The 57,671-nt window shown below is 36.0% G+C and carries 52 protein-coding genes (1 of these 52 cut by a window edge); 31 read left to right on the plus strand and 21 right to left on the minus strand.

Features of this window, described 5'->3' with window-relative positions; all coding sequences use genetic code 11:
- Positions 1-262: 262 nt before the first annotated feature.
- From rpsA to KEM10_RS09930, 3 genes are read left to right on the plus strand one after another with little or no spacing between them, the layout of a single operon-like run.
- Positions 263-2,116, plus strand: a complete 1,854-nt coding sequence (rpsA, locus tag KEM10_RS09920) for a 30S ribosomal protein S1 (RefSeq protein WP_212215828.1) — start codon at positions 263-265, stop codon at positions 2,114-2,116.
- A 25-nt stretch (positions 2,117-2,141) separates the two neighbouring features.
- Positions 2,142-2,498 (plus strand): STAS domain-containing protein, encoded by a 357-nt coding sequence (locus KEM10_RS09925; protein WP_212215829.1) that lies wholly within the window; start codon positions 2,142-2,144, stop codon positions 2,496-2,498.
- A gap of 4 nt (positions 2,499-2,502) precedes the next feature.
- Positions 2,503-3,417: a ribonuclease Z gene (locus KEM10_RS09930; protein ID WP_212215830.1), complete on the plus strand. Its 915-nt coding sequence runs from the start codon at positions 2,503-2,505 to the stop codon at positions 3,415-3,417.
- 14 nt (positions 3,418-3,431) lie between these two features.
- On the opposite strand, the gene KEM10_RS09935 is transcribed toward KEM10_RS09930, so the two are convergent.
- From KEM10_RS09935 to murB, 5 genes are all read right to left on the minus strand, one after another.
- The gene (locus tag KEM10_RS09935) at positions 3,432-3,941 is read right to left on the minus strand and encodes a UpxY family transcription antiterminator (RefSeq protein WP_212215831.1); all 510 of its coding nucleotides are present in this window, start codon (positions 3,939-3,941) and stop codon (positions 3,432-3,434) included.
- A gap of 115 nt (positions 3,942-4,056) precedes the next feature.
- Positions 4,057-5,247 carry an FprA family A-type flavoprotein gene (locus tag KEM10_RS09940; RefSeq protein WP_212215832.1) on the minus strand — a complete coding sequence of 397 codons (1,191 nt, stop codon included), beginning with the start codon at positions 5,245-5,247 and terminating at the stop codon, positions 4,057-4,059.
- Positions 5,248-5,372: 125 nt separating this feature from the next.
- Positions 5,373-5,819, minus strand: a complete 447-nt coding sequence (locus tag KEM10_RS09945; RefSeq protein ID WP_212215833.1) for an SPOR domain-containing protein — start codon at positions 5,817-5,819, stop codon at positions 5,373-5,375.
- Between the two features lie 115 nt (positions 5,820-5,934).
- A complete protein-coding gene (gene mltG / locus KEM10_RS09950) occupies positions 5,935-7,002 on the minus strand; it encodes an endolytic transglycosylase MltG (RefSeq protein ID WP_212215834.1) in 1,068 nt (355 codons plus the stop codon).
- Positions 7,003-7,075: 73 nt separating this feature from the next.
- Positions 7,076-8,089 carry a UDP-N-acetylmuramate dehydrogenase gene (murB, locus tag KEM10_RS09955; protein ID WP_212215835.1) on the minus strand — a complete coding sequence of 338 codons (1,014 nt, stop codon included), beginning with the start codon at positions 8,087-8,089 and terminating at the stop codon, positions 7,076-7,078.
- Positions 8,090-8,212: 123 nt separating this feature from the next.
- Between murB and KEM10_RS09960 the strand changes: the two genes are divergently transcribed.
- From KEM10_RS09960 to KEM10_RS09980, 5 genes are all read left to right on the plus strand, one after another.
- Positions 8,213-9,118, plus strand: coding sequence for a 1,4-dihydroxy-2-naphthoate polyprenyltransferase (locus tag KEM10_RS09960; protein ID WP_212215836.1), 906 nt, complete (start codon positions 8,213-8,215; stop codon positions 9,116-9,118).
- A 1-nt stretch (position 9,119) separates the two neighbouring features.
- Positions 9,120-10,163, plus strand: coding sequence for an o-succinylbenzoate synthase (locus tag KEM10_RS09965; protein WP_212215837.1), 1,044 nt, complete (start codon positions 9,120-9,122; stop codon positions 10,161-10,163).
- A gap of 7 nt (positions 10,164-10,170) precedes the next feature.
- Positions 10,171-11,271: an AMP-binding protein gene (locus KEM10_RS09970; protein WP_212215838.1), complete on the plus strand. Its 1,101-nt coding sequence runs from the start codon at positions 10,171-10,173 to the stop codon at positions 11,269-11,271.
- A 42-nt stretch (positions 11,272-11,313) separates the two neighbouring features.
- Positions 11,314-13,062 (plus strand): DUF4091 domain-containing protein, encoded by a 1,749-nt coding sequence (locus tag KEM10_RS09975; protein WP_212215839.1) that lies wholly within the window; start codon positions 11,314-11,316, stop codon positions 13,060-13,062.
- A 161-nt stretch (positions 13,063-13,223) separates the two neighbouring features.
- Positions 13,224-14,408 carry a C1 family peptidase gene (locus tag KEM10_RS09980; RefSeq protein WP_212215840.1) on the plus strand — a complete coding sequence of 395 codons (1,185 nt, stop codon included), beginning with the start codon at positions 13,224-13,226 and terminating at the stop codon, positions 14,406-14,408.
- Positions 14,409-14,985: 577 nt separating this feature from the next.
- On the opposite strand, the gene KEM10_RS09985 is transcribed toward KEM10_RS09980, so the two are convergent.
- Entirely contained in the window at positions 14,986-15,480 is a 495-nt protein-coding gene (locus KEM10_RS09985) for an O-acetyl-ADP-ribose deacetylase (protein ID WP_212215841.1), read from the minus strand.
- A 312-nt stretch (positions 15,481-15,792) separates the two neighbouring features.
- Here KEM10_RS09985 and KEM10_RS09990 point away from each other — a divergent pair, with 312 nt between their 5' ends.
- A complete protein-coding gene (locus tag KEM10_RS09990) occupies positions 15,793-16,275 on the plus strand; it encodes a toxin-antitoxin system YwqK family antitoxin (RefSeq protein WP_212215842.1) in 483 nt (160 codons plus the stop codon).
- A 182-nt stretch (positions 16,276-16,457) separates the two neighbouring features.
- A complete protein-coding gene (locus tag KEM10_RS09995) occupies positions 16,458-16,913 on the plus strand; it encodes a hypothetical protein (protein ID WP_212215843.1) in 456 nt (151 codons plus the stop codon).
- A 548-nt stretch (positions 16,914-17,461) separates the two neighbouring features.
- Here KEM10_RS09995 and pheT read toward each other — a convergent pair.
- Positions 17,462-19,909 carry a phenylalanine--tRNA ligase subunit beta gene (gene pheT / locus KEM10_RS10000; RefSeq protein WP_212215844.1) on the minus strand — a complete coding sequence of 816 codons (2,448 nt, stop codon included), beginning with the start codon at positions 19,907-19,909 and terminating at the stop codon, positions 17,462-17,464.
- Between the two features lie 389 nt (positions 19,910-20,298).
- On the opposite strand from pheT, the gene surE reads away from it, so the two are divergent.
- The 15 genes from surE (at position 20,299) to KEM10_RS10070 (ending at position 34,576) form a co-directional block, all read left to right on the plus strand.
- Positions 20,299-21,075, plus strand: coding sequence for a 5'/3'-nucleotidase SurE (gene surE / locus KEM10_RS10005; protein WP_244825733.1), 777 nt, complete (start codon positions 20,299-20,301; stop codon positions 21,073-21,075).
- On the plus strand, positions 21,065-21,361 hold the full coding sequence (locus KEM10_RS10010) for a hypothetical protein (RefSeq protein WP_212215845.1): 297 nt from the start codon (positions 21,065-21,067) through the stop codon (positions 21,359-21,361). Before surE ends, KEM10_RS10010 begins: the two co-directional genes overlap by 11 nt.
- A 24-nt stretch (positions 21,362-21,385) precedes the next feature.
- Entirely contained in the window at positions 21,386-22,528 is a 1,143-nt protein-coding gene (gene lpxB, locus KEM10_RS10015; RefSeq protein ID WP_212215846.1) for a lipid-A-disaccharide synthase, read from the plus strand.
- A 4-nt stretch (positions 22,529-22,532) separates the two neighbouring features.
- On the plus strand, positions 22,533-23,264 hold the full coding sequence (gldF, locus tag KEM10_RS24270) for a gliding motility-associated ABC transporter permease subunit GldF (protein ID WP_244825735.1): 732 nt from the start codon (positions 22,533-22,535) through the stop codon (positions 23,262-23,264).
- Between the two features lie 23 nt (positions 23,265-23,287).
- Positions 23,288-24,976 carry a gliding motility-associated ABC transporter substrate-binding protein GldG gene (gene gldG, locus KEM10_RS10020; protein ID WP_244825737.1) on the plus strand — a complete coding sequence of 563 codons (1,689 nt, stop codon included), beginning with the start codon at positions 23,288-23,290 and terminating at the stop codon, positions 24,974-24,976.
- A 192-nt stretch (positions 24,977-25,168) separates the two neighbouring features.
- On the plus strand, positions 25,169-26,296 hold the full coding sequence (gene dnaN, locus KEM10_RS10025) for a DNA polymerase III subunit beta (RefSeq protein WP_212215847.1): 1,128 nt from the start codon (positions 25,169-25,171) through the stop codon (positions 26,294-26,296).
- 184 nt (positions 26,297-26,480) lie between these two features.
- Positions 26,481-26,825, plus strand: a complete 345-nt coding sequence (locus KEM10_RS10030; RefSeq protein WP_212215848.1) for a hypothetical protein — start codon at positions 26,481-26,483, stop codon at positions 26,823-26,825.
- A 79-nt stretch (positions 26,826-26,904) separates the two neighbouring features.
- Positions 26,905-27,105, plus strand: a complete 201-nt coding sequence (locus tag KEM10_RS10035; protein WP_212215849.1) for a hypothetical protein — start codon at positions 26,905-26,907, stop codon at positions 27,103-27,105.
- A gap of 209 nt (positions 27,106-27,314) precedes the next feature.
- Positions 27,315-28,463 carry a COG1470 family protein gene (locus tag KEM10_RS10040; protein WP_212215850.1) on the plus strand — a complete coding sequence of 383 codons (1,149 nt, stop codon included), beginning with the start codon at positions 27,315-27,317 and terminating at the stop codon, positions 28,461-28,463.
- A gap of 3 nt (positions 28,464-28,466) precedes the next feature.
- Positions 28,467-29,432, plus strand: coding sequence for an ABC transporter ATP-binding protein (locus tag KEM10_RS10045; RefSeq protein ID WP_212215851.1), 966 nt, complete (start codon positions 28,467-28,469; stop codon positions 29,430-29,432).
- Complete coding sequence (locus KEM10_RS10050) at positions 29,425-30,390, plus strand: ABC transporter permease (RefSeq protein WP_212215852.1); 966 nt, start codon at positions 29,425-29,427, stop codon at positions 30,388-30,390. The genes KEM10_RS10045 and KEM10_RS10050 overlap by 8 nt, the downstream gene beginning before the upstream one ends.
- Positions 30,391-30,437: 47 nt before the next feature.
- Positions 30,438-31,364, plus strand: a complete 927-nt coding sequence (locus KEM10_RS10055; protein ID WP_212215853.1) for an ATP-binding cassette domain-containing protein — start codon at positions 30,438-30,440, stop codon at positions 31,362-31,364.
- Positions 31,365-31,391: 27 nt separating this feature from the next.
- Positions 31,392-32,117, plus strand: coding sequence for an ABC transporter permease subunit (locus tag KEM10_RS10060; RefSeq protein WP_212215854.1), 726 nt, complete (start codon positions 31,392-31,394; stop codon positions 32,115-32,117).
- Between the two features lie 10 nt (positions 32,118-32,127).
- Entirely contained in the window at positions 32,128-33,627 is a 1,500-nt protein-coding gene (locus KEM10_RS10065) for a GldG family protein (RefSeq protein ID WP_212215855.1), read from the plus strand.
- Positions 33,620-34,576 (plus strand): DUF4340 domain-containing protein, encoded by a 957-nt coding sequence (locus tag KEM10_RS10070; protein WP_212215856.1) that lies wholly within the window; start codon positions 33,620-33,622, stop codon positions 34,574-34,576. Before KEM10_RS10065 ends, KEM10_RS10070 begins: the two co-directional genes overlap by 8 nt.
- Positions 34,577-34,631: 55 nt before the next feature.
- Here the strand turns inward: KEM10_RS10070 and KEM10_RS10075 are convergent, their stop codons facing one another.
- Positions 34,632-35,339: a hypothetical protein gene (locus KEM10_RS10075; RefSeq protein ID WP_212215857.1), complete on the minus strand. Its 708-nt coding sequence runs from the start codon at positions 35,337-35,339 to the stop codon at positions 34,632-34,634.
- Positions 35,340-35,569: 230 nt separating this feature from the next.
- Positions 35,570-37,036 carry an MBOAT family O-acyltransferase gene (locus KEM10_RS10080; RefSeq protein ID WP_212215858.1) on the minus strand — a complete coding sequence of 489 codons (1,467 nt, stop codon included), beginning with the start codon at positions 37,034-37,036 and terminating at the stop codon, positions 35,570-35,572.
- 394 nt (positions 37,037-37,430) lie between these two features.
- Between KEM10_RS10080 and KEM10_RS10085 the strand changes: the two genes are divergently transcribed.
- Entirely contained in the window at positions 37,431-37,649 is a 219-nt protein-coding gene (locus tag KEM10_RS10085) for a Nif11-like leader peptide family natural product precursor (protein WP_212215859.1), read from the plus strand.
- A 412-nt stretch (positions 37,650-38,061) separates the two neighbouring features.
- Here the strand turns inward: KEM10_RS10085 and KEM10_RS10090 are convergent, their stop codons facing one another.
- The 5 genes from KEM10_RS10090 to KEM10_RS10110 all read right to left on the minus strand — a co-directional run bounded on the left by KEM10_RS10090 (position 38,062) and on the right by KEM10_RS10110 (position 45,335).
- Entirely contained in the window at positions 38,062-38,910 is an 849-nt protein-coding gene (locus KEM10_RS10090) for a hypothetical protein (RefSeq protein WP_212215860.1), read from the minus strand.
- Between the two features lie 100 nt (positions 38,911-39,010).
- The gene (locus tag KEM10_RS10095; RefSeq protein WP_212215861.1) at positions 39,011-39,913 is read right to left on the minus strand and encodes a mechanosensitive ion channel family protein; all 903 of its coding nucleotides are present in this window, start codon (positions 39,911-39,913) and stop codon (positions 39,011-39,013) included.
- Between the two features lie 142 nt (positions 39,914-40,055).
- Positions 40,056-42,296, minus strand: a complete 2,241-nt coding sequence (katG, locus tag KEM10_RS10100; RefSeq protein WP_212215862.1) for a catalase/peroxidase HPI — start codon at positions 42,294-42,296, stop codon at positions 40,056-40,058.
- A 309-nt stretch (positions 42,297-42,605) separates the two neighbouring features.
- The gene (locus KEM10_RS10105) at positions 42,606-44,609 is read right to left on the minus strand and encodes a glycoside hydrolase family 97 protein (protein WP_212215863.1); all 2,004 of its coding nucleotides are present in this window, start codon (positions 44,607-44,609) and stop codon (positions 42,606-42,608) included.
- Between the two features lie 111 nt (positions 44,610-44,720).
- Complete coding sequence (locus tag KEM10_RS10110) at positions 44,721-45,335, minus strand: hypothetical protein (protein WP_212215864.1); 615 nt, start codon at positions 45,333-45,335, stop codon at positions 44,721-44,723.
- 205 nt (positions 45,336-45,540) lie between these two features.
- Here KEM10_RS10110 and mnmA point away from each other — a divergent pair, with 205 nt between their 5' ends.
- Both mnmA and KEM10_RS10120 read left to right on the plus strand, forming a co-directional pair.
- Positions 45,541-46,743, plus strand: coding sequence for a tRNA 2-thiouridine(34) synthase MnmA (mnmA, locus tag KEM10_RS10115; RefSeq protein WP_212215865.1), 1,203 nt, complete (start codon positions 45,541-45,543; stop codon positions 46,741-46,743).
- Positions 46,744-46,937: 194 nt separating this feature from the next.
- Entirely contained in the window at positions 46,938-47,375 is a 438-nt protein-coding gene (locus KEM10_RS10120) for an alanyl-tRNA editing protein (RefSeq protein ID WP_244825739.1), read from the plus strand.
- 159 nt (positions 47,376-47,534) lie between these two features.
- Here KEM10_RS10120 and KEM10_RS10125 read toward each other — a convergent pair whose 3' ends face one another.
- From KEM10_RS10125 to ppk1, 3 genes are read right to left on the minus strand one after another with little or no spacing between them, the layout of a single operon-like run.
- On the minus strand, positions 47,535-48,404 hold the full coding sequence (locus tag KEM10_RS10125; protein WP_212215866.1) for an SPL family radical SAM protein: 870 nt from the start codon (positions 48,402-48,404) through the stop codon (positions 47,535-47,537).
- Between the two features lie 8 nt (positions 48,405-48,412).
- Entirely contained in the window at positions 48,413-48,919 is a 507-nt protein-coding gene (locus KEM10_RS10130) for a SixA phosphatase family protein (RefSeq protein ID WP_212215867.1), read from the minus strand.
- Entirely contained in the window at positions 48,919-51,018 is a 2,100-nt protein-coding gene (gene ppk1 / locus KEM10_RS10135) for a polyphosphate kinase 1 (protein ID WP_212215868.1), read from the minus strand. Before ppk1 ends, KEM10_RS10130 begins: the two co-directional genes overlap by 1 nt.
- 81 nt (positions 51,019-51,099) lie before the next feature.
- Here ppk1 and KEM10_RS10140 point away from each other — a divergent pair, with 81 nt between their 5' ends.
- Entirely contained in the window at positions 51,100-51,600 is a 501-nt protein-coding gene (locus tag KEM10_RS10140; protein WP_212215869.1) for a metallophosphoesterase family protein, read from the plus strand.
- Between the two features lie 39 nt (positions 51,601-51,639).
- Here KEM10_RS10140 and KEM10_RS10145 read toward each other — a convergent pair whose 3' ends face one another.
- The 4 genes from KEM10_RS10145 to queC form a co-directional block, all read right to left on the minus strand.
- Complete coding sequence (locus KEM10_RS10145; protein WP_212215870.1) at positions 51,640-52,506, minus strand: NADPH-dependent 7-cyano-7-deazaguanine reductase QueF; 867 nt, start codon at positions 52,504-52,506, stop codon at positions 51,640-51,642.
- A gap of 19 nt (positions 52,507-52,525) precedes the next feature.
- Positions 52,526-52,882, minus strand: a complete 357-nt coding sequence (locus KEM10_RS10150) for a four helix bundle protein (protein ID WP_212215871.1) — start codon at positions 52,880-52,882, stop codon at positions 52,526-52,528.
- 85 nt (positions 52,883-52,967) lie between these two features.
- The gene (locus KEM10_RS10155; RefSeq protein WP_212215872.1) at positions 52,968-53,825 is read right to left on the minus strand and encodes a 7-carboxy-7-deazaguanine synthase QueE; all 858 of its coding nucleotides are present in this window, start codon (positions 53,823-53,825) and stop codon (positions 52,968-52,970) included.
- A gap of 45 nt (positions 53,826-53,870) precedes the next feature.
- Positions 53,871-54,536 (minus strand): 7-cyano-7-deazaguanine synthase QueC, encoded by a 666-nt coding sequence (gene queC / locus KEM10_RS10160; protein ID WP_212215873.1) that lies wholly within the window; start codon positions 54,534-54,536, stop codon positions 53,871-53,873.
- Between the two features lie 368 nt (positions 54,537-54,904).
- Here queC and pepF point away from each other — a divergent pair, with 368 nt between their 5' ends.
- Both pepF and KEM10_RS10170 read left to right on the plus strand, forming a co-directional pair.
- Complete coding sequence (pepF, locus tag KEM10_RS10165; RefSeq protein ID WP_212215874.1) at positions 54,905-56,779, plus strand: oligoendopeptidase F; 1,875 nt, start codon at positions 54,905-54,907, stop codon at positions 56,777-56,779.
- Between the two features lie 284 nt (positions 56,780-57,063).
- Positions 57,064-57,671, plus strand: the 5' portion of a protein-coding gene (locus KEM10_RS10170; RefSeq protein WP_212215875.1) for an ABC transporter substrate-binding protein. It continues 589 nt past the right edge of the window; only the first 608 of its 1,197 coding nucleotides appear in the window; the start codon lies at positions 57,064-57,066; the stop codon falls past the right edge of the window.

Below are 57,671 nucleotides of genomic sequence, written 5' to 3' on the forward strand. Positions count from 1 at the left end.
TTAGTGGGTTATACTTTGTGAAAGTGTTTGAATATGTGATGAATGTATTAGAAAATATTGATGAACATGGTGGGGTTAGACATTAGTATAATTAGTTTGTATCCGATGACTTCTTGACGACACCTTTTTAATAAGCTAAATTTGCAACTTAGCTGTAAAATATTGGCTTAGAAAGTTTTTTAACTAGAAAAAAGTTAATACTTTTGCAGCGATTTTTTACAATATATTGTCTAACTACTAGTTATTTAACATTTTAACAAAAATGGCAGAAGAAAAAGAAAACGTTCAGGAACCTGTTGAAAACACTCCTGAAGTAAAAGAAACTCCAGTTGCAGCAGTTCCAGCTGATGATTTTGATTGGGATAGCTATGAAGCCGGAGATGTAGTTGGTGCTGGTGCATCAAAAGAAGAATTGGCTAAAATGTATGACGAAACTCTTTCTACAATTTCTGAAAAAGAAGTTATCGAAGGAGAGGTTATTACATTAACTAAACGTGAAGTTGTTATTAACATCGGTTTTAAATCTGATGGTATCGTTAGCCGTAACGAATTTCGTTACAACCCAGAATTAAAAGTTGGCGATAAAGTAGAAGTTTACGTTGAAAGTCAAGAGGATAAAAAAGGACAATTAGTTCTTTCTCACAAGAAAGCAAGAGCATTACGTTCTTGGGATCGCGTAAACGAAGCTTTAGATAACGATGAAGTTATCAAGGGTTACATCAAATGTCGTACTAAAGGTGGTATGATCGTTGACGTATTTGGAATTGAGGCTTTCTTGCCAGGTTCGCAAATTGATGTTAAGCCTATTCGCGATTACGATATGTATGTAGGTAAAACTATGGAATTCAAAGTGGTTAAAATCAACCCGGAATTCAAAAACGTAGTTGTATCTCATAAAGCACTTATTGAAGCTGAACTTGAACAGCAAAAGAAAGACATTATTTCTAAGCTTGAAAAAGGTCAGGTTCTTGAAGGAACCGTTAAAAACATCACTTCTTACGGTGTATTTATCGACCTTGGTGGCGTAGACGGATTGATTCACATTACAGACCTTTCTTGGGGTCGCGTGACTCATCCAGAAGAAATCGTTCAGTTAGATCAGAAATTGAACGTTGTAATTCTTGACTTCGATGATGAGAAGAAGAGAATTGCATTAGGTTTAAAACAGTTAACTTCTCACCCATGGGATTCATTGGATTCAGAGCTTAAAGTGGGTGATGTTGTTAAAGGAAAAGTGGTTGTTATGGCTGACTACGGTGCTTTCGTTGAGATTGCTCCAGGAGTAGAAGGTTTAATCCACGTTTCTGAAATGTCATGGTCTCAGCACTTACGCAGCGCTCAAGATTTCTTGAAAGTTGGCGACGATGTAGAAGCTATGGTATTAACTTTAGATCGCGACGAGCGTAAAATGTCTCTTGGTATCAAGCAATTGAAAGCTGATCCATGGGAGAAAATCGAAGAGAAATATGCAGTTGGTACTAAGCACAAAGCGTATGTACGTAACTTCACTAACTTCGGTGTATTTGTTGAAATCGAAGAAGGAATTGACGGATTAATCCACATTTCTGACTTATCATGGACTAAGAAGATTAAGCACCCGGCAGAATTTACTGCAATTGGTGAAGAAATCGACGTTGTAGTTCTTGAAATCGACAAAGAAAATCGTCGTTTGAGCCTTGGTCACAAGCAGCTTGAAGAAAATCCATGGGATGTATTCGAATCAATCTTTACTGTAGATTCAATTCATGAAGGTACTATTGTTGATATTTTCGACAAAGGTGCTGTAATTGCACTTCAGTATGGTGTTGAAGGATTTGCTACTCCACGTCACCTTGTAAAAGAAGACGGAGCACAAGCTAAAGTAGACGAAAAACTTGATTTTAAAGTAATTGAGTTTAATAAAGCGGCTAAACGCATTATCCTTTCTCACTCTCGTATTTTCGAAGATGTTCAGAAGGGTGAAGAAGTAGCAGCTAAGAAAGCTCAAACTAAAGCCACTAAAAAAGGTGTGAAGAAGTTGAATGATAACTTAGAAAAAACTACTTTAGGAGATATTTCTGATTTGGCTGCCTTGAAAGATCAATTGGAAGCCGATGAGAATTCATCAAAAGAATAGTTATTACTAAGTTAAAACAATAAGAATGGACTTTAAGATTGATAAATTAGACGGATTTACATTGGTTCAGGTTTTGAAAGAAAAGTTGGATACTCACGTTGCACCAACGCTTAAATCAGAATTAGTGTTGCTTTCTGGTAATGGTGAAAAAAATATTTTGCTTGATCTCGGTAAGTGTAATTATTGCGATTCGTCAGGTCTAAGTGCCATTCTTGTTGCTAATCGACTTTGTAAAAATGCCGATGGGGTATTTGTATTGGCTGGTCTGCAACCTGCAGTGGAGAGATTAATTTCTGTTTCGCAGTTAGATTCAGTGTTAAATATAGCCCCGTCATTAAATGATGGTACTGAAATGATTCGTAAAGCATTAGAATCGAATTAATTCGATGAGCTTTTCTGTAACCATTTTAGGAAGTAATTCAGCATTACCAACATCGGATAGATATCCTACCGCTCAGATACTACGTGTATCTGAGCGTTTTTTTTTGATTGATTGCGGGGAAGGCACGCAGATGCAAATGAGAAAAAATAAGATTAATTTCTCAAAAATACATCATGTCTTTCTTTCACATCTTCATGGAGATCATATTTTTGGTTTGATGGGATTTATTTCAACTCTCGGACTTCTTGGGAGGAATAAAAAACTGACTATTCATGCGCATCCTGACTTAAAAGATTTATTGGAACCACAATTAGCTTATTTCTGTGAAGATTTACCTTATGCAATCGAATATAAAGATCTCACTTTCGATTCTCCAAAGATTATTTACGAGGATAAGAAGGTAATTGTAGAATCCCTTCCTTTATCGCATCGCATACCTACTTGCGGTTTTATTTTTAGAGAAAAGCCCAAAGAGCCTAATATCAGAAAAGAGGCAATTTATAAGTATAATTTGGGAATTGCAGATATAGTTTCAATTAAAAATGGCGAGTCTTTTTACGATGATAAAGGGAGAGAGGTTGATATGAATAAACTGGTTATTCCAGCCCCAAAACCTCGCTCATATGCTTTTTGTTCAGATACCCGATATTTTAGAAAGATTATACCTGCTATTACAGGGGTTGATTTGTTGTACCATGAAGCCACCTTTTTGCATGAATTAAAAGATCTGGCCAAATCATCGACTCATACAACTGCTAAACAAGCAGCTACTATTGCAAAAGATGCCAATGTTGGCAAGCTTATAATAGGTCATTTTTCCAGCCGATATAAAGATCTAACTCCTTTAAAAAATGAAGCAATGGAGGTGTTTGAAAATGTTGATCTTGCCTTAGATAATCAACAGTACTTTATTGAATGATGATGGTTTAAAGGTTATTTTTCCTTTGTGAAAGTTGCGTCAGCTAAGTCTACAACTAATGTATAGCCAATGTTGCTTATTTGTAGATATAGCTTTTTAGCTCCCTGTATCTCTAGTACTTCGCCTGTAATACCTTTTAATGGACCTGATGTTACAGTTATGGTTTGACCTTTTTCTAATTTGTCCGTTTCAACATCAAAATCTAACTGATTCTCAATGGTACGTCTCATAGCTTCTATGTCAGAATCAGGTATAGTACAAGCTTTACCTTTATAAGAAACATATGCAACAACACCATTGGCCTCAAATACACGCCTGTAGTCTTGTTTGGGTATGTTAATGAATATGTAGGAACTAATAACCGGCATTTCCACCCATTTCTTGCGATCACTCCATTGACGAAGAACCTTTTTCATGGGTAAATAAGCTTTAATGCCCATTCTTGTTAATTGCTCCAATACCTTTTTTTCAGCCCTAGACTTAGTATAAAGTGCATACCAAGTGTATTTAGTTTTATCCTCCAAACCCTATTGTGTATTTTTTTGCGAAGGTAATAAAATTGAAATTCTTTAATAAACAGAGATAAAAAAAAGAGCACTATAATTGTGCTCTTTTTATGAAGGGAGAAATATTTTACTCCTATGACTTTAATTTTTCTGCCATTGCAACACCTAATTGCCAGCAGGCTTCATATTTATCTTCTTTTAAAGAATGCTTTTCCTCTACAGGCTCAGCAACAGGTTCCCATTTTAGTGTTTGTGCAGCCTCGTTTAGTTTTTTAACCGAAGCACCGGCCCATGTGTATGAGCCTAAAATACCATAGACATGATTGCTTACACCCATGTGTTGTAATTTAGAAACTAAAGCTTCCATATTAGGATGTAACTCGTTACTGTATGTTGGGCTACCTAAAATAATACCCTTAAACTTAAATACATCAGATATAATATATGATGGATGTGTTTTACTTACATCATACACTCTAACATTTTTGATGCCTGATTCTGCAATTGCCCGTGCCGTAACTTCTGCCATTTCTTCTGTATTGCCATACATTGAGGCATATGCTACAACTACCCCTTCTTCTCCTTCGTATTTACTCCACTGATCATACCATTTAAGCATTTGTGCAATGTTTTCGCGGTAGACTGGACCATGTGACGGAGCAATCATTTTTAGGTCTAAAGCTCCTAATTTTTGAAGTGCTTTCTGAACAGGATTTCCATATTTACCAACAATGTTTGAGTAGTATCTACGCATCTCGTCAGTGAAATAATCAAAATCTAATTCATCATCAAAAATGCCACCATCTAATGTGCCGAAGCTACCAAATGCATCTGAAGAAAAAAGAATTTGGTTAGTTTCTTCAAAGCAAACCATCGATTCTGGCCAGTGTACCATTGGTACTGTGTAGAATGAAAGTTTGTTTTTTCCTAACTCAAGACTATCACCTTCTTTAACTTCTTTACAATTAGTTGTGATACCATAATATCCTTCAATCATAGGAAGCGTCTTTTTGTTTCCAACAATTTCCATGTTAGGATACAGTTCAGTAAGGATACGAATGGCGCCAGAGTGATCTGGTTCCATATGATTTACTACCAAATAATCAATAGGACGATCGTTTAGTACGGCTCGTACCTTGGCAATCCACTTTTCAAATTGTCCGGCTTCAACGGTGTCAATAACGGCTACCTTTTCATCGGCAATAAGGTAAGAATTATAAGAAACTCCTCTATCCAAAGGCCACATGTTTTCAAATAGTGAAGTGCGTCGGTCGTTAACACCAACGTAATAGATTTGCTCAGATAGATTTACTGGTTTATACATCTTGAATCTGGTTTTTATCTTTAATTGTTATTATTTCGGTATTTGAATGCGCAAAAATAAAAAAAAGAAAAGGTTTAAAATAAAAAAAAGCCCCTGAAAAGGAGCTTGAATTAAAGTTTTTATAGTTATCGTTTTCTTATAAGTAACCACACATCGCTGTATTTTTCGTAACCAGCTCGTATATTCCCAATTTTATTTCGGGCCGGCTCTTCATCATTATAGGCTGAAACTGAAACCCGATATAAACCATTCTCATTTTCAAGAATCACTGGAGTGAAGCCTTCTTCAATTAATTGTGTTTTGTAGTTTTTTGCGTTGTCTAGTACTTTAAACGAACCAATTATTACATAGTATTTAAATACTTCATCTTCGGTTGTGTCAACAGCTTTAACCTTTTCTTCTTTAACAACAATATCTTTTGGCTTAGGTGTTTCTTTTACCTTGGGTTTTGCTTCTTCCGTCACATAAGGACTATCGCTATCATCAAAACTAGATGATCCTTTATTTAACGAAGCGCACGATGTTAAAATAGTAATAGCTATGATTAAGGTAAAAATGGTTGAAAATTTCATATAAGGTAATTTTATCAGTTAACAGTATTAAAATACAATATTTCAGTTGATTAATTTTAAATGCGAAAATAGCTAAAATTCTTTTTTGAGGAATTTTTCATTGGAAAGAAAATATTTAACGATAGATCTTTCTTTTATTCAAAGCTCTCTGAAACTTAGCGGCATTTTGATTATGTTGTTTTAATGTTTTAGCAAAATTATGATATCCCGAAAAATCTTCTTTAGCGCACATGTATAGGTAATTATGCTGTGTTCGGTTTAATACCGCATTAATGCCAGAAATGGAGGGTATTCTTATTGGACCAGGAGGTAAACCAGCATATTTATAAGTGTTATATGGAGAGTTTATTTCCAGATCTTTTTTTAAAATTCGTTGAACACTAAAGTCACCCATTGCATATTTAATGGTTGGATCCGCTTGTAAGCGGATATTCTTTTTTAAACGATTTAAATATAAACCAGCAACTTTTGGTTTTTCATCAGCTTTAATGGTTTCTTCATCTACAATAGCAGCTAAAATACTAACTTCAGTAGGGGTGAGGTTTAGTTCTTTTGCTTTGGCTGTTCTATCTTCGTTCCAAAACTTTTGATGCTCGGTATTCATTCTTTTTATAAACTTTTCTGCAGTTGTGTTCCACCAAAATTCATATGTATTGGGTAGAAACAAAGTCAGTATAGTTTCTGAATTAACTCCAATTTCCTTTTGAAGTATATTGTCATTTAAACTTTCAAGAAGGCTGATACTATCGGCTTCAATATAATGGCTGATTACTCCAGCTAATTCTTCTTTAGTTCTAATGTTATTGAAGGTGACTTTAACAGGTGATTGTTTGCCGGAACGAAGCAGGTTTATCAGCGTGTTATTAGACATACCTTCTTCTATTTGGTATCGTCCGGGTTTAACAGCCTCATACTTTTTTAATTCGGCTACCCATTTAAATGATATGGAGTTCTTTAATAGTTTATTCTCATCCAGTATTTGAATAAGATCTTCAAATGATGAATGGGTAGGGATGTAAATGAATTCTTGTTGGTTTTGAGTAAGGTTAATATTTTCAGCAAAAATCCACTTATAATATTTTAGTCCCATTAATCCGGTAGCCACAAATAGGGCAATAATAATGGTTAAGCCAACTAAAAGTCTGCTTGTCTTTTTTCTTTTATTTCGTTGTTTTATTGACATGTAATAATCCTTTGGATGATAAATTTAATCATTCAATGCTCTTTAATCAACGATAAAGAAGCGCGTTTATTTTCTAAATGATATTAACTTCTGGCTCTAGTGAAATCTGAAAACGATTCCTGATGTCTGAGATAATGGTGTTTGACAAATTGATGATGTCTTGTGCTAAAGCATTATTTTTATTGATCAGAACCAAAGCTTGCTTTTCGTGTACAGCTGCTCCTCCAATAGATTTACCTTTCCATCCGCTTGTATCAATCAGCCATCCAGCAGGAATTTTAACTAAGTCATCAGAAATTATGTAGTGAGGCATTTGAGGAAATACCTTTATTAATTCTTCAAACTTACTTCGTTGAATAATCGGATTTTTAAAGAAAGAACCGGCATTTCCCATTTCTGAAGGTTCGGGCAGTTTACTTTTTCGTATATCAATAATTGTTTCGCGTAGGGTTTGTAAATCAGCTGTACCCTTTTTCATTACTTCCTCTTTTACCGGACCATATGAAAGATTTAATTTGGCTGATTTCTTTAGTTTAAAAACGACTGATGAAACGATTACTTTATTTTTAAGTTCACCTTTAAAAACACTATATCGGTAATCAAACTTACAATCCACATTATTCATGGTAAAAAGCTTACCGTCTTTTATAAACACACCATTTACAATTTCAATACAATCTTTTACTTCTACACCATAAGCCCCAATGTTTTGAACCGGTGAGGCACCTACATTTCCTGGGATGTAGGATAAATTTTCTAAACCGTAGTAATTATTCATAACGCAATAAGCAACCAAATCGTCCCATTCTTCACCTGCTCCAGCTTTAATCCAAACATGGTTATCATCTTCTTCAATAATTTCAATGCCTTTAATGGTGGGATGGATAATTAATCCTTTAAAATCTTTTGAAAATAATAGGTTACTTCCTCCTCCAATAACTAAATATGGTTTAGGGTCTGTATTTAATAAGTTAATTACTTCAATTAAATCGTCAAGAGAAGAACATTCGGCTAATTCGGTTGCATTAACACTAAGGCCAAATGTATTATATGATTTTAAGTTCGCGTTTTTCTTTATCGCAAGCATATCGTTTGTTTTGAAATGCAAATATAATTTATTCAGCTTGTCCGGGAAATGTGATGCTATTATAAACTTCTTTCAGGTTTAATAATTAAGACAAATATGTACTTTTGCTCAAAATTTGATTTTATGTCATCAGTTAAAGCCTGGATTACAGCTTTTCGTTTACGAACTTTACCATTAGCTTTTTCTTCCATTTTAGCAGGAAGTTTTGTGGCTGAATTTTATAATTGTTTTCAATGGCCTGTTTTGTTGTTGGCCTTGTTCACAACCTTGTTTTTGCAGATTCTTTCTAATTTGGCAAATGATTATGGCGACACTGTTAATGGCGCTGATCATGAAGGTCGATTAGGGCCCCAAAGAATGGTGCAAAGCGGAATGATAACATTATCGCAGATGAGAATTGCAATTGTTATATTTTCTGTATTGTCGTTTCTTTCAGGGATAGGATTGATTTATATTTCTTTTGGAGGGTTTATTCAGTTACGGTTTCTTTTATTCCTATTGTTGGGTATGGCTGCCATTGCTGCAGCATTGAAATACACAATGGGATCCAATCCATATGGTTATAAAGGTTTAGGTGATTTTTATGTGCTGGTGTTTTTTGGATTAACAGGTGTTGGAGGTACTTACTTTTTACATTCTAATAATTGGGACTGGACTTTGTTGCTTCCTGCTTTTAGTATTGGCTTTTTAAGTACTGGCGTGCTTAATGTAAATAATATGCGCGATATTAAAAGCGATCAGGTAGCAGGAAAAAGAACTCTTGTGGTCAAAATTGGTTTGAATTCTGCCAAAGTGTATCATTACAGCTTAATAATATTGTCGGTAGTTTTGTTAGTTGTATTCAGTATTATCAACAAGTTTAGCTTGTTAAGCTATCTTTACTTGGCAGGAGTTCCGCTCTTGTTTTTGCATATGAAGGCCATAAAAAATGCAAAGGTTGCTGATGATTTTGATCCACAACTTAAAAAGCTAGCTCTGTCAACTTTGGTGTTGGTTTTATTGTTTGGACTAGGAATAATGATTGGTTAACATGTTAAAAGCAGATTTTACAAAGCATATACTCAAGTTTAATTTCCCAGGAGGCACTTCGCGTGGCGTTTTATACGAGAAACCGAGTTGGTATTTAAGATTGCAAGATGATAAGGGAAACACAGGGATTGGAGAGATTTCCATTATACCCGGATTAAGCCTGGATGCCGAAGAAGAGTTGGATCAAATATTAAGCGGTTTAGGTAATAATGCAGAATCAATTCAGGATAATTATCAAACACGATTTAAGCATTTACCTGCTTTAAGGTTCGGAATTGAGTCGGCTCTATTGAGTTTAAGAGGAAAATCTACTTATGAATTATATCCCTCAAGGTTTTGTCAAGGTGATGATGCTGTGAAGATAAACGGTTTAATCTGGATGGGAGACATTCCTAATATGAATAGACAGATTGAATTAAAGCTGGAACAAGGATTTACCTGTTTGAAAATGAAAATAGGAGCTTTAAACTTTGAGGATGAAATACAGGTATTAAAAAATATCAGGAAAAACTACTCAAAGGATGTGCTGGAACTTAGAGTAGATGCCAATGGAGCATTTAGTCCAAATGAAGCTTTATCAAAGTTAGATCAATTAGCTATGCTTGATCTACACTCAATAGAACAACCTGTTAAGGCCGGACAGTGGGATGTAATGGCAGATCTTTGTAAAAAAACTCCTTTGCCCATTGCTTTAGATGAAGAGTTGATAGGTATTCATGAAGTATCTGAAAGAACTCAACTACTTGATACAATTAATCCACAATACATCATTTTAAAACCAAGTTTAATTGGAGGTTTCGATTCATCATTGGAATGGATAAAACTTGCTCAAGAAAGAAATATGGGATGGTGGGTGACATCGGCCTTAGAGGGGAATATTGGCTTAAATGCTATTGCCCAGTGGACATATACTTTAAATAATTCAATGTCTCAGGGCTTAGGAACGGGCCAAGTATTTAAGAATAATATTGATTCACCTCTGTATTTAAAGGGAGATAACTTGTATTACAATCCATCAAAACAATGGGCTAATCCTTTTCTATAAATATTAAATGATATCAACCATCAAACATAAACACTACAACACCTTATATTTTAATCATACCTTTTATGATGGTGAAGATCAATTAAGGAAGTTAAGCGACGAACTTAGTTTGAGCGATTTAGATTGGGAAATAGCTTTGGGATCTTTCTTGAAAGAATGGTTGAGTGATGATTTAGATATTGAGCTATTTACATCAGGAAGTACAGGAGTACCGAAAAAAATCATAATGAATAAATCAGCAATGGTTTATTCAGCAGAACGTACCCTTGATTTTTTTCATTTGAAAAAAGGAGCTAAAGCCTTGTTGTGTTTGTCAACCGACTATATCGCAGGAAAAATGATGGTGGTGCGTGCCTTGGTTGGAGGACTTCACCTTATAGCTCATGGTGTAGATTCCAATCCTTTAAAATATTTAAAAGAAGAAATTGATTTTGCGGCATTAGTACCAACACAAGCAAAGGAGTGTTTTGTGAATTCGCGTGATCAGTTTAAGCTGGTTAAGACTATAATACTGGGTGGAGCTAAGGTGGATTGGGATTTAGAACAAAAATTGAATCAAGTATCATCTGAGTGTTGGGAAACATATGGAATGACTGAGACAGTATCACACATTGCCTTAAAAAGAATAGCATTAGAGCCTAATACTCCCTTTCGTCTTTTACCTGGAATTGAAATTAGGCAAGATGATAGATCGTGCTTGGTAATTGAGCCATCAGACATAAATCAACATCGATTAGTTACGAACGATATTGTTGAGTTAAAGAGCGAGAATGAGTTTATTTTAAAAGGACGATATGATAATGTAATTATTACAGGAGGGCTAAAATTATATCCAGAAGAATTGGAAGGAAAACTTTCCAAAAAGATAAATCAGGATTTTATATTTTGTGGTATTCCCGATAGTAAATGGGGAGAATCAGTTGTGTTGGTTGTCGAATCAAATGATTCACTAAAATTTGATGAATCAATCTACTTAACTTTGAAGAAATACGAAAAGCCTAAGAATATTTATTTTTTGGAAAGTTTTCCCCGTACAGAAAGTGGCAAAATACAGCGTTCAAAAATAAAAGAAATCATACTTAAAAGAATGGATTCTACTAATGCTTGATGCATTAATACTATATTTGTTTAAAAAGACTGGAAAGATAAAATGACTCGTATCTATATAATCGCAACCGCACTATTGATTTTAACATCTTGTTATAATAAGCGCAAGGATGTAGCAATTAACACATATCAGGAAGCAGACCTTAGTAATGCCAGTGAAGATCCTTTATGGGAAAGAACGGGAAGAGGTTTGCATGCATCGTTTGGTTCAACAGATGTTAGATATTCGAAATACAAGGTTCCGATGGAGATTGTTGTCAAAGATTTTGAATTAACTGCATGGAAAGGTGAAAGAATAAATACACAGATAGTTTTATGGACTGTTTCTGATATAAAGCAAGTTGAATGTGTTTGGCAGCCTTTGGTGAGTGAGAATGGAGATACAATTTCAACAACAAAAATTAATACCCGGTTTGTGCGTTATGTTATTGCCGATAAATATGGAAATGGCTGTGGAGAGCGCACTAATGACCCCACAAATGCGCATTTAGTTGCTGATGTATTGGATCAATTGCCTGCTATGGATATGGTGGCACATACTGTTAGGCCTGTTTGGGTTAGTTTTGATGTGCCGGAAGATGTATCACCAGGAAAATACACTTCTTCAGTCAAAATATATTCTAAAAAGAATTCCCCACAGGAATTACGTTTAACACTTAATGTACAGAATAAACAAATTCCATCTTGCGATCAGCAAAAGTTTCATCTTAACTTAAGGCAAAATCCTTTGGCAATTGCTTTGTGGCACGATGTTAAGCCATGGAGCGAAGAGCACTTTAAGGTAATGAAACCCTATATGAGATTGCTTGCTGAGGCAGGACAGAAAAGTGTAAGTTGCTTGCTTTACGAAGGAGTGAATGAAGATGTAACCTTTAATCTTCCAACATCCATGATTCAATGGGTGAGAACATCCAATGGTAAATGGAAGTTTGATTATTCTGTATTGGAGAAGTGGATCAATTTTATGCAGGAAAATGGAATTGATAAACACATTAATTTATACTCAATTTTACCTCTAAATAAGCAGTTGTTTTATCGTAATGAGAAAGATGGGCAAAGTAATCTTATTTCATTGAAAGAAGACAGTGAGTTACGTAGAGAAATACTTAAAACCTATTTTGCAAATTTACGTCAATTCCTGGCTGATAAAGGATGGATGGAGAAAACCAGTATTGTTATTGAGGATAAGAATCAAGAAGATTTATCCGATTTTATTTATTGGATGAGGAAATATGAACCGGACTTTAAGATTACTTTAATAACCAAACGTTACCGTCCTGATTTGCTGGATAGTGTTCAGCATCTAGGGTTGTCGGCACAATATATTAGTGCGGAATCAATGCTGGAATTGCTAGAAGTAGATGATACCAAAACGAGTTTAACCATTGATTGTTCGTTAGAAAGACCGAATTTATTTTCATTTTCATCACCCGCTGAAGCTACCTGGTTTGGCTGGTTTGCTGCCGCTCATGGTTTAGATGGTTTGTATTATTCAGGTTTTAATGATTGGAATGCTAACCCGTTAATTGACGGAAGATCGATATATGCACCAGCTGGTGCTAATGCACTCGTTTATCCGGATTGTAGAAGCTCCATTAGATTTGAAAAGCTAAAAGAAGGAATTCAGGATTATGAGAAGCTGAATGTTCTCTCAAAGGACTTTACCAGTAACGATCTTGAAGAATTGGCAAAGATTCAGGCCCGTTTTACAGTGCATAGGATGAATGATAATGAGGCCGAGATTGTTGTTAAGAAAGGCCGAGAAATTATTAATAAATTATCTGAAAGGTAATTCGTACTCAAATACTCAAAATCATGAATAATGTCATGATTTTTGTGGCACTTCTATGCTTATTTTGTCTTCTAAATAATCTTAACCCCTAAATATTCCTATAAATATTTATTAAGTCAGCAGTTTTTAATGTTGATAGGGGAAATAAACCGTAATTGAAGATGAAAATATTAATGACATTATGTATGGTCTTGTTTTCTGTAGCTATTATTGCACAGGACGAAGCCAAGGGATTTGAGTTTGAAACTATTTATGATTTAGAAGCTACTTGTGTAAAGGATCAGTATAGATCGGGTACATGTTGGAGTTTTTCAGGTTTAGGATTTTTTGAGTCAGAGATGATTCGTTTAGGTAAAAATCCGGCTAACCTTTCAGAGATGTTTGTAGTACGTCATTGTTATTCCGATAAAGCAGAAAAATATGTGCGTTTACATGGTTCGTTAAACTTCGGTGGAGGTGGTGCTTTTCATGACGTTGTTTATGTGATGAAGAAGTATGGTATGGTTCCTGAAGAAGTTTATGGTGGATTAAACTACGGTGAAGAAAAACACGTTCATGGCGAAATGGATGAAGTGTTAAAAGCTTATGTTGATGCAGTCATTAAAAATAAGAATAAGAAACTAACCACAGCCTGGAAAAATGGTTACGAGGGTATTTTAGATGCTTATTTAGGAGAAATGCCTGAGTCGTTTGAAGTAGATGGTAAAACATACACTCCACAAACATATTTAGATGATGTTATTGGTATTAATCCTGATGATTATATTCAGGTAAGTTCTTATTCACACCATCCATTCTACTCAAAATTTATTATTGAAGTGCCAGATAACTGGATGTGGGGTGAAGTATATAATGTGCCAATGGATGATTTAATGTCTATTTTTAATAATTCGTTAGAAAACGGATATAGCATTGGTTGGGCTGCTGATGTGAGTGAGAAAGGATTTTCGTATCGCAATGGATTAGCTATCGTTCCGGAAAGTAATATTGAAGAGTTGGCTGATTCAGAGCAATCGAAGTGGGAAGCAATGACACCTGCTGAGCGTAATAAAAGACTGTATAGTTTTGAAGAGCCAGTTACAGAAAAGGTTATTACCCAGGAAATGCGTCAGGAAGCTTTCGATAACTATGAAACGACAGACGACCATGGAATGCAAATTACCGGTATGGTAAAAGATCAGAACGGTACTGTATATTACAAGGTTAAAAATTCGTGGAATACAGGAAATAAGTACGATGGATATATATACGCTTCAGAAGCTTTTGTGAAGTATAAAACAATGTCTATCATGATTCATAAAGATGCTTTAACTAAAGACCTAAAAAAGAAACTTGGTGTTAAGTAATATTGGCATTACAGATGATATTAAAGGGCGATCGTTGATCGCTCTTTTTTTATGAAATCAAACCAAATAAGTATGAAAAAAAATAATAGTCAGTAATTGTATTGTAATATGCATATATTCAGATTTATGCATTGAATTTTTAATATTGTTTATAGGAATTGTTGATTATAAAATCTCAACTTTTATTAAAAAAGTTTCCATTTTAAAAAAAAAGTTCCATATTTGCATATGTTAAAATGTGTAAACAAAAAGATAAAATTATTTGTTTATATATTTGAAATAAACAAGATTTCTATGTTGAGTTAAAAAAGGTTAATATTGTGAATTATAAAGTATTAATTCAAAACCTTTTTAAATCAATTAAGTATAAAGAGTTATGAAGCTTTCTTCATAAGTTAGGGTTAAGGTTAGGTTGAAGAAGGAATGTTCGAAATGTCGAGCATTCCTCTTTTTTTTGCCCGATTTTAAACTAAAAGTACTCGTTAATGGTTATATTAATGAATCAATTTATTCATAGATTTGGATTTTAGTTAGGGTTAGATGAAAAGAGAGGATAGCAGAGTCCTCTCTTTTTAGTTTATAACCTTAGTTTCTGTTCGTATAAGTGGAAGTTTTCACTATCAAATATCACAAAAATAATCTCCAACTTGTTTTGCGAAATAAAATTCTGTACTGATCGAATGGCAATCTCAGCTGCCTGATCTTTGGGGTAACCATAAGCACCAGTGCTTATGTTTGGGAATGCAATGGATCGGATATTGTGTTTAAGAGCTAATCTAAGGCTATTAAGGTAACAGTTGGCCAGTAACTCTGCTTCGTTATTATTTCCGCCTTGCCATACAGGACCAACCGTATGTATCACATATTTTGCCGGAAGATTATAGCCTTTAGTGATTTTCGCTTTCCCGGTTGGGCATCCATTAAGAGTTCGGCATTCTTCCAGTAAATGAGCTCCTGCTGCACGGTGAATAGCTCCATCAACACCACCGCCACCCAGTAAAGACGAGTTGGCTGCATTAACAATGGCATCTACCTTTAATTGCGTTATATCACCCTTTATTAATTGTATCATGGTTGTAGCTTTAGTAAGGTAAAATTATTTATTCCCTCAGTTTATTGCAAAGAGAGTTTTTTGTTAGTTGGCAAAGGTAAGGGTGTTTAGTATAGCAGATATTGGGATGTTGTTCTTTTGGAGATTGTTGCTTTACAAGATTATAATGTGAAGCCTTAATGTTTTGGTGTAATTGCAGAAAATATTCTTTTTAACCTAGAATTGCATTTGTTAATTAATAGTGGTTTTGTATTTTAGATATCATAAATGATTGTAATAGAAGAAATCTTTTAAGAGATATTCTATTTTACCCAAACTAGTACTTAATACCTAATGAAACAAAATGCTGTAATTCTATTCTCGTTAATTTTACCTTTATATATGGTTGCTCAGAGCAATGTTGGTGATAAAATAATCAAAAAAGAAGGGTTGTATTATCTGAATGATGGTTTGTGTACGGGTGTTTATTTGTCGTATCATACGAATGGAGTTGTTGCATCAAAGGAAGGTTATTTTAAAGGGCATCCTAATGGATTATGGACATGGTGGTGGAAAAATGGACAGAAAAAGAAAGAGGAAAATTACATTTATAAAAACGGGTGTTCGTATCGCGATGGCTTTGTTTATGAATGGTACGAAAATGGCAATTTAATGCAGAAAGAAACATATAAAGACGGACTCCGGCATGGTAAATGGTATAAATATGATAAAAGAGGAACTATTGTGCTGAAAGGTGTTTGTAGCTATGGTGAGCTTGTATCAGGAGATAAAGTACCCGTGCCGGTTTCTTGTTCAAGAAGAATGGTTTCTTATTAATGTTTCAAAAATGTATTAAAATGCCATTCTATAAGAGATGAGAGAATTAATTCTTAGTCCCGGCAAAAGTGTCGGGACTATCTTATTTATACCGGAAAGTTAATTGACAACAGGGCTTATTATTTCGTAAATTAATATAAAGATCAGTTTTGTAATAATAGGGGATAATACAACTAAAAGACATGAAAAAGTTACCGAATTATGCGTTTTTATTGACTTTTTTAATTCCTGTACTTGTTTTTTTAGCTTGTGAAAAAGAGGAAGGTAAGGAAGTGGAAAGGTCAGAGGTGTTTCTAACTCTTACGTCGCATTCCTGGGCTTATGATACGGTTTATATTGAGTGCGATGATCCTGATATTATCTGGTGGTTTACTTTTCTTGATAGTGCTGCTTCGGCCACTAATTATGAGATTTTATTTAAGGAAGATTTTACATTTATTGGTAGTCCGGATGGTGATGCCAAATGGCGGTTGCAAAACAATGAAACGGAGATTATGATTGTGGATGATGATGATGCGATGGATATCTATAATCACTTTCGAATTGATGAATTAACGGATCAACTTTTAAAAATTACTGATATGGGTGATGTACCTCCTTCAGATACTTGCTATGTACAGTTTGTATACCGTAAGTGATTGGAGGTTTCGACGAAGTTGAAAACTTCGCCGAGCAATAGGGGTTGATTACGGATAGGTTCTCTTGTTTACTACAGTCGCCCCTACAGGGCTCCGTATGAACATTGCATAATTCACAGCACTAACGTACTGTGCTATTAAAGTCAGGGCTCCGCCCTTCATTTATATTGCATCATCCGTGTCCAGTTGAGGTGTTTGTAATTAACCAAGTCAAAAGTGATTAAGTCAAATTTCAAAAGTAAAATAACACTCTGATTGATACTGTGGAGTGATAAGCTATCAGCTAAACAGTCCTGGAGGGACGCCTGTAGCAGCATAGTACGTAAGTGCTATGTGTTTGGCAATATGTACACAAGTCCCGGAGGGACGTCTGTGGTTAATGGAGGATAGTTATAGCTTGACAGGAATAATAGTTGCAAACCTGGCCAAATCATACATAAATAAAAAGCGAAGCCTTTCGACCTCGCTTTTCTTTATTTTGATTTGTTATCGTTTATAGGTGGCAATTAAACTACTGCCTTCTGCCTAATAAACTAACAAACTCATATCTACTTTCTAATCTGCGCACCTAACTGATGTTCGTAGGTCGACATTAGCTTATTCATAATCTTATCAATCTGCTTATCTTTCAGCGTTGCATTTTCATCCTGAAGAATAAAGCTAACTGCATACGATTTTTTGCCTTCACCCAGTTTTTCGCCTTCAAACACATCAAATAACGAAACGCTTTTCAATAGTTTTTTCTCTGTTTTAAGGGCAATTTGTTTCACCTGAGCAAACTTTACATCTTTGTTTAATACCAAAGCCAAGTCGCGTTTTACTTCTGGGAATTTCGAAATCTCTTTATAGATAATCTCTTTCTTGGCGCTTTTCTTCAATAGCATATCCCAGTCGATTTCGGCATAGTAAACCGGTGCATCAATATCAAATGCTTTTAATAATTTACCATTCACCGTACCGAATTCAATAACCGTTTTTCCGGCAGCGTATGCTAAACCATCACCCAATAAATCAGAAGTAGAATCTTCTTCTTTAAAATCATCAAAGGTTAACCCTAAACGAACCAAAATGTTTTCAATCTGATTTTTTAAATCGAAGAAGCTGGTAGCTTGTTCAGGTGTATTCCAGTTGGTTTGAGCTTTGTTTCCGGTAAGGAACATAGCTAAACGCTGACCTTCGTTATAGTTGTTTACATCGGTTTTTTCTGTTCCGGCTTTATAGAAATAACAATTTCCGAACTCGAAAAATTTCAAATCGGTATTTCTACGATTGCGGTTGTGCTGAATGGATTCCAAACCTCCAAAAAGCAATGTCTGACGCATACCGTTTAGGTCATTACTTAATGGGTTAGCCAATTCAACCACCTGATTGCGTGGATAGCTCTCCAATGCCTCGTAATAATCAGCTTTGGTTAATGAGTTACACATTATTTCATTGTATCCAACCGACATTAATTGGTTGGCAATACGTGTTTTTACTTTATGATCATCCGGCTTTTGCGAATACACAATAGTACTATGCACGGTACTTGGCATTTCAATGTTGTTGTATCCGTAAATACGCAAGATGTCTTCAATTACATCTGCTTCGCGCTGTACATCCACACGGTATGGAGGTATCAATAGGCTTAAACCTTCTGCAGTTTCTTCTGTAATCTCCATCTCCAAAGCCGTAACGATCGCTTTAATTCTGTCGGCACCTAAATCTTTACCAATTAGGCGTTCAACATTCTTATAACTGATGGCTACTTCGAATGGTTGAACCGGAGAAGGGTAGATGTCGGTTACTTCGCTGGAGATGGTTCCGCCAGCTACTTCTTTAATCAATAAAGCAGCACGTTTAAGTGCATAAACTGTAATATTTGGATCAATACCACGTTCGAAACGGAAGCTGGCATCAGTACTTAAAGTATGACGTTTAGCTGTTTTTCGAACCCAAACAGGATTGAAATAAGCACTCTCTAAAAATACTTTAGTAGTTGATTCGCTTACACCGCTTTTGCTACCTCCAAACACACCGGCAATACACATGCCTTCTTCAGCATTACAAATCATCAGGTCTTTGTCTGATAACTCACGTTTTACTTCGTCCAGCGTTTCAAACTCGGCACCATCGTCCAGTGTTTTAACAATCACCTTATCGCCGGTAATGGCTCCGTCAAATGCGTGTAAGGGCTGACCTAATTCGTGTAATACAAAATTGGTGACATCTACTATATTGTTAATCGGACTTAAACCGATTGCTTTTAAGCGTTTTTGTAACCACTCTGGCGATTCTGCAACTTTAACATCGCTGATGGTTACACCGCAGTAACGAGGACAAGCCTCATTGTTTTCAACGGTTACGTCAACCGGAAAATTATTATTATCAATCTTAAAATCGTCAACCGATGGAAGAGTTAGTTCAACAGCTTCGCCACTTTGTTTAAGATAAGCAGCTAAGTCACGTGCAACACCATAATGCGATGCAGCATCTACACGGTTAGGTGTTAGGTCTACCTCAAAAACAATGTCGTTTTCAATATTGAAATAATCTTTGGCCAAAGTACCTACCTGAACATTGGCAGGAAGTACCATTATTCCATCATGACTTGAACCTAAACCTATTTCGTCTTCGGCACAAATCATACCTTCAGATGCTTCGCCGCGCATTTTAGCTTTCTTAATCTTAAAGCTATCATCACCATCATACAAAACTGTTCCAACAGTAGCTACAACAACTTTTTGGCCGGCTGCCACATTAGGGGCACCACAAACAATTGGAAGTGGTTCTTCACCACCAACGTTAACCGTTGTAACACTTAGTTTGTCAGCATTAGGGTGTTTGCTGCAAGTTAATACTTCACCAATCACCAATCCTTCCAATCCACCTTTGACAGACTGAATTTCTTCAACGCTTCCAATTTCTAATCCTATGTCGGTTAATATTTCAGAAACTTTCTCAGGCGCTAAATCAATGTTTAAATAATTTTTTAGCCAGTTGTATGAAATGTTCATATGATAATAATTTTCTCTCGTTAATTTTCGTAAATCGGTAATTGTGAGTTAGTATCGTTGTGTGTCGATAGTTGAACTCGTTACCACAAAACCGATTGTTTTTTTAACAGCCAACAAAAGTAATGATTTTGATTTCTGATTACTAATAATGAAGCTGATTTATGTATAAATGACGGAAGACCGGAGACGGAAGATATATTGATTATTATTCTTATAATAGAATTCGCGTTGAATAGTATCAAACAAAACTTTCATTGGTTTATTGAAAAATTACGAATTGAAAATTAATGTCTGTCTTCGGTCTTCCGTCTTATTTAGGATGTTTTTCTGGTAGTCTTTTGTAGCTATTTTAACAATACATATCTTTGAAGACTAAAGAAAATAGAATAATGCAAAAAGCTTCGGACGGAAAGCCCTTAATATTGGTTACCAATGACGATGGTATTAAGGCAGGTGGTTTAGTAGCATTGGTAAATATGTTAACCGAGCTGGGTGATGTGGTGGTGGTAGCACCAAATCAGTCGTATTCAGGTATGTCGCATGCCATAACGGTCAATCATCCGTTATATGCCAAAAAGGTTAGGGAAAAGAAACACCTAACAGTTTACAAGGTTAACGGCACTCCTGTTGATTGTGTGAAATTAGCCATCAATCAATTGCTAGAAAAAAAGCCGGATCTGGTTGTTTCAGGTATAAACCATGGATCTAACTCCAGTATTAGCTTACATTATTCCGGAACGTTGGGAGCAGCTCGTGAAGGAGCGTTAAGTCAGGTTCCGTCCATTGGTTTATCATTGTTGGATTATAGTTACGAAGCCGATTTTTCAGAAGCTGTTGTTTACGCTCGAAAAGTAGTTGAAAAAGTTCTGCAAAACGGTTTACCTGCAGGTTCTTATTTAAACGTAAACGTGCCGGAAGTATCTCCTTTAAAAGGTTTGAAAGTGGTGCGTCAGGCGAATGGTAAGTGGGTTGAAGATTTTATTGAACGAACTGACCCGCGTGGCAGAACCTATTATTGGTTAACCGGTCGTTTCGAAAATCTGGAGCCCGATGCAACAGATACCGATGAATACGCACTGTCGCAAGGATATGTGTCTCTTGTTCCTTGTCATCTTGATTCAACTGATCATGAATTGATTCCTCAACTGAAAGAATATGAATTGTAAATGCAATAAGTTGATAATTGGACTAATTGTGGGCCTTGTAGTGCCTGTATTAATGTCAGTATTGTTATATCATTCACTATATCATGGCGAAAAAACATACTGGCCTTTTTTGCACGAACTGGTCCGCATGGGTAATATTGGAAAATTATTAAGTATAAGCGTTCTGCCAAATCTTATCATCTTTTTTATTGCTGTTAATAAAGAGCGTTTGCTGGCAGCCAGAGGAATAGTAACAGCAACATTGGTTTACGCTGTTGTTGTCATCATTTTTAAATTTATGTTGTAAACCTATCATACAAAGATATAATACATGCGATATTATTTAATTGCAGGTGAGGCTTCGGGCGATTTACATGCCTCAAACTTAATGAAAGCCTTTAAAGAAAAGGATCAAGAGGCTGAATTTAGATATTGGGGTGGCGATTTAATGGAAGCGCAGGGGGGTACTCTGGTGCGTCATTATAAAGATACTGCTGTGATGGGGGCCTGGGATGTACTGATGAACCTTGGCAAGATCAAAGAGAATTTTGCTTTGTGCCAGAAGGATTTGATGGAATACAATCCGGATGTATTAATATTGGTCGACTACGCTGGATTTAACTTACGCATGGCTAAATTCGCTCATCAGCATAACATATTGGTTTATTATTATATCTCACCAAAGGTATGGGCCTGGAATCAAAGTCGCGTTAAGAAAATAAAAGCATCTGTAGATCGTATGTTTACCATTCTTCCATTTGAAAAGAAGTTTTTTGAAGAACATGGAGTGGATGTAAAATACAGTGGTAATCCGGTTTTGGATGCCATACATAATCGCCCTAATAAAGAGGAGTCCTTCCAAACTTTTATTGAACGAAATCAGTTGGATGAAAGACCCAAAGTAGCCTTGTTGGCTGGTAGTAGGATGGGGGAGATTAATTACAATCTGCCCGATATGCTAAAAATGGTTGAGAAATTTCCGCAATATCAGTTTGTCATTGCAGGAGCTCCTTCTTTTTCAAAGGATGATTATCAACCTTTTATTGAAGGAATGGATGTGGCTGTGGTGAGTAGTCAAACCTACGAATTAGTCCAGAATTCCAGGGCGGCATTGGTTACCTCCGGGACTGCAACGCTGGAAACAGCCTTGTTAAACTGTCCACAAGTAGTTTGTTATAAAATGTGGGGTGGTGGATTTACCGATTTTGTTGCGAAAAAGATATTGATTAAGGTTGCCTATATTTCGTTAGTCAATCTAATACTCGATAAAGAGGCAGTTAAAGAGTTGTTTCAAAAAGCTTTTAGCCTTGAGAAGCTTGAAAATGAATTAAGTGCTTTGCTAGAAGATTCACCGCAACGAAAGCAAATGTTGTTAGATTACGTAGAACTGCACCGTATTATGGGTGGTCCCGGTTCCAGCATGAAAACAGCTACTTTAATGTTAGAATCATTGAAAATAGATAAAGAAAAATAGAAAGATGACGGCAATATTAAAACGCGAGATTTCTTCCTTTTTCAGTTCCATAACCGGAGCTCTAGTGGTTTCTGTATTTTTGTTGATTACTGGTTTATTTATCTGGGTAATTCCGGGTGATTTAAATCTGATATTTGGTGAATATGCCACTCTGGAATCTTTGTTTTATCTGGCACCATGGGTGTATTTGTTTCTGGTACCTGCAGTGACGATGAGATTGTTTGCCGATGAAAAAAAGGCGGGTACGCTTGATTTATTATTGACACGACCTATCTCTACTTTTCAGATTGTATGGGCTAAGTTTTTGGCAGGGTTAGTGGTTGTAATTATTAGCTTACTACCAACCTTTATCTATTTTTATTCGGTTTACCAGTTAGGAAATCCTGTTGGAAATATTGATATGGGAGGCACCTGGGGATCATATATAGGATTATTCTTTTTGGCAACCATTTACGTTGCAATTGGTACTTTTTCATCAGCCTTGAGCGATAATCAGGTAGTTGCTTTTGTTATTGCCGTTGTGTTGAGCTTTATTTTTTATACTGGTTTTGATTCCATCTCATCAATACAAGGACTGAAAGGTATTTCAGAAATGATTCGTCAGTTGGGCATTGATGCTCATTATAGTTCGTTGAGCAGAGGAGTGGTTGATTCACGCGATGTGATTTATTTCCTCTCTGTGGTATTTGCCTTTTTATATTTCACAAAAATGAAATTATCAACCAAGAAAAACTAACATCTAACGAAATTGAATAACCAATGAAATTCAGTATAAAAGCCATTTCTCAAATACTTATTTTAATTGCCAGTTTGGTAATTGTTAATTTTATTGCATCAAAGTGGTTTTTTCGTTTGGATTTAACTTCTGAGAAACGACATACCCTTTCTTCAACATCGGTTAATTTTCTCGAAGAACTTCCTTCCGAAGTTTTGGTGAAAGTTTATTTAACTGGAGACCTGAATGTAGGATTTCAGAAACTGTCGAAGGCGTCACGGGAAATGTTGGAGGAGTTTCAGAGTGTGGCAGATAGTAAAGTAGACTTTCGTTTTATTGACCCGAATGAAGGTATTGAAAAAGAAAAGAAGGCATTGCTGGAACAATTACGAGAATATGGTTTTGAGGCTCAGCCAGTTTTTGAAAATGCCGAAGACGGACGTCAGATTCAATCATATGTTTTTCCGTATGCATTAGTCAATTTTGAGGATCGAATTATAGGGGTTAATCTTTTGGAGAATATTCCAGGTTATGGTGGTGCTGAGAACTTAAATATTTCTATTGAAAGCCTTGAATACAAATTTACAGATGCCTTGCGTAGGTTAACATCAAACGAAAAACCAAAAGTAGCTTTTCTGGAAGGTCATGGTGAACTGGATGAGTTGGATGTAATTGAAGCTACTGATGCGCTTTCGCATTATTACCAGGTTGATCGGGGACGTTTAGGTACGGATGTTGAAATTCTGAATGACTATAAAGCTGTTATAATTGCAAAACCGTCTAAGAAATTTTCTGAAAAAGATAAGTTTATATTAGATCAGTACATGATGAACGGTGGTCGTTTGTTATATCTGATTGATGCCGTTAATATAACACTCGATACTTTAAGAAAAGAACCTCAAACCCTTGGTTTGTATAACGATGTTAATCTGGATGATCAATTGTTCAAATACGGCATCAGAGTGAATCCTGTTTTAGTAGAAGATATTCAGGCGGGAAGAATTCTGATTAATGCCCAACCTGATGGACAACCTAAATTGGTTCCGGTGCCTTGGTTGTACAGTCCTTTGCTTATTCCATCATCAAATCACCCGGTAAGTCGTAATATTAACTTTGTGCGAGGTGATTTTACCTGTACCATCGATACGGTTGGTACAGATCTGAATTTGAAACGAACAGTATTGCTTCATACTTCGCGTTATACTAAAGTTAATGGTACGCCTGTTTTGGTAAGTATGGCCGATTTTAATAAAAAGCCTGTTCAGTCGGAATTTAATCAATCAAATATGCCAGCGGCTATTATGCAGGAAGGAGTTTTTCCTTCTGTATTTCAAAATAGACAAATTCCCAGGGAGTTGAATTACTCATCTTCAAAAGTAAAAGATAGCAGCGTACCAACACGCATGATGGTTATAGCCGATGGGGATATTATTCGAAATAATGTGCGATTTAAAGAGAGTAATCCACGAATTAGTCCATTGGGTTATGATGAAGGCTCTCAACAGATTTATGGTAACAAAGATTTTATTGTTAATGCCGTTAATTATTTGTGCGATGATGATGGATGGATGCAATTGCGTGGCCGACATTTAACACTGCGACTTCTTGACAGGGCCAGGTTATCTCAAGGAACAACTGGTTGGAAATGGGTGAATGTAGCAATACCTGTTCTATTAGTCGTAATTGGTAGTTTGGTGTTTATTATTATTCGGAAAAAAAGGTTCGGAAAATAGCTTTATCTGGAGTTTTTAATAACTCTCAGATTTTGTTAAAAACTTATGAAAAAAGAATATCGAAGTATCTTTTCAGGTGTGCGTATTTTAGTATCTTTCGGCTTGGAATCAGATATGAATAAAAGATTTTATTAATCTGTCTAATTATCTGTTTTTTTGATATATTTGATAAAAACTTAAATATTAGAATAAATGAAATTTGTAGTTTCCAGTACAGACTTACTTTCGCACCTACAGGCTATTAGTCGTGTAATAAGTAACAAAAGTACTTTACCTATCCTCGATAATTTTTTATTCGACTTAAAAGATGGCAAGCTGGTATTAACAGCTTCAGATTTAGAAGTAACAATGGTAACTTCATTGGATCTGGAAAATTCAGAAGGGGAAGGTATTATTGCTTTACCTTCACGTATTTTGCTGGAAACGCTGAAGAAATTTCCTGAACAACCATTGAACTTCGATATTAACATGGAAAATTTTGCCGTTGATATCGTTACCGAAAAAGGTAAATTTAGTGTGGTTGGGCAAAATGGTGAAGACTTTCCAGAGTTGCCGGAATTGGATGCAGATAAGAGTTCAAACCTTCAGGTTCCCGTTGACTTGCTTCAGGTGGGTATCAATAAAACATTATTTGCCACAGCCGACGATGAGCTTCGTCCGGTGATGAATGGTATTTTGGTTGAGTTGTCACAAGAGAGTATGACATTCGTAGCTTCCGACTCGCATAAGTTGGTTCGTTATCGTCGTTTGGATGCCAAAACTGAGTTTGAAGCATCTTTTATCTTGCCTAAAAAACCAGCCGGATTATTAAAGAACGTATTGCCGAAAGAATCAGGCGATGTTGTTGTTGAATTTGACGATAAAAACGCATTCTTTACTTTGCCTAACTATAAGTTGGTATGTCGTTTGGTTGAGGGCAATTACCCAAGTTATAACGCCGTAATTCCACAAGATAATCCATATAAAGTAATTATTGATCGAAGCGAATTTCATAATACCTTAGGTCGTGTTTCTATCTTCTCTAATCAGGCAAGTAACCTGGTTAAGTTGAAGATGTCGAATAACGAATTAACGGTTTCGGCACAGGATATCGATTTTAGTATTTCTGCTTATGAACGTATTAGCTGTCAGTATGAAGGTGATGAAATGGAAATTGGGTTTAAATCAGGTTTCTTAGCTGATATTTTAGATAACCTTAATTCGTCAGATGTTATTTTAGAATTATCAGATCCATCTCGTGCCGGTATTTTACTACCTTTTGAGAATGGTGAAAACGAAGAAGAATTAATGCTTCTGATGCCAATGATGATTAACGTGTAATTGAAACATCATTCAATATATACAATCCGCTTCTTCTAAAGGAGCGGATTTTTTTTGCGAGCTCTATTACTATTTTAACTTTTCTTTAACTATGTTTAACCCAACATTAACCGAAAACATTTTATCTGTTTCATAAATTTGAATTATCAAAATGAGTTATTAACTGAGAATTAATTAAACAAAAATGAAACGGTTTGGATTATTAATGCTAGTTGCAGTTTTTACGAGTGCGCTATCTATTGGTACATTCAATGTTTTAAAAGTGCAAAGTAAACGCATAACAGATACTGAATTAGTTTCTTCTACTTCTACTTCTTCACAAGGAGCTATTTCCAGTTTTAACAAACAAGGGGATGTTGTTGCGCCGGATTCTGAAGATATTTCGGTAAATGAAACTTTAGATGAAGGTCATTTTTCATCATTACAGCAGGCTTTTTATTGTTGTTATCATCAACAGGATTATCTCAAATCCTTTCATACCTGTTTCGATAATCATCCTTTTAGCGATATCTATCGCTCTTCGGTATAGTAGAATCAACCCGATTTACATATCATTTCAAGTATTGTATTTAGGATAAGTTTTGTTTAACCTTTTAACGTTTAAAGCTATGTTAGAATGTTGTAAAACTGTTTTGAATGGTGTTCATGCAGATAAGTTTTTGTTTCGCAAAGAGCTTATTAAATCACTCTCGTGGCTAAATGCCAAAGATCAACAAGAACTTCAGACTTGGGTGCGCAATCATTTCTATAGCGAACATGCAGATGTAATTGAAGAGATATTAAATACCAAGTACAATTTTGCTTCATAATTAAGTCTTGATTAGTATGTGCTGTTAATAGACAGTGCATGCTGTAAAGATGATCTTCTTATCCTAATGGGATCATAAATGCTGATGATTATTCCAAGGGGTAATTATGTCCGTATGTTAATGAATTCTTGTGCTAAATCGACTGAAAATCAATTCTGTCAATAGACAAATCCTATTTTATTAATTAAAATCTTTTAAGGAGAGTTAAAATGAAAAATTTTCACTTCTATCTAAAACTGATGCTGGTATTAGTATTAATGTTGCCCATCCAACAAATCATTTCGGCATCCAACATTAATGTTGAATTATACACACCGTTTACAAAGGTGTCGGTTGCGCCCGGAAGTACCGTGAATTACAAGATAGATGTAATCAATAACGGGGATCAAACAGTAAATGAAAATATAGGTATTAGAAGTATTCCCCGCTCGTGGACACACACGCTTACAGCGAGTGGATTAAATGTAAATAAGGTTGCCGTCTTAGGGAATGAGAAGAAAACGCTTGATTTGAAGGTGGAAGTTCCATTTAAAGTTCGTAAGGGGTATTATACTTTTTATGCTAAAATGGGCGATGAGGTGAGTTTACCTTTAACGATTAATGTTACTACAGCCGGTTCAAACGAAACTCAGTTAAGCTGCGAGCAAAAAAACATGGAAGGAACATCTAAGTCAAATTTTAACTTTAGTGCTGTTCTAAAAAACAAAACACCCAACAAACAAAACTATGCTTTAATGGCATCTCCTCCCAAAGGATGGAAAGTGGTTATTAAGCCCAATCATAAGCAAGCTACGTCTACTGAAGTTGAGCCCAACGCAACCAAAACAATAACCTATGATGTGAAACCACCTTATAATGTAAAGGCAGGAACTTATAAAATACCTGTTCGTGCAGTGTCGGGATCTACATCAGCTGACATGGAGTTGGAAGTTGTAATAACCGGAACCTATGAAATGACATTTACTACCCCCAGTGGCTTGTTAAGTGCAAATACAACTGCCGGAGATGAAAAAAAAATAGAACTATTAGTTAAAAATACTGGTTCAACTCAACTAAAAGATATAGAATTATCTTCTGTCAAACCTAAAAACTGGGAAGTAACATTTGATAAAACAAAAATTGAAAGTCTGGAACCGGGAAAATCTTCAACAGTTTATGCAACTATCAAGGCTGGTAAGAAATCCATACCTGGAGATTATGTTACTAAAATAAAAGCCAAAACCTCAGAAGTAAATCACGAAATATCTTTCAGAGTAATGGTTAAAACACCCATGTTAATGGGGTGGTTAGGTATAGTTATTATTCTGTTAGCGGTTGGTGGAATTTGGTTCTTGATCAGAAAATTTGGCAGGAGGTAAGATATGGAGAATGCAGTGATCCAATTGAAAAATGTATCTAAGAAATACGGAGATTTCATGGCTGTTAATCAGTTGAATTTGTCTATTCAGCAAGGTGAGATCTTTGGCCTGTTAGGACCTAATGGAGCAGGAAAATCCACTACCATATTAATGCTGATGGGTTTGACAGAACCATGTGATGGAAGTGTTGAAGTTTGTGGAATTAATTCTACTACACATCCTATTGAAGTAAAACGAAAAGTTGGCTATTTGCCCGAAGATGTCGGCTTTTACGATGACTGGTCGGGGCTTGATAATTTGATTTACACAGCTCGCCTAAATGGTTTGGAGCCTAAAGAAGCAAAGGCTAGAGCTGCGGAGTTGATGGAACGTGTTGGTTTGGCTGATCAAAAGGATAAGAAAACCGGAAAATACTCAAAAGGTATGCGTCAACGATTAGGTCTGGCTGATGTGTTAATTAAAAATCCGGATGTTATCATTTTGGATGAGCCAACCACTGGTATTGATCCTAAAGGAGTGCAGGAGTTGTTAAACCTGATTGTAGAACTTAGAGATGAACACCAAATGACTGTTTTGTTTTCGTCGCATAACCTGCATCAGGTGCAACAAGTTTGCGACCGTGTAGGAATTTTTGTGGATGGTAAATTACTGGCAGAAGGAAATATTGAAGAATTATCAAAACAGCTTTTTACTCACGGAAAATACTTGATTGAGTTAGGGATTGATGCCAGTTTTAAGAATATTCCCGATGCTCAGGTGCTGGAAAATATGTTGACTTCCTTAGAAGGAATTCAATCGATAAAGAAAGAGGATGAATATTTCGAAATTGAGTGTTTAGCTGATATTTCTTCGGGTATAGCCAAGGCTGTTATGGATGCAGATTATAAGCTCAGATATCTAAATAAGAAGGAGTATGGTCTTGATGCTATCTATAATCGTTATTTCGAAGGAGGGGTGAGTCATGCATAAATCACAACGAATTACAAATCCGTTTTGGGTAATGGTTAGTAAAGAAATTTCGGACTCGGTTCGGAGTTGGAAATTTTTAATAATGGTGGCTATTGTTTTGCTAACTTGTTTGGGAGCATTATATGCTTCGTTAAGCGACTTTGGGGAAGCCATAAAAGGGGGAACTGCAGATGATGATTTTTTCTTCCTGAAATTATTTACTCATTCAAATGGCTCATTACCATCATATATTGTGTTTATTAGTTTTTTAGGTCCTTTGTTGGGGATTAGTATGGGGTTTGATTGTGTAAATTCGGAACAAAACAAGGGAACCTTGAGTCGGGTTTTAGCTCAGCCTATTTATCGTGACTATGTAATAAACACCAAGTTTACGGCTGCACTTATGGTGTTGAGTTCACTATTTCTGGCTCTTGGTTTCCTTGTTTTGGGTTTCGGATTAATCTTTTTGGGAATCCCACCAACAGCAGATGAGTTTTTGCGCATACTGGTCTTTTCGGTTATAAGCATTGTATATGTTGCTTTCTGGCTTAATTTATCAATTCTGTTTTCGGTTAAATTCAGACAAACAGCCACTTCAGCACTAGCTGGAATTTCAGTGTGGTTATTCTTTACAATCTTTTACAATATAATAGTCAACTTAATAGCAAAGGGGCTTGCTCCGGCACGTTTTGTCAATGAGAATCAGGTTGTGAAATTTCAGGGGTTTATTCAAAATTTGATGCGTTTTAATCCCGGTCAGTTGTTTAACGATGCAACAACCACCTTGTTAAGGCCATCTATCAGAAGTTTGGGACCATTAACTACGGAACAAACTATTGGAGCTATTCCAAGTCCGTTGCCGCTAGATCAAAGTCTGATGTTGGTTTGGCCGCAGGTAACAGTATTGATTGGAGGAACCATCTTATTTTTCGCAATCGCATATACCATGTTTATACGTCGTGAGATTCGTTCACGGTAGCAACAGAATAAAACTCATATAAGAAACTATATAAACTCAAATTAATAATGGATATTTCTGTTAAAAACGTTACCAAAATCTATGGTACTCAAAGAGCTTTAGACGATTTATCGTTTGAAGTAAAAACCGGTGAGATACTAGGTTTTTTGGGGCCTAATGGGGCAGGTAAAACAACCACCATGAAGGCTATTACATGTTACCTTTCTCCTAATAAGGGAGATATATTTCTAGGTGGTACTTCGGTCTCCAAGTCACCTGATATTATTAAAAAGAAGATCGGTTATCTGCCCGAAAATAATCCACTATATATGGATATGCCAGTTATGGATTACCTGAAATTTATAGGGAAATTACAAGGGGTTGATAAAGCTAATATAGAAGCCCAGGTATGCAAAATGGTGCGTATTTGTGGTCTCGATCTGGAAAAACATAAGAAAATAGGAGAGTTGTCCAAAGGATTTAAGCAACGGGTGGGACTAGCGCAAGCTTTAATTCATGATCCAGAAGTATTAATACTGGATGAGCCTACCACAGGATTAGATCCGAATCAAATTATTGAAATACGTGAGTTAATTAAAGAAATAGGACGAGAGAAAACGGTTATTCTCAGTTCGCATATTTTAGCCGAAGTGGAAGCTACTTGCGACCGGGTTTTAATCATCAATAAAGGAAAGATTGTGGCTGATGGCACACCGGAATCTTTGCGAAAAGAAGCACAAGGTAAAGAAATTTTAAAGGTGGGAGTGAATATTGATGATAAGAATACAGTGTATAATGCTCTTCAGCAGCTGGAGGAAATTGAGGTGGTTTCCTTTGTTGATGAAGATAAGCATTTGTTTCTCATTGAAAGTTATGCCGGCAAATCTTCTGCTCAATCCATATTTGAAATGTGCATGAACAAAGGCTGGTATCTTACACAACTTACTCCGGTAGAGAAAAATCTGGAAGATGTCTTTAGAGAGCTTACTAATTAATGATGTATTGCTTAAACGAATAACATAATGAAGCAAATTTGGATTATTACAAAAAAAGAACTGAAAGGCTATTTTGATTCTTTGATGGCCTATATATTAATAGTTGTATTTCTGGGGCTTAGTGGTTTTTTTACCTGGCTGTATGGGAATAATGATGTGTTTTTTATAAACAGGGCTACAATGCAGCCATTCTTTAGTATTGCCTATTGGACTTTGTTTATTTTTATTCCGGCTCTTACTATGAAACAAATAGCTGAGGAATACAAAACGGGAACCATTGAATTAATTCTCACTAAACCCATATCGGACTGGCAGGTTGTGACCGGAAAATTTCTGGCCACTTTTTTATTAATAGCAGTTACATTAGCTTTAACGCTACCATACTATTTTTCCATTGCCTCTATTGGTCCAATCGACCATGGTTCAGTGTTAACCGGCTACCTTGGACTTTTACTGATGAGTGCGGCCTATATTAGTCTGGGTATTTTTGCCAGTAGTATTACATCTAATCAAATAGTTGCCTTCTTGTTAGCGCTAATTATTGGTGTTTTCTTTCAAATATTGTTTGGAATAATTGCCGGAGCCTTTCCAGGTATAGTGGGTGATGTTATTTCCTACCTCGATATGCAATACCACTATCATAGCATTATTCGAGGAGTTATTGATAGCAAAAATATCATCTATTTTGCCTCTGTCATAGCTGCGGGATTAATGGCATCGGAGCTTTCTCTTGTTAAACGTAACATTAACTAATAAGTAAATCATGATTGATAAACGTCGATTTAATATATACATCGTTCTTATGCTGGGTATATTAATACTAATTAATGTGCTCGCAAATAGATTTTTTGTGCGAATGGATTTTACAGAAGATCAGAGATATACTCTTAGTGAAACTACTAAAGATATTTTGAAAGGAATAAATGAACCGGTTACAGTTACAGCCTATTTTTCTGAAGGTTTACAACCTCAGTTCGATCAGTTACGGAATGACTTTAAAGACCTGTTGGCAGAATATGCATCACGTTCGGGAAATCAGGTGGTGTATGAGTTTATAAATCCCAATGAAGATCCTGTGCACGAACAGGAAGCTGTTCAGGCCGGAATTCAGACTGTGATGATTCAGGATAGAGAAAAAGATCAGTCTACTACCAAAAAAGCTTTTATGGGTGCTATAATCAAAATTGGTGAAAACTCTGAAACCATTCCTTTTATTCAGCCGGGTGCTCAAATGGAGTATGCCTTAACAACAGCCATTAAAAAAATGACTGTTCCTGATAAATCGGCTATTGGCTTTATCACTGGTCATGGTGAACCAGCATTGAGTGAAATGGCTCAGGTGATACAAGGTTTAAATGTGTTATATGTTCCCGAAGAAGTTACCTTATCAGATAGTGTCAACCTAAGTAAATACAAAACATTGGCTTGGATTAATCCACAAGATTCAATTCCTAATGAGAAATTCGAATTAGTTGAAGCTTATTTAAAGCAGGGAGGAAATCTCTTTGTAGCATTTAATAAAGTAGATGCTCAATTGGATAGAGGAATGGGCTTTGCTAAATATACAGGTATGGGCGATTGGCTAAAGAAGCAAGGTGTAACTGTGAATGAGGATTTTGTGATTGATCAAACATGTGGGCAGGTAAATGTGCAGCAACATCAAGGGATGTTTACTGTAAATCGTCCTATCAGTTTCCCTTATTTACCAGTATTAAGCAATTTTGCCGATCATCCGGTTACGCAAGGATTAGGTACTATGATGATGCAATTTGGAAGCTCTATGGCGTTTGCCGGTGACTCAACAAAAACATTTATACCATTAATCTTTACATCTGAAAAGTCCGGTACTCAAGCTGTTCCTGTTTATTTTAATATTGAGAAACAATGGACTCAAGCAGATTTTACATCTCCCAAAATGACAGTTGCAGGTTTGTTGGAAGAGGATAATCATAAATTAATTGTGATATCAGATGGAGATTTAGCCATCAACGGATCAGGACAGAATATGCGTCAGTTGCAACCTGATAATGTCAACTTTGTAGTCAATGCCATTGATTTTATGAGTGATGATACGGGATTGATTCAATTGAGAAGCAAGCAAGTGAAAATGCGTCCATTGGAGCAATTGGATGATGCTGATAAGAACTTTCTGAAGATACTCAATTTTGTTTTGCCACTGTTTATTGTGCTGGCAATAGGTGTTTATCGCTATCAAAGAAGGAAACTTATTCGTTTAAAAAGGAAAGGAGAGAGTTATGTTTAGAAAGCTAAATATTAAAACACTGGGTATTGTGTTTTCGGCACTATTAATTATTACGGTGCTGGTTACAATTATCGATCACTCAACCGGTGTAAATACATTAAAGAGCGAACTGTTTAACATCGATCAGGCACAAATAACATCTGTTGTGCTTCAGCCCAAAATGTTGAACGGAAAACAAATTGAACTGAAGAAAGAAGGGGATAGCTGGAAAGTATTGTCTAATGGAAAGTCGTTTACAGGAGATGCCAATGCTATAGAAGGCTTAATTCGTCAGGTAAATGGTTTGAAACCACTTCGATTAGCAGCTCAAACTAAAGAACGATGGACTAATTTTGAACTGACCGACTCACTGGCTACACAGGTTAAGCTAAAAGGAACTGATGGCGTGTTGGCTACCTTGTATATTGGGAAATTTTCGTATCAGCAACCAAAGCAAAATATGGCACAACAAAATCCATATATGCAGCAACGAGGTACAATGACAACCTATGTGCGCAGTGATAATGATGATGAGGTATATGCTGTTGAAGGATTTTTGGGTAGTACAGCTAATCGCGATGTTGATGCATTCCGCGATAAAACCATTGTAAATGCTGATAAAGCGAATATCAATAAGGTTCATTTTGTAACGCCCGAGAGTTCCTTTACCATGGTGAAAAACGAAAATGCCTGGATGGTAAATGGTACCGCTTTGGACTCAACGACTGTAGCCAAGTATTTATCGGGTATTGCAAGGTTAAAAGGAAGTTCATTTACCGATGTTAAACCATCAAGCTTAACGCATCAGCTTACTATTTACTCCAATAAAGGTGAAAACATCGAAATAAGCGCTGCTTTAAAAGATGAAGATGCCGTAATTATTTCGAGTCAAAATACAGGAGCTGTTTTTACAGATAAAAAAGACAGGCTCTTTAATAAATTATTCGTGTCTAAACAGACCCTTGAGTAAGAGGCTAAATTATTACTTCCCAATGAGATCCGCTACTTTTAAGGGCGGATCTTTTTTAGTATTTGATTTGTTCGTCTGCCAATTTAAATTGTTTAATGATTTGTTTGTTAAATACTAAAACACCTTCCGTATTCAGATGAAGATTATCTCTAAAGTATTTTTTATCTGTTAATAATTCTATTTGGTTAAAATCGTAGTAAGATCCATATTTGCTTATGAACTCATTAAAGCTTTGATTGTCATATTGTAAATATTCTTCTTTTGTAAAAGGAACTTGTACGAGAGAAAGCTTTATTTCCCTATTCTTAGCCATTGTAACGATATTTTCAAATGCCTCAACCTGCTTTTTATTCATCTCTTTTTTGCGCCAGTTGCCAATTCTTTTAAGAGGATTGTACTCCTTAAGGTCGACTTGTACAAAGCCTCCTTTAATATAAGTTCGTTTGGGCTCATCAATACTTAAAGGTATTTGAGTCTTTTTGTAGAAGACTTCAGAGTAAATCCTGAAAATTAAAGTATTTAGTATCTTTAGATGCATTAAGTTTATTGCCATATCAAAGGAGTAATAATCTAACTCTCCATTAGCTATGATATCGGTGGCTGATTCAATACCATCACTGGCAAATACTTTAGGTGATACTTCATAGATGATTAGTTTAGGATTTAACTTATCAAGGTATCTATTTAATAAAACTTCTGTTTGTATAGGAGATTGCCCCGATGATCCAAGATTAAATACCTTATACCCCAATTCTTCATACATTCTTACATCAAAAGTGCTGAATGCACGTGAAGAACCCAGAAATAGGATATCTATGTTTTCATAATTTGTGACTTCGTTTAACCTTACTTTTGTGTTGTTGTTTTTTGAAGTTATTAAATTAGAACATAGGAAATTAGGGAAGTAAGATCCCCAAATGCATATTAAAATGAAATATGTAATAATTGAGACCGGGATAAATATGAGAATTTGCTTAAGGAATTTCTTCATAACTAAAACTGAAAATATATAAATGGTGATTCTGTAGTTTTCATATACATACCAATTGAAAATATGATAAAACAGTATGCGAACCATCTTAATGCTTTGTACTTACTAAGGCTTTCTATTGCATAATGAAAACGACGCCCTTTCCATTCAAGAATAATAAAGAAGAGAATTAGTATAATAGTGGTTGAAAGGTTTAGGCCTACTCCTAGTCCTTTAGGTGGTATAGTAAAGATTGATTTATTAAATATTGAAATAATGTAATTGCATGCATGTGTGATTTCGGTTGCTCTAAAAAATATCCAGGCAATTACGGTTAAACTAAATGTGATAACCATTTGTAGATATTCAAAGAGTTTAAAGTAGTATTTCTTTTGTGTAAAATCATATCCAATAATAGAATACAGATTCTTTCTGTTATTTTTAGTCAGTTGTAAGGGGATAAAATAAATGGCATTTAATAATCCCCATGCAATAAATGTCCAATTTGCCCCATGCCAAAAACCACTTACCAGAAATATTACAAAAGTATTTCTTAGTTGCTTAAATTTACTGCCTTTACTTCCTCCAATAGGGATGTATAAATAATCTCTGAACCAAGTTGATAATGAAATATGCCAACGCCTCCAAAATTCAGCAATATCTCTTGAAAAATATGGGAAAGAGAAGTTTTTCATTAAAGAGAATCCAAACAAACGGGCAGTTCCGATAGCAATATCAGAATAACCTGAAAAATCACCATAGATTTGAAAAGTAAAACATAAAGCTCCTAATACAAGCGTGCTTGCCGATAAATTATTCGAATTATCAAACACATAGTTTGCAATTTCGGCACAATTATCAGCTATTACCACCTTTTTAAATAATCCCCATAATATTTGCTTCAAACCATCTACAGCTTTATTATAGTTAAAGGTTCTTTTAGAATAAAACTGTGGAAGTAAATTAGTTGCTCTTTCTATTGGGCCTGCTACCAGTTGAGGGAAGAAGCTTACAAATGCAGCAAACGCAATAAAGTCATGGGTTGGTTGTAACTTTCTTTTGTACACATCTATTGAATAACTGAGTGTTTGAAAAGTATAAAAACTAATGCCTACCGGTAATACAAGATTTAAAGAGTAAACAGGTATTTCTTTTCCAAAGAAGGTAAAAAGAGAAACAAAGTTGTCAATAAAAAAATTGTAGTATTTAAATATACCCAAAAATCCAAGGTTAACAACAATACTTGTAACAAGCAGCAATTTTCTTTTAATCTCCTTGTTTTGTTTTGATAATAGAACTCCAATTGTATAATCAACAATGGTACTAAAGCAAATCAAAGAGAGAAATCTCCAATCCCACCATCCATAAAATATATAACTGGCTGCAACAATTAGTATATTCTGATATCTTAAGTTTTTATTTGTTACAAACCAATATAAAACAAATAATATAGGTAAAAATATGGCAAAATCTATCGAGTTAAAAAGCATTTAGTTATTTATGGTTTGTTAATGTTAATACCATGAAATAGCCCAACTTTTAAAGATGGGCTGCAGATGTATTTATTTTTTTAACGATAAAAGTATAAAAAGTAATTATGAATGCAATTTTTATCAAACGAACCGATTGTTGTTGGTTCAGTAAATAGTGTGTTGTTGAAAGAATTAGCTATTGTATGTGAAGGTGTTTTAATTAATAACTCTTGATTCTGGAATCGAAGACTATACAATGTATCAGTTTCTGAATGTTATATGTTGAACTTATATATGTTAATTTAAATCGCTCTTATAATAGTGAATAGTAATAAAAAAAATACATTAGGTTATAAAATGATATTGAAAATCTATTTATATTTACACATCGTTAAACTAAACATTTAAAAACATGTCAAAAGAAAGTGTACAACAATTACTGGACAAAGGTGGTGACGACAGACAATTTCGTGTAAAATACGATAACACCTTTTCAGAGGAGAAATTTGTAGCATTAGCCAAAGAAGATGGTTTCGATTTTACGGTTGAAGAACTAAATGCAGTGCTTCGCGAGAATGGTGATAACTTCGAATCATATGGTAACCCACCAAAGAAAGGAATTTGGGTGTAAATCACTCTGATTTGAATACGACATTACAATTACACGGTAAAAAATTGGAGCTAGCGTATAATGTTATTTTGGCAGAAGACATTATACGTTAGCTCCATTTTTTATCTTATAGGGTTTAACTTAAAGTAATGTCAATAAAATTTCTCATTTACTATTTCTTGAATAGTTAAATTAGGATTTTCTACTTGAGTGAAATAAATTGAACAATGCAAATTTTCCAGATTTGTTTTTTAAAATACGATTTATGTAACATCCTCCTCATTCAAGGCATTGCCAAATAGAAATGAATCATCAGTGGATCAATTATACTAATTGGAGGGTCAATATTACTCGTTGAAGGTGAAAAATAGCCCCGGGGAGGGTCAGACCTACTCGGGGCCTGTAAAATTAAGGGTTTTGGATGTGTTGTATTTTAATTACATCTTACTTTATTTCGAACTAAGGCATATTGGGTATTACCAATTCTCCATCTGCCTGCTTTTAAATAATTAATGTTATAAACGTTGGTGCTTGTTTCGCCATTGTCGTACTGTAAAAACACAGCAGGCTTACCTTCGTACGAAATCAATTTCCAAGTGCCAGTTTCGTGCGAACTGGATGCGCCACTTGCATATCCTCCATAATTACCCGATACACTAAATGAACCGTCGTAGTTGATCGAAAAACGACCGTTAGGGCAAAAGTTAACAAAAGTCATTGAACTGGATACATTGTCGCTAACATATGAAGAACGTTGGTAGTATACCAGCTGGCTTCCTGATATCAAATTAAGTACTTCCTGGTCCTGGTTGTTTTGTGTTTGGTATTGATTGTTGTTATTGGCAGCTGTTTGATTGTTTTGTTGCTGTTGCTCAGTACCTGAATTTTGGTTTTGGTTATTGCCATACGTCTGGCTATAATCAACCATATAAGGAGTTAAGTCTAGGTTGGCGATGTAATGAGTGTTGGCTAATTTATAGAACGATTCATTACTTCCTGCCGAATTTAATGTAAGGTTGGTTCCTTGTAAGGTAGCCGTAAAGTCAAATGGTCCGTTCATGCCATAAATAGTACCAACCAATTGATTGTTCTTTAATTGAGCTTTCATGGCAAAGTTGGTTCCAGCGGTTGTAAGCATACCATGGAACTCGTTGTCCATCTGTTTAAATTGCAGCGAAATATTGTTGCTGCTATTCATAAATGTACCTATAAAATCAGACGTTTGCGCATGCGCCATTATGCTTGTTAGCATTAATGCCAAAAGGATTAAAGTTTTTCTCATCTTTAATTTTTTTTCAAAGAAACTGATTTATAGGTCTGATTGTTTTTCGGCTGATCTTATTTTTTGATGAAAGTTTTATTTTGCCTGATGGAGATTTGTCTTATGTTTTACTGTTGTTATCAGAAGTATAGAAACGAGTTGTTGGGTATGCAAAATCAATATCAGTATGCTGTTTAAACTGAATTAAAATACTTTCCCATATTTCATCTTCCGAACCTCTTCTTTTTCTGGGGTTACACAAATAACGCATGGTAAGTTCAACGCCCGAGTCTTTAACTTTTGTGTAGATTATAGGAGTAAGGTTTTTGTAATATATCATATAGTTTTTACTGGCTTCAAAAATATCTTTTTCAGCTCCTTTACTAATGTTTTCGGCATGCTGATTAATAATTTGCTGAAGAATACTCTTTGCCTTTTCCCAATTACTTTCAAACGTTAGTAGAACAGGAATCTCATTCCAGATGTATTCAAAAGCAGTGCTGTAGTTAGCTTGTGACTCCAGTAGAACTTTTCCGTTGGGTATATGGATGATTCTACCTGTACTTTGGTCTGCATCAACCCAATTGCCAATTTCAAGTATGGTAAACTGAAAGAGGCGGATATCGATTACATCGCCGGCATGCTCGCCAATTTGGATGCGATCGCCTACTACAAAAGGTTTACGAAAAGTAATAAAGAACCATGCAGCCAGGTTGGTTAATGGATCTTTTAAAGCAATGGCTAAACCAGCCGAAAACAGTCCCAGAAAAGCTCCAAATTGCTTAAAAGCGTGCATCCATATTCCTATAATCATAACAATGCCGATTAAAGGTACAATGATGGAAAGAGCTCTTTTCCATTGGTAGCGAACTTTAATGTTTTTGTTTTGCCTCCAAACAATGCGTAAGACAATTATACGTATCAGCCATAAAATAAAAATAGTAATAACAGATACTATTAATTTACTTAGGCTGGCATCGCTTAGCCCAATGTCTTCATTCAGGTACGATTGTATCGTTTGCATTATTACTAGCTTTAGATGAAGCAAACAAAAGTTACGAAATTGTTTTAAGATATGCAGAGTTTACATGTAATACGTTGTCATGGTGATAGATATAAGAAAGCACGGAGAATTGTCCGTGCTTTCTCATAAGTGTTTATGAGAATTAATCAAATCTATCTAGATTCATCACCTTTGTCCATGCTTTAATAAAATCTTTAACAAATTTTTCTTTCGCATCATTACTGGCATAAACTTCAGCTATAGCCCTAAGTTCAGAATGATAACCAAATAGTAAATCAGCCCGGGTTGCTGTCCATTTAACTTTACCAGTCTCCCTATCAATACCTTCAAACGTCTCCTCATCTTCAGAAGTAGCCTTCCATTTAGTGTTCATGCTTAGTAAATTGATGAAGAAATCGTTACTCAATGTACCTGGTTTATCAGTGAATACTCCATCTTTATTATTCTTATAGTTTGCATCCAACACCCGCATTCCACCAACCAAGACAGTCATTTCCGGTGGAGTTAGATTGAGTAATTGGGCTTTATCAACCAGCAGGGCTTCAGTTGACATTTTATATTTTGTTTTTCTAAAATTACGAAATCCATCTGCGTTTGGCTCTAGATATGACATTCCTGTTATATCAGTATTTTGCTGTGTTGCATCCATCCTTCCAGGAGTAAATGGTACCGCAAGATTATAGCCAGCATCTTTGGCTGCCTGTTCAACAGCTGCAGAACCTCCTAATACGATTAAGTCGGCCATTGAAACTTTCTTACTGCTTGATTTAGCATTAAAGTCTGTTTGTATTTTGGAAAGTGTTTCCAATACTTTTTTTAGTTGAGTGGGATTATTGGCTTCCCACGATATTTGTGGTTCTAACATAATACGGGCTCCGTTGGCTCCGCCTTTTTTATCCGATCCGCGAAAAGTACTGGCTGATGACCAGGCTGTATATATCAATTCGCTTCTTGAAAGACCAGAATTTAAGATGTCAGATTTTAGCTTAGCAATGTCAGCCTTGCTTACTAGTGTATGATTAACTTCAGGAATTGGATCCTGCCAAATAAAAGTTTCATTAGGAGTTTCAGGACCTAGGTATAAGTTGCGAGGACCCATGTCGCGGTGTGTTAGTTTAAACCACGCTTTTGCGAAAGCTGTATCAAAATCATCGGGGTTATCGTAGAATCGTTTTGATATTTTTCCATAAATGGAATCAAATCTAAGTGATAAATCAGTTGTTAACATGGTTGGTTTGTGTCTTTTTGATTTATCAAAAGCATCAGGAATTATTTCAGGAGAATCCTTAGCAACCCATTGATGTGCACCTGCCGGGCTTTGAGTTAATTCCCATTCATTGTCGAAAAGAATTTGAAAGAATTGATGATTCCATTTAGTTGGTGTACTGGTCCAGGTAACTTCAAGACCGGAACCAATGGCGTCTGGTCCCTTGCCTGTGCCATGAGTACTTTTCCATCCTAATCCCTGGTTTTCCATTGGGGAAGCCTCTGGATCAGGTCCAACCAAGGCAGCATCTCCAGCACCATGACATTTACCAAGCGTATGTCCACCTGCAATAAGAGCAACGGTTTCTTCATCATTCATTCCCATTCGTGCGAAAGTTTCTCGTATATCAATGGCTGCTGCTACCGGATCAGGATTTCCATTAGGTCCTTCCGGATTTACATAAATAAGTCCCATTTGTACAGCTGCCAGCGGATCTTCCAAGTCACGATCGCCGGAGTAGCGTTTGTCTTCGAGCCATTTTCCTTCCGATCCCCAGTATACTTCCATGGCAGGTTCCCACACATCAGACCTTCCTCCTGCAAAACCTATTGTTTTAAATCCCATTGTTTCTAAAGCTACATTACCTGTAAGAACCATTAAATCAGCCCAGGATATTTTGCTTCCGTACTTTTGTTTAATGGGCCACAAAAGTCTTCTTGCTTTATCAAGGTTTACATTGTCGGGCCAGCTATTTAAAGGAGCAAAACGCTGTTGTCCTTGATTACCTCCTCCGCGACCATCGCCTACACGATAGGTTCCTACACTATGCCAGGCCATTCTAATGAAAAATGGACCATAATTACCAAAATCGGCAGGCCACCATTCTTGCGAATCGGTCATTAATTCCTTTAAATCTTTTTTTAATGCATAATAATCAAGGCTATTAAAGGCTTTTTCATAATCAAAACCTTCATCCATAGGGTCAGACAAGGATGAGTGTTGACGTAAAATATTGATGTCAACCTGATTGGGCCACCAATCTTTGTTGTCCATACTCATTTGAGAACCTTTATGAAATGGACATTTACCAGAGCTTTCTTCTGATTGTTGTTGTACTTGATTGTTGCAAGCTGATAAAATAAAAACCAACGTGACTAATAGTAGGGTGTTTTTCATGATTGTGATTTTAGTGATACATAACAATCATAATATATGAAATAAATACTAGGATATCAATGTTTTAACCTCTATGGTTTTGGTGTTGCTGAATAGATAAAATATAGAAGGTATAGAGGTATGTGGATCAACTAGTGATTTAATTAAACCTTTTTAAAAATAACCTAGAAAGGAAATAAAAATAAGGTTCAATATGATGCTGGAGAATAGAAAAAAGCACGGAATGAACCGTGCTTGATAACTAAGTCTGTTGAAATATATTTATTCTGATAGAAATTGCCTTTCAATTTCTATCAGAATGTATTAGTTTTATTTCTTTTTGATAATTGCAGCAAAGCCACCGCCTTTAGCCATTTTAAAGGTTAGCTTATCTGTGTTACTTATCTCCTTTTCTGTTTGAACAGCGTTAGCCGGATTTTCGTTGGCATCAGCTGCATCTTCAAAAAGAGTGGCTTTGTATTTTCCTTCGTCTAAAAAGCTAAAATCGATGGTTAATTCACGCTCGTCAGCATCAGTCATACTTCCAATGTACCATAGGTCTCCAGCTTTACGAGCAACGGTAAGATAATTACCAACCGATGCGTTTAGTACTTTTGTTTCGTCCCAGGTGGTTGGAATACTCTTAAGGAAGTAAAGGCCCACGCCGGTTTTATATCTGTCAGGAGAATCGCAAAAAACAGTGAAGGCACTTTCGTAAACAACAGGCATTGCCAATTGATGACATCGGGTTGACATCACCATTGGTGCCAGGTCTTTGGCTTTATCTTCAGTTACAAACTGATCGGGTCTGACATTATTAAACGACACCGGAGTGTAATCCATTTCTCCTAAAAGTCCACGCGTAAACGGAAGTGTAACATTGTGCTCTGGAGTAACATCATGGCTCCACTTGTTGTATTCGTTACCCATTACGCCTTCGCGGGTAATCAGGTTTGGATAAGTACGACTTACGCCTGTTGGCTTGTAGGCTCCATGAAAATCAACTACTAAATGATGTTCGGCTGCTTTTTTAACCAGTTTATGATAGTAGTTTACCATCTCCTGATCCTGACGATCCATAAAATCGATTTTAATACCGGCAACGCCCCATTTCTCATATAAAGCCAGAGCTTCGTCCATTTGCTTGTTCATGGATTTCCAATGACCCCACAAAATTATTTTCACATTTTTAGACGCTGCATACTTTACCAGTTCTTCAATGTTAATACCATCAATACAAGTAGTAATATCCACATCGGGGTTGGCATCTCCATCGGGTCCGAATGGTTCTCCGTACCATTGCCAGTCAACAATCTGGTATTGCCATCCCATTTCTGAAGCAAAATCGATGTAATACTTCATGGTTTCCTGGTTTGGCCCTAATACAAAGTCGGCACTCGGAGCATATTTATTACTCCACCACCAGTCCCAGGCCGATGCTCCAGGCTGAATCCACGATACATCATCATAAGTTACCGGATCGTTTAAATTGGCAATTAAATCAGATTCAATTAAGTCGCCAGCTGTATTCCCAAGCATAATGGTGCGCCAAGGCGAAAGGGCAGGAGTCTCACGAATCACACAAAGTGTGCTGTCTTTGGGAAGTGGAGCTAAATCGGTAACGATTGTATTGGGCTTCGTTTCATCCAATCGAAGGAAAGCACCAGCCCAATCAGTAAGATTAGCTTCGGTAATTACTGCATAGTTTTGGTTTGATGTTTCAACCAATAAAGGCATGGCAATTAGTTGTTGAGCTTGAATATCGCTCAATTTACCTTTAGGAAAAGGTTGCTCCTGCGAGGATTTATAGTTTTTGTAATCTGCTGCCCAAACTGTATAATCATCAGCAAAAGAAAATTGAGTTTTTTCCTGAGTTAACTCAATTTTCGTTAAAGCATCTTGTTTTGGAAAACCATATCGAATACCAACTCCATCGTTATAGGCACGAACATATAGATCGATTATAACATTGCTTTTAATCTCCTTTAGTTGTAGTTGTAACTCGTTATAATGATCGCTTACCGTTTTGCGTTTACCCCAAACATGTTCCCAAGTGTTGTTTGCTGCTGTTTTTGTTAGCGAAATAATTTCAAAGTTATCAAGCTTATCAAATCCTTTTAAAGTAATGTCAATTTCAGAATTTGTAAGTAGGGTATCTTCATTATAAACAACAGAATATTGTAAACCATTTTCGCTATTTACGATGGTTTTAATGGTGCCACCGGGCGAAGTTACTTCACTTTGTTTTGTTGTCTGACATGAATAAAATAATAGTGCCGAAAGACTTAATAAAGGCAAATATCTTTGCGTTATTTTGGAAAGAACTAATTTCATATAAGCTTGAATTTCTTAAGGATGAGAATTTATATTTCGATTTAAAAATAGATCGAGATAAACTCTTATCCAAAAGAATATAATGTATTATTCAATCAAATACCGATGAAATTACTTTCCGATCTCCAATTGCGCTAGATCAATATCACCCTCGAGCACCATTATCCCATATACCGGAACACCTGTGTGCAGAACTTTATCGCTTATTTCGTGACTTACCAAATCTTCAGCCAGATCTTTGTTGGCTTGTTTTCGTACTTTATTATCGTCTTCAGCTATTTGCGACGAAATAGTAGATTCATCATTTTGACTAAATCCGTATTCGTCATACACTTCTTCAGGTGGCCAAATAGCTTTTTCGATTAATGTAAAAGGTAAAGCAAGCCATCCTGAGGCTTTTGACTTCTGACGGGCTTTGTGAGCCACCCATTGATTGCGGACGGGTGTTATCTTTTGGCCTTTGTAATAGTATTTAAGTTGATATCCTTTTGTGAATTCTAAACTGGCATTGGTGACTTTAAATCCTACAAAAGTATAATGTTTGCGTTTGGCCCATCGTTGGAGTCGTTTGTTACACGATTCTTTCAGTAGGTCTTTGAAGTAACCGTAGTATAAACTGTCGGTTTCGTTAAATTGATAGGTATCAATATTTCCTATTGATAATTCAGGAATGACTTTGTGCTCAACAGCGCAACTGGCCAATAATAAGGCTAGAGTTAAGATCAAAAAGGTTAGTTTCATACTCTTATCTGACAATCTTTAAAGAGTATGCACTTATGAATAAATTTTAATAAAACGAATTAATAATTGTAATGATTTATAACTTAGAATGATTGCGTAACAATTATGGGTGCAGATTAAGATCTCTTAACTTAATCAAATCAATAAAAAACTGTATTTTTGCAGGCTAATTGCAATTTTTTACCAATCGATGCAAAAGAAGAAAGTAGTTATAGGTTTATCAGGTGGTGTAGATTCGAGTGTGGCCGCTTACGTACTAAAAGAGCAAGGGTATGAAGTTATCGGGCTGTTTATGAAGAACTGGCACGATACTACCGGTGTGTTAAAAGCTGATTGTCCGTGGTTGGATGATAAGTTTGATGCACAGGCTGTGGCTATGAAGTTGGGAATTCCTTTTCACATGGTTGATTTGAGCGATCATTATCGTAAACGCGTAGTGGATTATATGTTTGCCGAATATGAAAAAGGACGTACTCCAAACCCTGATGTTCTTTGTAATCGCGAGATTAAGTTCGATGTATTTTTGGATAAAGCATTGGAGTTGGGGGCTGATTATGTGGCTACCGGACATTATTGTCGTAAAGAAACCATTATGGTTGATGGCAAAGAAGTACATCGATTATTGGCCGGAAGTGATGATAATAAAGATCAAAGCTACTTTTTGTGTCAGTTGAGTCAAAAGCAATTATCAAAAGCAATGTTTCCGATTGGTGATATTATTAAGCCTGAAGTTCGACGTATCGCCAATGAATTGAAACTGGTTACAGCACATAAAAAGGACTCACAGGGAATCTGTTTTGTGGGAAAGGTTGACTTACCTGTTTTTCTGCAACAAAAGCTTGAACCAAAACAAGGACGTGTATTCAATATTGATGCACACAGTGAGTTGTTTGTTCGTGATTGGTCAAAAGCAGATGGAGATAACCCAACTGATGAAGATTTGATGGAATTGTCACAACCATATGCTTTCCATCCCAAATATGGAAAGAAAATTGGCGAACATAACGGAGCCCATTTTTATACCATTGGTCAGCGTAAAGGATTGAATATTGGAGGATTTGCCGAGCCTTTGTTTATCATTGGTACCAATGTGGATTTCAATCAGGTATATACCGGTATGGGTAAACAACACCCGGGTTTGTTCCGTAAAGTACTTCGAGTTAATGCTGATGAAATTCACTGGGTACGCGAAGATTTAAAGATGAAAGTGGGAGAGACGCGTCGTTTAAAATTGCGAATTCGCTATCGTCAGCCATTACAAACAGGAGTATTACATCGTCGAGAAGCAGGAATGTTTTTGGTGTTTGATCAACCTCAACGCGGAATAACCGCTGGTCAGTTTGCTTCGTGGTACGACGAAGATGAGTTGATTGGTTCAGGAGTGATTAGCTAATCAAGGCAAAAGTTGAGTGTTGACTTTGGTACATTGATATCTGTTAGGTAAAAGTTTCATAGAATAATAATCCCGGAGGGATGTTTGTATTAGCATAGTACGTAAGTGCTATGTTAATTATGGAATGTTTTATTTTCACAATTCGTTAGCTAAACGATTTAAAAAATTAGCAGTTAAACATTAAAGATCAATCTATGAAATCATATAATCCGGAAATGCACACTGCCGAACATGTTTTGAATCGAACAATGGTAAATATGTTTGGTTGCGATCGTTCTTTCTCTAATCATCTTGAAAAGAAGAAATCGAAATGTGATTATCATTTTGATCGTGCTTTAACTACCGAAGAAGAGCAAGCCATTGAAGCAAAGGTGAATGAGATTCTGGCGCAACATGTCGATGTGAAAGGGTACGATATCTCTCGGGAAGAGGCTCAAGCTAACTTTAAATTAGATCGATTGCCTGAAGAAGCAGGTGAAGAATTACGTGTAGTTACTGTTGGCGATTACGATGAATGTCTATGTATTGGTGAGCATGTTGCAAATACAAAAGAAGTTGGCGAGTTTAAGTTGGGCTCGACCAGCTTTGAAAATGGTGTTTTACGAATTCGTTTTAAGCTGAAGAGACCTTAAATTAATCAAGGAAAAAGGGTAAAGGCAAAAGTTAAAAGTGATTCTTCTATTCAACAATTTATCAATTTTCAATTGACAATGTTGTGATTTGTCAAATTGTTTAATTATTGAGTCAAATGGCTATCAACTAAACTACTTAACAAATTAGCAATTAAACATTTAAAAAAGTGTCAGCTGACTATCTGTCTCTGGTTGATAAAACTGCATTTTAGTTGGAATATTATACTTTTTGCAGGCATCCTGAAACGTTTTTTGTAATTTTTTACCATTGGGTGATCCGCAACCATATTGATCGCCAAAAGTTGCAATATATTTATCTTTTAAGCCCGGAAATTCTTGATCTAATTTAGCGTAGAAATACTCGCGCTGTCCCTCACGAATGGTCATTCCCATGGAGGCAATAATATAAGCTGCATTGCTGTTGGCTGCCATTTCAACTAACTGTGTAATGTTTTCTACTGAATCATTAATAAAAGGAAGAATGGGCATTAAAGTAATGCCTGCATAAATACCTGCTTCCCGGAGTTGTTTCAAAGCATTGAATCTTTCACTAGACGATGGGGCATGGGGTTCAATTCTTTTTGCCAGATCATCATCGGAAGTGGTGATTGTGATACTAACTGCAGCATAGACCTTACTAATTTCCTTCAATAGGTCGATATCGCGTGTAACCAAAGTGCCTTTTGTGATGATATGAACCGGAAATTTGTGAAGAGCTACAATCTCCAAGGCTTTACGGGTCAATTGTTGTTTTGCTTCAATTGGCATGTAACAATCATTCATTGAACCAAAGCTGATGGTGCCTCGTTTCTTTTTCGATCTTAACTCTTTATGAAGTAATTCAAGAGCGTTCCCTTTTATTTGAATATGATCAAAGTTCTGAATTTGGTAGCAAGAACTTCGCGAATCGCAATAGATACATCCATGCGAGCAACCTCTGAATAAATTCAGATTATAACTATTCCCAAACCAAGTGTCAGGTCGTTTAACGGTACCTAAGATGGTTTTGGACTGAATAAATTCGCTCATTAATAAACTTAGTCTTGCTTAAACATGCTGGGATAAATAAACCATTCTGGTTTTCCTTCGCGGGCATTTACATCACTCCAGTTCTCAGCATCAAATGTAATAGCAGTAGCTGCACAAGTAGGAAAATGATAATAATCTCCATCACTCAGATTCATGGCAATCATGGCTATTTCCGGGTTATGCCCAACTACCATTATTGTTTCATGTTGGTTGAATTTCTCCAGAAAAGTCAGGAATTCGGTAGTTGTATAGCCATCATATATAAAACGTTGATAATCTATCTGCTCAGTATCAAAATCAATGTGTTTAGCAATGTGTTTAGCCGTTTGTTTGGCTCGCTTAGCTGAACTCGATAAAATGTAATCAGGAAAAGCATTCATTTTTATCAGCTTTTCTGAAATTATCTCACTGTCTTTAAAACCGCGAGGTTTTAATTCGCGTTGATAATCAGTTTTAGTACTACCGTAATCTAATTGCTCTGTTTTAGCATGCCTGACGAATATTAATCGCTTCATTATTTTAAGGTTTCGGTTTTGTTTTTAAGATGGATTTCTTTACTGGCCTGATCCTTATCCAAAAGATATTGATACGTGCTTACCTGCGCCCGCAAAGGAGGTCGGTCACTAGGATCTAAAACATTTTCGAGGTTGGCATCAATACGTCGAACCTTAACATTATCGTTTAACTGCATTTCCAGAATATCAAGAATCTCGTTTTTTAATTCTTCTTTTTCTATTGGAAAAGCTGTTTCAATGCGTCGGTTGATATTACGGTTAAGCCAGTCGGCAGAAGATAAAAACATTTCAGTCTTACCATCGTTTCCGAAAACCCAGATACGCGGATGTTCGAGAAAGCTATCCACTAATCGCAAAACTCTTATGTTTTTACTATAACTCTTATCGGGCACTAAACAGCAAATACCTCGTACTATTAAATCAATTTTTACACCTGCTTTACTTGCTTCATAAAGCTTGTTGATAAGATTTTTGTTTTGAATGCCATTCATCTTAAGAAGGATATAGCCTTTCTTTCCATCCTGGGCTAATTCAATCTCTTTATTTATCCGGTCCATGATGTTTTTTCGCAGATTGATTTTGGTAACCAAAAGCTTATTCATCTCAGGTTTATGCTTCTGATTTTCCAGATAATCAAAAAGATTCTCCATGTCATCCAGGTATTCATCATTACAGGTGAAGAAACCATGGTCGGTATATAAGCGAGCTGTTTTTTCATTGAAGTTACCTGTACTTAGGTATGCAAATGAACGCTTTCTAACACCATTTACCCGTCGCAGAACAAGAGCCATTTTGGCATGCACCTTTAAGCCCGGTATGCTATAGATAATTTTAATACCTGCCTGTTCCATCTGGTGGGCAAAGTAAAGGTTATTCTCTTCGTCGAACCTGGCTTTAACTTCAACAAAAACTGTTACTTTCTTCTTATTATGCGCAGCTGCAATTAAAGCACTAACCACCTCAGAGTTATTGGCTACACGATATTGCGTTAACTTTATTTCTTCTACTTTGGAGTCAGTAGCTGCTTCGTGTAAGAACTGAATAACGTATTGAAACGAATGATAAGGATAATGTAAAACACGTTCTTTTCTCTTAATAGCCTCAAACATCGATCCGGCTTCCTCTAGTTCAAACGGATGAATAGGTTTGGGAGCTTTCCAAACTAAATGAGGAGCATGGTATGTTGGGAAGTTAAAGAAATCATGCGAGTTTAAATAGGTACCGGTTGGAACCAACTCGTTGGAGTTAATCCCGAACATATCCTGCAAATAATGTAATAAATCGATAGCTATGTTTCTATCGTGCAAAAATCCGGCTGGTTTACCAATTTTTCGTTTAGCCAGATTTTCTTTGATGCGTTCAATTAAATCGCCACCAAATTCATCTTCAATGCCTAAATCAGCATCCCGCGCCAGTTTAATTCCCCAACTTCCAACCACATCAAAACCCGGAAACAGCTCCTGCAAGTTATACCTGATTACATCATCCAGAAAAACAATATGATGTTGGGTATCTACCTTTGGCAGCTCAATAAAACGCGGAGCATCACTGGTGGGAAGTTTAATTAAGGCATAACGGGGTTTTCGGTTTTTCTTTAAAGCGTCGTTTTTCGTTTTCTTAAACAGTTTAATAGCCAGGTATAATCGGTTATCGCGCAAGAAAGTACGCGTACCCTTATTCAACAATACAGGTTGAACATATGGAGTTAGTTCGTTATCAAAATAGTGTTGTATATATTTTAAATGACTTGGATCATTAGGGTAACTCTTATAATGAAGTATAAGTCCATTCAGATGCATCTGTGGCAGAATAGCTTCTTTTAATATCTGACTAAACTCGATCCAGTGTTGCGAAACTGTTGAATTAATCTGTTCAAGTGTTTTTTCAGCATTAGGAATATCGGGGAAACTCTTGGGGTCAGCTGCGGCATTACGGTATTCAGCCACACGAACTTTATAAAATTCATCCAGATTATTTGAGTAGATAGCCATGAATTTAAGTCGCTCAAATAATGGAAGGTTGTCATCCTTAGCTTCTTCCAATACTCGATGGTTAAACGATAGCCAACTGATATCACGGTTGAAAAACTGTTGGGTCATATTTACTAAACTTGGTGGGTTATAAATTTATAAAAAATGCCCTATTTTTAGGCATTCTTTGTGGTCTATTTAAATTATAAAATGAAAAGAATTGGTCTTTTATCTGATACTCACTCTTATTTTGACGCACGTTTTAAAGAATTGTTCAAAGATGTGGATGAAATATGGCATGCAGGAGATTTAGGTGATATAAAGGTGCTGGATGAAATGAGAAACTTTAAACCGGTGAGAGCAATTTGGGGTAATATTGATGGTAATAATATCAGGCAGGAATTGAATGAGGTACTTGAGTTTAGCTGTGAAGATGTTTCTGTGTATATGATCCATATAGGCGGATATCCCGGAAAATATGAAAAGCATGTGAAGGCTGATTTAATTCGCAAAAAGCCTCAGATTTTTGTGTCGGGTCACTCACATATCTTAAAAGTGATGTATGATAAAACTCTGGATGTTCTTCATTTAAATCCGGGGGCTGCTGGTCGATCGGGATTTCATTCTGTTCGTACAGCTCTTCGCTTCACCATCGATGGAAAAGAAATTAAAGATATGGAGGTGATAGAATTAGGACCCAAAAGGGTTTAAAAGCTAATAGCTGTCAGCTAATGGCTATTAGCTTAAAAATTATTGACGAAGTAATTTTAGAGATAAAACATTAGAGTCAGTAAGATTAAGTTTTAACAGGCTGTTGTCGCTCGCTCGTACAGGACAAATATCAATACCACCTCGGCGGGTGTAAATACATGCCACCATTAATTCTTCAGGCTTAAACAGGTTCCATAAACGAGTGTAAATCATTTCGCATATTTCTTCATGAAAATGGTTTTCGTTGCGAATAGAAACCAGGTATTGAAGCAAGCTCATCTTCTCAGGAGTTGATTCACCTTTTATATAGATGTACGCTGAACCCCAATCGGGCTGATTGGTTATTTTGCAGTTGCTGCGTAAAAGATGCGTTGCTGCTTTTAATTCTGTACCAGAAGAAGGTTGCAGAAGTTCAGGATCTTCATTAAAGGCAGTGAAATTAAGATCAACTGCTTCTGAATCATCTTCCAATAAGTTAAAGTCTGCGAAATCAAAAGGTGAATGAGAATTCAAGTTATTAAAAAACGATACCGTAACATTGGTTTGTAAGCAATTGTCAAGGTCTTTTTTTATGGTATCCATTACCATTTTAATCCCCTCGAGTGGAGTGTTTCCATAACGCTCCATGTTAAAGGAATTCAGGTACAATTTCAACGATTTGCTTTCAACCAAAAACTCATTATCCGACGGATAAACCAACTTTAAGAGACCTGTAACCGGAAGACCTTTTTTAGTGAGAAAACTTAATTCATAGGCATGCCACACATCTAATCCCACAAAAGGGAGATTGTTTTCAACCAATTCATATTGCTCGCGATTTAATTGGCGCGGAACAGCCACCAACATTTCGGGTGCATATTGTTGTGGGTAGGTAACTTGTTTGCCTAAAAATTTAGCCTCATGCATAATTGTTAATGGTTATTTGTTAATTATTAAGTTTAGTTTTCGAAGTTTTAAGTATGGAGGTGATTAGCTTTAATAGTTCGGTAGCCTTATAATGAAGTTCAATAAAAAGACTATTGGATAAATGTTGTGTCGCTTCCAATAGCTCAAGCCAATATAGTGTTTCGTTCGTTTCTTTTTGAGCAATGCTGAATTTATGAATAAAGTCTTTTTTGCTTTCAGCATGTTCAGCTTCTCTTACTAAAGCACCAATGGCTGATCCTGATCTAATAACTTGTTTTGTTATAATAAATTCTTTTTGCTCAGTTTGAATGTTTCTACAAGTATTAACTATATCAACAGCAAAAGCAAAGCTCTTTTCTTTAATTATATTCTTCATCATAATTAAGTTTGATTATATCTCAAATTATCAATTATAATCAGAAGAATCAAACTAGAAATTAACAATTAATCATTAATAACTATTATACTCCTTGTTTTGATCCAAATAAATCGATATGAACCCGTGGGCTGTAACGCCAGCCATTGTCAATAGACATTTCTAGTACCATCGGGGCTGATAGAGCTATTTCTTCGCGCGTAGCACCTAATGGCATTAATAAAATATCGTTTGAATTATAGTTGGAAAGCTGTTGTAAGTAATCGGCCTTTATTTCCTTGTAATCCTCGTGTTTACCAACCACAAATTTCAGTTGTAATTCTTTATCCGATTGGTTGCATATATCGATATAAGCTTGCAAAGCATTTACATTACGACGACGATCAGCGTGGAATTTAAACGGACCAGACTCTTTCAGATTGTATGAAGCCAGCTTATCGGCATTGGGTTCTGAATTACTTAGTTTTGGCGAAATACTAAATAAATCAATCCATTGAGCCAGTTCTTCGTCATATAAAGTACCATTACTTTCGATGGTGATATGAAGGTTCAGTTCTTCTTTAATCTTTTTGCAAAGTTCGGTTAATGGCTTTTTTTGAAGCAAGGGTTCACCACCCGTTACCACAACATGCTTTACTGTTCCCAAATTGTATTTTAACCATTGAAAAACTTCATTCACTTCCATTTCGATGGTTTTATCCGGATGAAATGAGGCATAAGTAGTGTCGCAACGGCAATAACTGCCATCTTCCATTTGCCAGATGCAGCGTAAGTTACAACTCGATAAGCGAATGAAAAGTGAGGGTACACCGGCTAACTTTCCTTCTCCTTGAATAGTTCCCGGCATTAGTAAACCTGTTTGTGGTTTATCAGCTATCGGTTGACCATTCTTATCATTCACCACCGGAAAAACACCCTCGTTGGCTAGAACCAATTTACTCATATATAAAAATCTTCTACTACTATTTAATGTTAATTGGGGCGGTACTTATAATGATGTATCAATCACATCGGCTTCGGCAAAAGCTTTGGCTCGTAATAAGCAACTGTCGCAGGTATCACAAGGTTTTTCTCCTCCGTTGTAGCAACTCCATGTTAAGCCAAAATCAACCCCTAATTCAACACCCAGCTTAATCTCTTCAGCCTTGGTCATGTTAATAAATGGAGCATGTATTTTAATAGGTTGATTTTTTTCAGCTCCCATCACGGTACCCAGATTGATGGTTTTTTCCATGCTATCGATAAATTCCTGACGGCAATCCACGTAACCCGAATAATCAACCTGACTTACTCCAATAAAGATATCCTGCGCACCAATTGCTTCAGCATATGATGCTGCTACCGATAAAAATACCATGTTACGCGCCGGTACATATGTAACTGGGATGTCGGTACGTTCAACATCACCTTTTTCAATACTCATTTTTTTATCGGTAAGCGAGGAGCCACCCCATTGATCGAGTTTTAAAGTTACCACACGGTGGTCTGCTACACCCGCTTTACGAGCTACCAGTTTGGCAGAATCTAATTCGCGATTATGACGCTGTCCGTATTCAAACGAAATGGCATGCACTTCTTTGGCTTCTTTAAGGGCAAGATGTAGAGCAACGCTAGAATCTAAACCTCCCGATAATAATACAATGGCTTTATCCATAATCTTAGTTTTGGTATAAATGCAAATCGGAAAGTTGAAAATGAAGGTAATGCACCATAGGTGCTCAACAAGAGATATTGCACAGTATTCTATGCAAGGTCCTAGTTTTTTTTACCGACAGGATGGTTACGAACTGTCCGATTTAAATTAAATCGATGCAAAGATAGGAAAAGTTTTGTGTATTGGTTGTTAGTGAATCAGTAAGGAGTGCTAAAAAATGTGAAGTAAAGAGGTTAGGTGAGTCGTTTGTTAAGAACGTTACAGGTTGAAAATGACTATATCTATACCAAACTGTATGAAATATATCATTCTTTTAGGTGAATAATGTCAGTATTTTAGCGACTTAAACATAAATACACAACTAAAAAATGACACGTATTATTAAACCTTTTTTATTGGCTTTGCTTACGCTGTGTACTGTATTGCCAATGAAAGCTCAAACGGAGCGTAGTGAGATTGATGATAAGTATAAATGGGATTTAACACCTGTATATGAATCAGATGATGTATGGGAACAGAAATTGGAAGACTTTAAGACGGAGATGCGAAAAGTTTCGGAGTTTAAAGATAAACTTGGCAACTCAGCTTCCGATCTATTAGCTTATCTTACTTTTTCTGATAAGTTGATGAAAGAAGGATATCGTTTATACATATACGCTTCATTAAAGTCAGATATGGATTTACGAGAAATGGATAATCTGGCTCGTACCAAAAAAATCCGTGAGGTTTTTATCAGTTTTGGTCAGTTAGCTTCTTTTGTATCTCCTGAATTAGCGGCTATTCCTGATGAAACTATCCAAAAGTTTTTAAAAGAGGAACCTAAGTTGGGAATTCACCGAATGGATCTGGAGGATATCTCACGAATGAAAATGCATACGCTTTCCGACCTTGAAGAAGCATTGATGGCAAAAACCGGAATGATTACCGGAACAGCTGGTTCGGCTTATAATGTTTTTAGTAATGCTGAGATGCCATGGGAGAACATGACGCTAAGCAACGGTGAAGAGATTGAATTGAACCGCACTGAGTTTAGTGTTATACGTGCTGCTGCCGACAGAGCAGACAGACAAAATGCTACGAAAGTATACTGGGATAACTACCTGAAGTTTGAAGGTACTTATGGTGAGCTTTTAAATGGTAATGTAAAGGTGGATGTTTTTAGTGCCAAAGCACGTAATTATGAGTCTTCATTAGAAGCGGCACTTAAACCCAATAATATTCCTGTAGAGGTTTATCATTCATTGGTTGAAAATGTTAATAAGAATCTTCCAACGTTTCATCGTTACCTGAAGTTAAAACAACGCATGTTAGGTGTTGATACTTTACGATATTCAGATATCTATGCTCCAACGGTAAAAGGTGTTGAGTTGAAATATACTTATGATGAAGCTCAGGAATTGATTTTAAAAGCTTTTAAGCCACTTGGGAAAGAGTATGTAAATGTTGTGGAACAAGCTTTTGATAACCGTTGGATTGATGTTTATCCAAACACAGGTAAAAGAAGTGGAGCCTACTCCAATGGTGCTGCGTATGACGTACATCCGTACATATTATTGAATTACACCGATTCATATAATGAGGTAAGTACATTGGCTCATGAGTTAGGTCATACTATGCATAGTTACTATTCAAACAAAACACAACCTTTTGCAACTGCTAACTATGCCACTTTTGTAGCTGAGGTAGCTTCTACTTTCAATGAGGTATTATTGAATGATATGATGCAAAAGAAATTAAAAGATGATGATTTAAAATTGTCACTTTTAATGAGCATGTTGGATGGTTTTAAAGGAACTTTATTCCGTCAGACACAGTTTGCTGAGTTTGAATTAAAGATTCATGAAATGGCCGAGCAAGGTGTGCCATTAACAGGTCAGCAACTTACTGAATTGTATGGTGACATCTGTCGTAAATATTATGGCCACGATAAAAATGTATGTAAAGTAGAAGATAACATTGGTATTGAATGGGCAGCTATTCCTCACTTTTATATGGGATTCTATGTGTATCAATATAGTACTTCGTTTGTTGCTTCTCAGGCTTTAGCTTCAAAAGTATTAGCTGGAGAAAAAGGAGCGAAAGAAAAATACATGGAATTTATTTCAGCCGGAGGATCGGACTTCCCGATTGAAATACTTAAAAATGCAGGAGTTGATATGACAACTTCTGAGCCATTTGAACAAGCTATTGCTGCCATGAATGATTTGATGGATCAAATAGAAATGATTTTGGATAAGCAATAAAGCATTACAACTAATCTGGAAAAGGTAGAAAGGTTTAGGCTCTCGGGTCTAAGCCTTTTTTTATGCCTTAAAAACAATAATGTATAAACATTGTATGTAGTTGCCTACAAAAATGTAGGATGAGAGAATGTTCGTATATTTAATTGTAGTTTTAAATGGCATTATATCAGTGATATGATGGTTGGTTTTGTGAGCTTGAATAACTGGGGCACGTTATCTGTGGAGTAGATAACGGTTGATAAAGCCTGATATTGAAATTATCGAATACTATTAAAGCATTACCTATGATTAGCGGAAATGAAAATCTATTGTATATAGCAGAAGCATACCCTCAATTGATTAGTGAGTTTGAAAAGCAAGGCCTGGGTAATTATTTTAAGAGCGAGAATCTTAATAAGATTGGAAAATTTATCAAACTAAACACTGTATTATCTTCTCACAAAATTAATCCGGTTCTTTTTATAGAATCACTAAATAAGCAACTGGAAAATCAAACTGATCAAAATGTATTAGTTGAAACAGATTTGGGTAGCCTGGATTTCTCAGCCATGTTACCATGCGGACTTCGTAATCCTTTTAAAGAATATTGTGAGTCTTATTTTGCCAGTTATCCAACTTTATTTAGCGAATTAAAAATGCTTATAGAAGGCAATGTAAACCATGAACTATCCTATTATCCACTTTTGGATAGTATAGAAGATGTTGATGAATTGCCCGATGTTATTATGGCATCTGATATCAATAATTTCTTTCATAAGCCTTTTGTCGAAAGGTTTATCGAAAAAGGTGCGTTTGAAGCTTATCAGCCATACCATTTAAATCCTTATCTGGAAAAAGTAGAATATTCCGACCCTTTAGGATATTACACCATGTTTACAGCCAATATGTTGGT

Origin of the sequence: Carboxylicivirga linearis, from assembly GCF_018271995.1 — a bacterium.
Lineage (GTDB): Bacteria > Bacteroidota > Bacteroidia > Bacteroidales > Marinilabiliaceae > Carboxylicivirga > Carboxylicivirga linearis.

What these genes read in the sequence shown, in the direction of transcription:
- pepF (WP_212215874.1), top strand. Translation starts at nt 54,905, where the DNA reads ATGACACGTATTATTAAACCTTTTTTATTGGCTTTGCTTACGCTGTGT.
- KEM10_RS10075 (WP_212215857.1), bottom strand. Translation starts at nt 35,339, where the DNA reads ATGTATGAAGAATTGGGGTATAAGGTATTTAATCTTGGATCATCGGGG.
- KEM10_RS10050 (WP_212215852.1), top strand. Translation starts at nt 29,425, where the DNA reads ATGCATAAATCACAACGAATTACAAATCCGTTTTGGGTAATGGTTAGT.
- KEM10_RS10130 (WP_212215867.1), bottom strand. Translation starts at nt 48,919, where the DNA reads ATGAAGCGATTAATATTCGTCAGGCATGCTAAAACAGAGCAATTAGAT.
- KEM10_RS09940 (WP_212215832.1), bottom strand. Translation starts at nt 5,247, where the DNA reads ATGTATAAACCAGTAAATCTATCTGAGCAAATCTATTACGTTGGTGTT.
- KEM10_RS09945 (WP_212215833.1), bottom strand. Translation starts at nt 5,819, where the DNA reads ATGAAATTTTCAACCATTTTTACCTTAATCATAGCTATTACTATTTTA.
- KEM10_RS10085 (WP_212215859.1), top strand. Translation starts at nt 37,431, where the DNA reads ATGTCAAAAGAAAGTGTACAACAATTACTGGACAAAGGTGGTGACGAC.
- KEM10_RS09965 (WP_212215837.1), top strand. Translation starts at nt 9,120, where the DNA reads ATGTTAAAAGCAGATTTTACAAAGCATATACTCAAGTTTAATTTCCCA.
- queC (WP_212215873.1), bottom strand. Translation starts at nt 54,536, where the DNA reads ATGGATAAAGCCATTGTATTATTATCGGGAGGTTTAGATTCTAGCGTT.
- katG (WP_212215862.1), bottom strand. Translation starts at nt 42,296, where the DNA reads ATGAAAAACACCCTACTATTAGTCACGTTGGTTTTTATTTTATCAGCT.
- KEM10_RS09985 (WP_212215841.1), bottom strand. Translation starts at nt 15,480, where the DNA reads ATGATACAATTAATAAAGGGTGATATAACGCAATTAAAGGTAGATGCC.
- KEM10_RS10040 (WP_212215850.1), top strand. Translation starts at nt 27,315, where the DNA reads ATGAAAAATTTTCACTTCTATCTAAAACTGATGCTGGTATTAGTATTA.
- lpxB (WP_212215846.1), top strand. Translation starts at nt 21,386, where the DNA reads ATGCGATATTATTTAATTGCAGGTGAGGCTTCGGGCGATTTACATGCC.
- KEM10_RS10140 (WP_212215869.1), top strand. Translation starts at nt 51,100, where the DNA reads ATGAAAAGAATTGGTCTTTTATCTGATACTCACTCTTATTTTGACGCA.
- mnmA (WP_212215865.1), top strand. Translation starts at nt 45,541, where the DNA reads ATGCAAAAGAAGAAAGTAGTTATAGGTTTATCAGGTGGTGTAGATTCG.
- rpsA (WP_212215828.1), top strand. Translation starts at nt 263, where the DNA reads ATGGCAGAAGAAAAAGAAAACGTTCAGGAACCTGTTGAAAACACTCCT.
- KEM10_RS09930 (WP_212215830.1), top strand. Translation starts at nt 2,503, where the DNA reads ATGAGCTTTTCTGTAACCATTTTAGGAAGTAATTCAGCATTACCAACA.
- KEM10_RS10080 (WP_212215858.1), bottom strand. Translation starts at nt 37,036, where the DNA reads ATGCTTTTTAACTCGATAGATTTTGCCATATTTTTACCTATATTATTT.
- KEM10_RS10155 (WP_212215872.1), bottom strand. Translation starts at nt 53,825, where the DNA reads ATGAGTAAATTGGTTCTAGCCAACGAGGGTGTTTTTCCGGTGGTGAAT.
- KEM10_RS09960 (WP_212215836.1), top strand. Translation starts at nt 8,213, where the DNA reads ATGTCATCAGTTAAAGCCTGGATTACAGCTTTTCGTTTACGAACTTTA.
- ppk1 (WP_212215868.1), bottom strand. Translation starts at nt 51,018, where the DNA reads ATGACCCAACAGTTTTTCAACCGTGATATCAGTTGGCTATCGTTTAAC.
- KEM10_RS10145 (WP_212215870.1), bottom strand. Translation starts at nt 52,506, where the DNA reads ATGCATGAGGCTAAATTTTTAGGCAAACAAGTTACCTACCCACAACAA.
- KEM10_RS10090 (WP_212215860.1), bottom strand. Translation starts at nt 38,910, where the DNA reads ATGAGAAAAACTTTAATCCTTTTGGCATTAATGCTAACAAGCATAATG.
- KEM10_RS10070 (WP_212215856.1), top strand. Translation starts at nt 33,620, where the DNA reads ATGTTTAGAAAGCTAAATATTAAAACACTGGGTATTGTGTTTTCGGCA.
- KEM10_RS09970 (WP_212215838.1), top strand. Translation starts at nt 10,171, where the DNA reads ATGATATCAACCATCAAACATAAACACTACAACACCTTATATTTTAAT.
- KEM10_RS10045 (WP_212215851.1), top strand. Translation starts at nt 28,467, where the DNA reads ATGGAGAATGCAGTGATCCAATTGAAAAATGTATCTAAGAAATACGGA.
- KEM10_RS10035 (WP_212215849.1), top strand. Translation starts at nt 26,905, where the DNA reads ATGTTAGAATGTTGTAAAACTGTTTTGAATGGTGTTCATGCAGATAAG.
- KEM10_RS10105 (WP_212215863.1), bottom strand. Translation starts at nt 44,609, where the DNA reads ATGAAATTAGTTCTTTCCAAAATAACGCAAAGATATTTGCCTTTATTA.
- mltG (WP_212215834.1), bottom strand. Translation starts at nt 7,002, where the DNA reads ATGTCAATAAAACAACGAAATAAAAGAAAAAAGACAAGCAGACTTTTA.
- KEM10_RS09975 (WP_212215839.1), top strand. Translation starts at nt 11,314, where the DNA reads ATGACTCGTATCTATATAATCGCAACCGCACTATTGATTTTAACATCT.
- KEM10_RS10065 (WP_212215855.1), top strand. Translation starts at nt 32,128, where the DNA reads ATGATTGATAAACGTCGATTTAATATATACATCGTTCTTATGCTGGGT.
- gldG (WP_244825737.1), top strand. Translation starts at nt 23,288, where the DNA reads ATGAAATTCAGTATAAAAGCCATTTCTCAAATACTTATTTTAATTGCC.
- pheT (WP_212215844.1), bottom strand. Translation starts at nt 19,909, where the DNA reads ATGAACATTTCATACAACTGGCTAAAAAATTATTTAAACATTGATTTA.
- surE (WP_244825733.1), top strand. Translation starts at nt 20,299, where the DNA reads ATGCAAAAAGCTTCGGACGGAAAGCCCTTAATATTGGTTACCAATGAC.
- KEM10_RS10010 (WP_212215845.1), top strand. Translation starts at nt 21,065, where the DNA reads ATGAATTGTAAATGCAATAAGTTGATAATTGGACTAATTGTGGGCCTT.
- KEM10_RS10125 (WP_212215866.1), bottom strand. Translation starts at nt 48,404, where the DNA reads ATGAGCGAATTTATTCAGTCCAAAACCATCTTAGGTACCGTTAAACGA.
- dnaN (WP_212215847.1), top strand. Translation starts at nt 25,169, where the DNA reads ATGAAATTTGTAGTTTCCAGTACAGACTTACTTTCGCACCTACAGGCT.
- KEM10_RS10150 (WP_212215871.1), bottom strand. Translation starts at nt 52,882, where the DNA reads ATGAAGAATATAATTAAAGAAAAGAGCTTTGCTTTTGCTGTTGATATA.
- KEM10_RS10095 (WP_212215861.1), bottom strand. Translation starts at nt 39,913, where the DNA reads ATGCAAACGATACAATCGTACCTGAATGAAGACATTGGGCTAAGCGAT.
- KEM10_RS10030 (WP_212215848.1), top strand. Translation starts at nt 26,481, where the DNA reads ATGAAACGGTTTGGATTATTAATGCTAGTTGCAGTTTTTACGAGTGCG.
- gldF (WP_244825735.1), top strand. Translation starts at nt 22,533, where the DNA reads ATGACGGCAATATTAAAACGCGAGATTTCTTCCTTTTTCAGTTCCATA.
- KEM10_RS09995 (WP_212215843.1), top strand. Translation starts at nt 16,458, where the DNA reads ATGAAAAAGTTACCGAATTATGCGTTTTTATTGACTTTTTTAATTCCT.
- murB (WP_212215835.1), bottom strand. Translation starts at nt 8,089, where the DNA reads ATGCTTGCGATAAAGAAAAACGCGAACTTAAAATCATATAATACATTT.
- KEM10_RS09990 (WP_212215842.1), top strand. Translation starts at nt 15,793, where the DNA reads ATGAAACAAAATGCTGTAATTCTATTCTCGTTAATTTTACCTTTATAT.
- KEM10_RS09925 (WP_212215829.1), top strand. Translation starts at nt 2,142, where the DNA reads ATGGACTTTAAGATTGATAAATTAGACGGATTTACATTGGTTCAGGTT.
- KEM10_RS09980 (WP_212215840.1), top strand. Translation starts at nt 13,224, where the DNA reads ATGAAAATATTAATGACATTATGTATGGTCTTGTTTTCTGTAGCTATT.
- KEM10_RS10055 (WP_212215853.1), top strand. Translation starts at nt 30,438, where the DNA reads ATGGATATTTCTGTTAAAAACGTTACCAAAATCTATGGTACTCAAAGA.
- KEM10_RS10120 (WP_244825739.1), top strand. Translation starts at nt 46,938, where the DNA reads ATGAAATCATATAATCCGGAAATGCACACTGCCGAACATGTTTTGAAT.
- KEM10_RS10060 (WP_212215854.1), top strand. Translation starts at nt 31,392, where the DNA reads ATGAAGCAAATTTGGATTATTACAAAAAAAGAACTGAAAGGCTATTTT.